The following is a 57,671-nucleotide window of genomic DNA, read 5'->3' on the forward strand; positions in this document are numbered from 1 at the left end:
TTCGACCACGCCTTCGAACAGGCGCTCATGCACGCTCCGCACTGCACGCACCGGTCCAGGTACGTCTTCAGTAATTTCAAGGTCAACACTCCTTTTCTGAGAAAGCTGATTGCTTCTTGCACCCGTACTTCGTACAGGTATGGAAAAATGAGCCGATGGACAGGTGTTGAAAAAACACAATACACCCATCATCTTTTCATTTTACTCGGAAACGGACGGGAAGGACACTTTTTTGACGGTTTCGGGTGATTTTGCTCCCTTTTGTCAACGGAGGGAAAAAGTGCACTCAGCCTTTTTTGCTTTTCAATGCCAGCAGCCCCACTCCCGAAAAGAGCAGCGCGACCCCTGCGGCTCCCGTCAGGTTCATTCTCTCCCCCAGAAGGAGCACCCCCAAGAGGGCGGCAGTGAGGGGTTCTGCCATGGAAAGGGTGACGCTCGTAGAGGCCGGCACGGTGGACAGTCCCTTCAGGAAGAGGAAATAGGCCAGGGCTGTAGCTATAAGTCCGAGATGGAAGGCGACGAGAAGTCCCCGGGGCTGGAGAAGCCACGCGGGCGGCGAAGCGAGAAGAACGGGAAGCAGCACCAGGCCCGCGGCGGAAAAAACGAGGCCGTTCACGGCATCCGCCCCGTGGTCCCGCAGCAGCCGCTTGCTTCCGAGGACAAACACGGAATAGGAAAAACCGGCCCCCAGGGAAAACAGGACCCCCACAGGATCCACCGTCCCCCCTCCCTCCCCCGAAAGGGTGAGGAGGGAACACCCGACGATGGCGAGACAGCTGGAGGCATACCATTTTCTTTCGGGCTTCTCCCCGAAAACGAGGTATCCCAGGGCTCCCGTAATTACGGGAGAGCTCGCGAGGGTGACCAGGGTCCCCACGGCGACCCCGGTCTTCGAGACGCCGGTGAAAAAGAAGGGCTGGTAGGACGCCGTGGCCAGTATGGAAATCACCGTCGGAGCGAGGGGCCAGCGCCCCCCCGATGAGAAGGACCCCCGGAGAAGGGCGACGATGAGAAGGGCGGCTCCCCCGATGGCTACCCGGAGGGCGCCCACGGCCAGTGGCGTGGCTCCCGCAGGGGCCAGGGCCTGGGATGTTCCGGTGGTTCCCCACAACATGGCGCCGAGCAGTACAAAGAGGGCTCCTCCGGAAATGCTCCCTGTTTTCTCCATGACACTCTCCCTTTTCTGCTCCGCCTTCCCGGCTGCTGGAGAACTCCTTCCCGGGAATCGGGCGCTTTTTCTGCAAGTATAGCGGATCGGCGGGAAAAAGTGTTTCGTCAGAAAACGGCTCTTTTCGGAAAAGTCTTGCGGCCTCCGTCCGGAGGTCTATAATCAGACCGAAACCGGCAGTTACCCCACACTTCAAGGAGGATTCCCATGTTCCGAACAATCCGGTCCTTCACCCTGCCCCTGCTGTTTCTTTTTCTCCTGGCCGCCGCCGGAGAGGCGTGCACCACCATCCTGGTGACGAAAGGCGCCTCCGCCGACGGCTCCGTTCTGGTCTCCCACTCGGACGACAACGATCTCATGGACCAGCGGATCATCTACGTTCCCGCCCAAAATCACGCCCCCGGCGCCGTGAGAGAGATTTTCTGCACCGCCGCCGCCATGGGAGAATTCCCCGAGTACAACACCTTCTCCTACCCCCGGATGGTCACATCCAAACGGGGCCCCGGGTACGACATCCCGGGACCGGCCACCATTCCCCTGGGGACGATACCCCAGGTTCCGGAGACTTTCGCCTATTTCGACGGAAGCTACGGCATCATGAACGAGCGCCAGCTCATGTTCGGCGAGTGCACCAACGGCGCGAAAGTCTCACCGGGGCCCGAACCGGGCAAGCGGATCATGTACTCGGCGGAGCTCTCCCGGATCGCCCTGGAGCGGTGCACCACCGCCAGAGAGGCCATCCGGCTCATCGGCGCCCTCATCGAGGAATACGGCCTCTACGCCACCGGCGAAACCCTCCCCGTGGCGGACACGGAAGAGGGATGGATCCTGGAGATGGCCCCCTCCCCCGAAGGAACGGGGGGACTGTGGGTGGCGAAAAAAGTCCCCGACGGTGAGATTTTCGTGGGGGCAAACCAGTTCAGGATCCGGGAAGTTGATCCTGACGACCCGGACATGATGTTCTCGGAAAACCTGCACGCCGTGGCCCAAAAACACGGCTGGTGGAAACCGGAGGACGGAAAGCTCGACTGGCTGAAAACGGTGAGCCTCGGGGAATACAACCATCCCTACTACTCCCTTCGCAGGGTCTGGAGAGTCCTTTCCCTGGCCGCGCCGTCGAAGAACTTCTCCCCCTGGGTGAAGGACGGCTACACGAAGGACTACCCCTTTTCGGTGAAGCCTGACAGAAAACTCACTGTAAGGGACGTGATGGGGCTCCACAGGGACCACTACGAGGGAACGGAGTTCGATCTCACGAAGGGAACGGCCGCCGGACCCTTCGGGTATCCCGACCGGTTCTACGGCCCCTACGACGGGGCCGGGGATGTGGGGGATCCCAAGCGGAAGCTGGAGGGGGCATGGGAGCGACCCCTGTCGGTGACCTACTGCGGGTATGTCTTCGTGAACCAGGCCAGGGGCTGGCTTCCGGACGCCATCGGCGGACGCATGTGGCTCGGGCTTGACAAGCCCTCGGACACCGTCTTCCTGCCCTTCCACGCGGGTGTGACAAGGCTGCCCCGGTCGGTGGAAGTCTGCGACACCACGAAATTCTCCCGGGAAAGCGCGTGGTGGACCTTCAACTTCCTGGCGAACTACGCTGGCCTGAAATACAGCTATATGCACGGGGAGATCGCCGTTCTCCAGGAGCAGCTCGAGACGGGCTTCCTGAACGCCCTCGAGACGGTGGAGCGGAAAGCCCTCGACCTGTACAGGACGAACCCCTCCGGGGCCAGGGCATATCTCACGGACTTCGCCGAACGGAACACGGCGGAAACGCTGGAGCAGTGGCATGACCTCACGGACCGGCTGATCGTGAAATACAACGACGGACTCCTCACCGAGGGGGAAAGATCGGCCAGCCCCTGGGCTACCCCCAGGAATGGCTGAAAACCACGTCATGGCCCTCGGGCCCCACGTCCTACGAAAAACCTGCCGGGAAATAGCGAAAAGGGCCGGGCTGTGTGTCAGCCCGGCCCTCTGATTTTCAGCCTCTCTTTCGGCTCAGGGTTCCTTTCCCCGCCAGAACGGCCTCCCGGCACCGGGCAGCCCTGGCAAGCAGGGCCTCGAGCTCTTCCGGAGACGCTGCAAGAAGAGCGTCGAGAATCGCCCGGTATTTCCCGGCAAGCCGCCGGATCTGTTCACCGTTTGTGCTTGCCATATCGGCCCCGAGCTCAGGCAGGCCTCCCGCCACGCGGGTCGTGTCCCGGAACCCTCCCGCAGCGAGAAGGGGAACCAGGGGATGCAGTTCCGTCTCCTCCCCTGCGAGAAGGGCGAGGGACGCGGCCACCAGCACCGGGAAATGGCTGATGCAGGCTGCGGCGGCGTCGTGTTCTTCGGCACCGGTCCTGAGCGGACGCCCCCCCAGAGCTTCCGCCAGTTCTTCCGCCAGGCCCAGGGCTTCTTCGCCGGTATTTTCGAAGGGAACCACGGCGCACACCGCACCCTGGAAAAGGGCCGGGTCTGCGTTCTCCAGGCCTCCCCGCTCTTTTCCCGCCATGGGGTGAAACCCGGCGTAGCATGGCCCCCACAGGGGCGCGAGCTTCCGCCCGACCTCGGTCTTGGTGCTCGCAAGGTCGAAGACGGCCCTGACGGCCGGCCCCGCGGCGGGACGGATCCTTCGGGCCGTCTCCTCCATGGAGCGGATTGGAACGGCGAGGATCAGCACGTCCCCCAGGGAGGCGCATTCCTCCGCCGTGGCGCAGGCCCTTCCGATCACGCCCGTTTCCCTGGCCCGGCGGACCGTTTCGGGGTTCCGGCTCCACCCGGCGACACTCTTCACAGCTCGGTCCCGGGAGAGCTTCCAGGCCAGGGAACCGCCCAGAAGGCCGAGACCGAAAACGGAAACCGTACAGTTCTTCAAGTTCATTCCGTCTTCTCCTTTTCGGCCCCGGCAGGTGCGGCAGGACATTCCCTGAGAAGCAGGACCACCAGGTCCCCGATAAGGAACGTGCCGAATACAGCCCAGGACATCCACCCCGGAGGAACGAAGAGCCACGTGGACGTTCCCCCTCCAAGGGTCATCATGGTGATGGCCCACACCTTCATCCTCCTGGAGACGCACCGGTTTTTCTCCCAGTTCCGGATGGTGCGGCCGAAACGTCGATGCTGGCGCATCCACCGGTGCATCTTTGGCGACGAGCGGGCGAAACATGCCGCCGCCACCAGCACGAAGGGCACCGTTGGCATGATGGGAAGCAGCGCCCCGATAAAGCCGAGGGCCAGGAAGAGCATTCCGAGAAGGGTCCAGAGATTCATCGCGACTCACCGCAGCAGGAAAAGATTTTTGGAGCCGGAACACCATATCATAAAATAACGGCGCTGTGGCCGGGGTTTTCTGCAAAAAAAGGAGCGATACCCTCAGGCCCGTATTCGGCGATGAGTTCCGTGGTCATACGTCGCCAGGAGGTGCTCCGGATTGTAAATGGCCGCGAACAGGAAATTGACGAACAGACGTCCGCCATACCCATCTCCCTTCGTTCAGTCGTCTATATCTTCATAGGCTTCCGGGACGAACCGGGGGGTGCAGACGCAGAAAAAGACAAGGTCATCCGGCCCCGTGTTGCTTATGCGCTGACGCGCCAGCGGCGGAATGACCGCCACGTCTCCCGGAAGAACCTCCCGGGGCTGAAGATCCCCGATCTCGACCCGCCCCCGGCCGGCAAGAATATAGTAACGCTCCGTCACGCCGGCGAGCCTGTGCCACCGGGTCGTCACGCCCGGTTCCACCCTGGCACGGGCGATGGAAACATGGGGATCCCGGGGGTCGTTCCACGATTCCAGAATATGGCATCGTTCATCAGTATAATACTCCCGTCCCTCGCCGGGACGAAAAACGATCTCCTCCATGGCGCCTCCTTTCCGGGTCGGCACCTCTGCCTCCCATTGAAGACAGAGGACAGAAAAACAAAAAACCTCCCTTGGCACGGAAAAGCCCAACAGGGCATCCCTGCCGGAAGGGCACCGGTCAAAGAATTTCCTTTTCCATCATCACCAGGGTATCTTCCCGGGAGTACTCACGGAAACCGAACTTCCCGTAGCAGTTCATTGCCCGTTCATTGTAGGTTCTGACCTTCAGAACGAGGCGTCGTGCTCCCATCGTTTCTTTCGCGCATCGTTCCAGCAGGGAAAGCGATTCTCTTCCCGCTCCCCTGCTGCGCAATTCAGGGGTGATGTACAGAAACCGAACCATCACTGAATCCCTGTCCCCTCTGACGGGAGCGAGTGCTCCATGGCCAACGGGACATTCCTCTTCGCCGTACACGAGAAAGGAGCGCGCCCCCGTCGCAGGGTCAAGCTCACACCGCCACTGTTCATGGCTGAAGGGAAATTCTGCCAGGGGCCATACAAGGTACAGGTCCTCCGGATCCGCAATCATCCGCTCCAGAACAGCCGTATCGAGGGGTGTATTTTCTGCTATCCGCAGACCGTGTCGATTTTCGGCCATGCCTGCCCCATCTCCTTTTTTTATTGTTCCTTCCCCACTATGATACTTCACAATCGGTCAAGGGAGATTTCCGTTTTTCCGCAACCTGAAAGTGCTATCATTGTCCGGAATATGAAGGGGACAGCGTTCTGCGCAGCCCCCGTTGAAAGGAGGAACCCGGCCGTGAACGACATGCCTTTTTTCGGAGGCATCGAAGCCGGAGGAACGAAGATCGTCTGCGCCTCGGGAACGGGGCCGGAAGATATCCACAGGGCTGAATTCCCCTCGGGAGACGTCCCGGAGACTGTCCTGCCCTCCGTCATAGGGTGGCTGCGGGGTGAGGAACATCGCCGGGGGCCGTTCCGGGCCCTTGGCATAGGCTCCTTCGGGCCCGTGGACCTCAGCCCCCTTTCTCCGTCTTATGGCCGCATCACCACTACGCCCAAGGAGGGCTGGAGGTATACGGACATCCTGGGCGCTTTCAGGCGGGCCTTCCCCGGCATCCCCATAGGTTTCGACACGGACGTAAACGCCGCCGCCCTGGGGGAACGCCGGTGGGGCGCCGCCCGGGGGCTTGATGATTTCGTCTACATCACCATGGGCACCGGCATCGGCGCAGGGGCCATGGCCGGAGGAAGCCCCCTCCACGGCCTGGTCCATCCGGAAGCTGGTCATATAAGGATTCCGAGGTTGCCCGGCGACGCCTTTCCCGGGATCTGCCCCTTCCACGGCGACTGCTGGGAAGGCCTGTGCTCCGGGCCTGCCATCCGGAAAAGAACGGGAATCCCCGCTGAAGACCTTCCCGGAGACCACGAGGCATGGATCCTGACAGCCCGGTACACCGCCCTCGCCGTCGCAAACCTGGTCTGCACCCTCTCCCCCCGCAGGGTGATCCTCGGCGGAAGCGTTCCCCGGGCCGGGCTCCTGGGAAGGGAAAGGTTCCTCGCCATGGTGAGGGGCGGAGTGAGGGAAGCCCTCGGCGGCTATATCTCCGCCCCGGAGCTGTCTGGGGACCTGTCGGGCTATATCCTGCCTCCCCTGCTGGAGGAAAACGCCGGAATCTGCGGCGCCCTGGTCCTCGCCCGGGAGGCGTGGGACAAGGACCGGCGGCATGAAACAGCCTCCAGGGAGGACATCAGTTCCCGCTGAGCAGCCTGAGGACGGCCACCGCCGCCATACCCAGCATCATGGCAAGGAAAACACTGCCCGTTTTCCGCACCGCCAGAAAAATCACTCCCGCTGCGGCCAGGCCGGGAAAGCCCGCTTCAGCGAGGCCGGGGAAAACCAGAGCGGCGAAGATGGTTCCGGGAAGGGCATCCATGGCCCTTCTGGCTCCGCCGGTCTTCGGGAGGCGGCTGCCGAAGGTCATGCCGAGAAACCGGATGGCGTAGACGAACAGAGCCGCAAGGAGGATGACCGTCCAGGCATCCCCGCCGGAGAACGTCATTGTTCCTGCCCTCCCCTCACTGCGGCGGCCGCTGCGCCCGCCGCTCCTCCCAGGAGGACGTACCAGGCGCCGGGAAGCAGCCTGAAGGCAGTATATGCAACGGCTGCTGAAACAGCCCAGGGGAAGACATCTTTCCGGCCCCGCCACATGGTGACGGCAAGGGCCGCGAAAAGAGCGGTGAAGGCGAAATCAAGGCCGAACCGTTCCGGCGCTGTGATGGAGAATCCGAGGCCGTGGCCTGCCAGAACGCTGAAAAACCAGAACAGCCCCACGCAAACCCCTCCGCCCACAAGAAAATCTCCCGAGACCGGCCTTCTGCGGCTCTCGGCCATGGTCACCGCCCAGTTCTCGTCGGTGACGAAATGAACCCTCCACGCACTCCCGATCTTCCCGAAGGGGCCGAGCAGGGGTGCCACCGCCGCAGTAAGGAGGAAATACCGCACGTTCACCACCGCCGCCGCCAATGCCACCTGCCAGGCAGGAAAACCGCCGCCCCACATCCCCACCAGGATGAACTGGGCAGAGCCGGAAAAAACGGCCACGTTCATCACCGCAAGCATCGGCGCCGATACTCCCTTTTCCGCAGCCAGCACGCCGAATACAAGCCCGTACACCAGCACGCCGATCCCTGCGGGTACCGACGCCCGGAAGCCTCTCGCGAATTCCGGAGTCATTCTGCCGTTCCTCCCCCTCCCGGCCGGATTCCGGGGAACAGGTCACACCATGGAATTAGGCTCATCTTCTCCATCCTCCTCCACTATCCATTGACTCATACAAAAAAGAGTATACTCCCCTTTTCCCCTGTCCGGCCCCATGGACCGGGTATGAAAAGCCCATGGAAGCTCCAGGCTCCGGCCCTATGTCCGGAAGGTGTGAAAAATACCGCGCCCGGCTCATTGCCAAGAAAAACAGTCTCTGCTACTGTTGCAGCCGTGAAGAGCGCTCCCGGAGGATCCAGGGCACCGCGGCACGGACAGGCCGGGGCAGCTTCACCAACGAGAAAAGGAGATGATGTTCCATGAAATCCGGCCGGTCCCTTTCATTTTTCTCCTTCACCTTTGCGGGGATACTGCTCTTCCTTTCCGGGACCGCCGGCGGAGCCGTGCCCGATCCGCTGGCCCCCGCCGACCTGTCGTCTCCCCGGGCGACCCTCACATCCTTCATCACCCACATGAACGCAGGGCACGAATTTCTGCAACAGGCCAGGATGATTTCCCGGGGCACTCCCGGATTCTTCGCTCACCCGCAGGAAGCCGCGGAAAAGGGAGACCTTGCCAGGTACAATTTCGAACGGGCCGTGCAGGCCCTCGACCTCTCGGAAGTCCCCCATGTCCTCAGGGACGACGTTGCCAGGGAACGAGCCCTCCTCCTCAAGGAGATCCTTGACCGTATCGGCCTTCCGTCTCCGGAAACCATCCCCGGGGGAGAAGGCTGGGACAACGAGAGCGACCGGAAGATCACCAGGTGGACCATTCCCCGCACCGAGCTGCAGCTCCACAGGATCGATTCCGGGGAGGCTGAAGGGAAATGGCTTCTCTCACCCGCTTCCCTTGACCGTCTCGAGGAAGACTACCTCAGGATACGGCACCTGCCCTATCTTCCGGGCTCCACGGAAGGGGCATACCTGGACTATATCCTCACGCCGGGCCGTTTCTTTCCTCCGAAGTGGGCGGACTACCTTCCCGGATGGTCCACGGCGGATCTGTACGACCAGACGGTCTGGCAGTGGATCGGGCTTCTGCTCACCTTCCTGGCCTTTCTTGCGCTGAACATCGGCATCTGGCGCCTGTTCCGAAGAATATCCGGAAATATGAGTCTTTTCGCGGGAAACATCCTCAGAATCCTTCCACCCGTCACCCTTTCCGTCACTTCAACCCAGGCGATTCTGCTCGTGGACGACACTATCAACATCTCCGGGAAGCTGTGCATCCTGCTCATCCAGGCCTTCTCGGCGGTGCGGTGGTTCGGATGGGCATGGTGTGCCGTCCGCGTGGGGGAAGTGATCGCCGAGCTGATCATTCTCTCGCCAAGGGTGGAGCCGGAGAGCATCGACGCAAGCCTGGTCCGCACCGTGAGCAGGCTTGTCTGCATCACTGCGGCCTCGTGGATCCTCCTCTACGGACTCTCCCAGCTGGGCCTGTCCGTCTTCCACCTCCTCACCGGACTGGGCGTGGTGGGACTGGCCATCTCCCTGGCCGCCAAGCCCACTGTGGAAAACATCATCGGGGGGCTCACCCTCTTCGCGGACCGGTCGGTGAAGGTGGGAGAATTCTGCCGCTTCGGCTCCACAGCCGGTACGGTGCTCCACATCGGTCTCCGCTCCACGAAGATCGAGGCCCTGGACCAGACGGTGATATCCATTCCCAACGCAGAGTTTTCCCAGATGCAGATCGTCAACGTCACCCGAAGAAACCGTTCCCTCATGCAGAAGACCATCAGCATCCGCTACGAGACCACCAGAGACCAGCTCCGGTGGATCCTGGCATCCATCCGGGATGTGCTCCACGCTCACCCGAAGGTCTCCGCCGACCCGGTCCCCTTCGCCCGGTTCGAGTCCTTCGGGTCGTCGTCCCTTGACATCCTCGTCTTTGCCTACATCAGGACGAAAAAGTGGGCGGAATTCCTTGCCGTCCAGGAGGATATCCTCTTCCGGATCGGGGAGATCGTGGAAAAATCCGGCTCCGGCTTCGCCTTCCCGTCCACCACGGCCTATCTCGCCAGGGACGGCGGCCTCGACGGGGAAAAGGCAGCCTTCGCGGCGAAAGAAGTGGAGCAGTGGAGGGAAAGCGGCCGTTTCCCCTTCCCGGACACCCCCATGGAGCGCATCGCCGGCGTGCTCGGTACCGTGGAATATCCCCCGAAATCCTGATATACAAAAAAGCATCCCGGGAATTCCGGGATGCTTTTTTCTGCCTTGAAAAAACCTTTCGCTACGCCGCACCGATCATCTTTTCCGGCAGCCAGAGAATTATCTCCGGGAAAATGGCACAGAGCAAAAGCACCAGCATGATGATCAGGATGAAGGGAATGACCCCCCGGATGATGTCCCCGATGGTGACGCCGAGCTCCTTCGGCGCCGTGCCTTTCAGCACGAAGATGGACATGGCCATGGGCGGCGTTTGGAAGGCCATCTGCATGTTGATGCAGATCATCATGCCCGCCCAGAGGGGATTGAACCCCAGGGCCGTGAGGATGGGCGAGAAGATGGGAACGACGATGAACACGATGCCGATCCACTCGATGAACATGCCCAGGAGAAAGACGATGGCCATGATCACGAAGAAGGACATCCATTTTCCTCCCGGCACCGAGAGGATGAACTCCGCCACCACGTCGCCCGCCCCGGCGTTCATGAAGATGCCCACGTAGGCGTAGCACATGGCGGCGATCATCACCACGAAGGCGCTCACCTTCATGGTCTCCAGGGAAGCCCGCTTCATGAGCCCAAGGCTGAACTTGCCGTAGGCCGCGGCGAGGAGAATGGAGGCAAAGCACCCCACCGCCGCCGCCTCGGTGGGAGGCGCGATTCCCAGGAAAATCGTCCCGAGCACCGCAATGATGAGCAGCACGGGCGGCACGAGAGACTTGAGGAGCCGCAGGAGCTTGGCCCCGTCGAAAGGCGTGATCTGGTCCTCGGGAATGGCGGGACCGAGGGCCGGGTTCAGGCGGCACCGGATGACCACGTACAGCATGTAGAACGCCGAGAGCAGAAGACCGGGAAACACGGCGCCCATGAACATCTGTCCCACGGAAAGCCCCGCCTGGGGGGCGTACACCACGAGCATGATGCTCGGCGGGATGAGGATGCCGAGCGTTCCGGCCGCCACTATGGATCCTGCTGCGAGGGACTTGTCGTATCCCCTGGTGACCATGGGGGCAAGGGCGATGAGGGTGAGGATGGTCACGGAGGCTGCTATGACTCCCAGGCAGGCGGCGAGGATCGTGCCGAACAGGATGGTCACCACCGCCAGGCCGCCCCGGAGCCTGCCCATGGCCTCGTAGAGGCTCTGGTACAGGTCCTTCGTCACCCCCGAATGCTGCAGGATGACTCCCATGAAGGTGAACAGGGGCACCGCCAGATAGGGATAGTTCAGCGAAAGGTCGTAGAACCGGCTGTACAGTATGTGGTATGTGGTGGTGGGGCCGAAGACAGCGAGTCCCGTGAAGAAGGCCACGCTCCCGATGACGAAAGCGATGGGGAACCCCGTCATGACAAGGACGAAGACTCCGCCCAGCATGAGGGCGGTGATGGCTTCAGCGCTGAGTTCAATCAAGAGTCTCACCCCTTATCACGAAATACAGGTCCCTCACAAAGTTCGCTGCCGCCTGGAGCAAAAGGAGGAAGAGCCCCACGGCGAACACTGTCCGGTAGGGCCATGCCGGGGGGTACCAGAAGCTGTTGAAGAACACTTCCTTGATAGTCACGGCCCTGACGGCCCACGTGAAGGCGAGCCTGAACATGACCAGCATGAGCGGGAAAAAGAGAAACAGGGAACAGATCACGTTCATAAAGGCCCTTCCCCGGGGAGGCAGCATGTTGTAGAACATGTCCACCCGGGTGTGGGACTCATGAAGGTAGTCATAGGAGGCACCCAGAAGGTACAGGGTGCCTCCGGCCATGCACAGCACGTCATAGGCCCATTCGGTGGGAGCGTTGAAAAAATGGCGCGACACAGCCTCGTACGTTCCCGCGAACACAAGAACCAGGGCGAACCACTTCGCCACCCAGCCGGACGTTTCGCTGACAGTATCAATGAATTTCAGTATCTTCCTTAAGGACGACATTGCCCCTTCTCCTTGTGAAATACCGCGGGGACGCGGTTATTTCATCGTTTCGTAGGCTACGCCGAAGGCCTTCATGGAGTTGTAGATTTCTCCGAAGATCGGGGGTTCATTTGCAATCTTCTCCTCGTAGAACTTGGCCGCTTCAGCGGCGAGGGCCGTGTTGACTTCCGCGGGAACCTTCAGGACCTGGTTGCCGGCAGCCTTGAACTTCTCAAGGGCGATGATGGATTCATAGACAAGATACTCGTGCTGGGCCTGGGTAAACCGGTCGATGAATGTCTGGACAAGGAGCTGCAGATCCTTCGGCAGGGCGTTCCAGGCATCCTTGTTCACGAAAAACACCTGGGGATCGCTGGGAGCCCGGACGGGGGAAAGGTACACATAGTCCGCCACCTCGTTGAAATGCATGTTCCAGTTGGAGGCAAGGGTGGAATACTCGAAGGCGTCGATGGTGCCGCGCTTCATGGCCTCGTAGAGTTCGCCGCCGGGGATGATGACGGTAGCCATGCCCATCCTCTTGAGAATCTCGCCGCCGTCGCCCATGCACCTGGCCTTGATCGTCTTGAGGTCCTCAAGGCTTTCGATCTTCTTCTTGGAGTGGAAGAATACTTCTTCCGGAAGGGGGGAAAGGGCGCCGGGGAAGGTCATCACGTTGTAGCCTTCCATCATCTTGTTCATCAGGTCCGCACCGCCGCCGTAGTTGAACCACGTGCGGAGGGCTTCGCCGGCGAGGGCGCCGGGACGGGAGCTGATAAGGCCTGCTGCCGACCACTTGTCGAGGTTGTACATGGGGCAGGTGTAGCAGAGCTGCAGCACGTTCTCGTGGACCGCGTCAAGCTCCTTGTAGGCGGGAACGATGGATCCGCCGACGAAGGGCTTGATCTCCAGCCTTCCGCCGGAGGCTTCGGTAATGGCCTTGCAGAGCAGGTCATGGTAGATCTGGGACGGGTCGGACGCCGGGCCGTGCCCGGAGGATTTCCAGACGATCTTCTTCGGGGCGTCGGCGCCCTCAACCACGGCGGGCATAAAAGCCCCGACCACAAGGACGGAAACCAGCAGCGCGAACAACACTCTTCTCATAGCCCACATCTTTGTAACCTCCTTTGTATTTGGTGTTTCCCTACGGCAGGGGAGGAATTTCCCCGGCCCTGAACGACACCCTTTCAGAAGTTACCCGAAAAAGAGGGAACTGCCCGTCACGTTCCGGAAAAATCCCGGGCAGACCGCCTCGAGGCGATCCATGACATCCTTCCCCGTACAGTGGGACATTCCGATGAAAAGAATGCCACTATTCTGAATGTATTCGAGAGATTTTTCAAGACCGCTCCCCTTGGCCTCCACGAGGTGGGTTCCCCCGAGGACAGCCAGAATGGGCCTCCTGAGCCTCTCTTTCACCGCGTCGAGCATGTTGCGCATGCCGGGGTGGGAGCACCCCAGGAGCACGGCAAGTCCTTCGCCCGTCTCGACGGCAAGAAGAATCTCGTCATCGAAGGAATCGGGCACGAAGACGCTGTCCTTTCTCAGGACAAACCTGGGGTTGACCTTTTCCTCGGAGTGGACCCGGGGAAAGGAGGAAAGGACGAATACTCCGGGAAGAATTTCCTTTCCCGGACCGGATAAGGTCACATGATGAATTCCCTTTTCTGAAAGAAAGGCTTCGTCGAAATCGCTTCCGAGGTAATCGTATGCGCCGTTCCGGAGAGCGTACTTGGGGGAAAAGAACCCTTCACCGGTGACGAGGGAGAAGCCCCTGGCGGCGGAGCAGAGGGAGCGGAATCCGCCGGAGTGGTCGTAGTGCCCATGGCTCAGCACCACGTGCTCCACGGCCCCAAGGCTGATGTTCAGTTTCGGAGCGTTGGAGAGAAAGGCTCCCGACTGGCCGGTGTCGAAGAGGATCATGTGCCCGTCCTTTTCGACACAGAAGGAAATCCCGTGTTCCGTCGCCAGTCCGTGATGTTCTCCGGGAGAATTTTCGATGAGGGTGGTGATCCGCAGCATGGTCATTCCTCCTCCGGGCGACGGGGAAGCCGCTCCATGGAAGCCCTGATGTCGCCGAGGGCGTTGGTCAGGTGGCGTACCATCTCTTTTTCAGCCCGCTCCGGATCCCCGTCCCGTATGGCTTCAAACACTGCGTAGTGTTCCCCCACGGTCTTCTCTATCCGGCCGGGGATGTGGAGGCTGGTGATCCAGCCTTCTGACAGGGATGTGGTCATGGTTTTCATAAGGCAGTAGAGAGTCCTGTTTTTCGTGGACCTGGCGATAAGCCGGTGAAAATCGCCGTCGGCCTTGACCAGGGCGGCTGTATCCCCCGCACCGGCGTTTCCGGCAAAAGACTCGCAGGCTTTTTCCATGGCCCGCACAGATTCGCCGTCCGCCTTCACGGCAGCGTGCCATGCGGCTCTTGGCTCGATGATGAGCCGCACCTCGAAGTGGTCGAGAAGGGAGGTTTTGTTGTCCTTCAGCCAGCCCCGGAAGGGATCTTCCTCTTCTCCGAAGGGTTCGGCGATGAAAATACCCTTCCCGTGACGGACGGAGACCCGCCCCCTCACTTCCAGGATCCTGACCGCTTCCCGAATGGAGGACCGGCTCACTTCAAGCCGCTTTCCCAGTTCCGCCTCGGAGTAAAACCTGTCCCCGGGGCTGAAATCTTCCCCGGCGATCATGGTTTCTATGGCATCCACCACCTGCTCGGACAGCCTGGTTTTCCGTATAGGGGTCATGGCTCCTCCCGCCGTTGCCGGCAGCATATCTACTCATCAGACAACTGAAATTCTACTCCCTTTTTACTGAAAGTGTCAAGAAAATAAAAAAAAACGGCCCCGCCGGGCCGCGAAAAAGAGGTACCTGAACAGCGGCTTTCCGCTCACTCCCTGCGGAAGCGGTAGCCCGCTCCATGGACCGTAAGAAGGTGCACGGGACTCGACGGATCGTCTTCGATCTTCTGGCGCAGGCGCACCACGTGCTGGTCCACCGTCCGGGTGGTCACGTCACACTCGATGCCCCAGACATCTTCCAGCAGCAGGTCTCGCGAGAGGACTTTCCCCTCCCTGTCGGCAAAAAACCGGAGAAGGGAGTTCTCCCTGGGGGTGAGAGAAAAGGGGGAGCCGCCCCTGCTTCCCGCCATGGCGTCGAAATCCACCCAGACATTGCCGAAGGAAAGACTGTTGTCTTCCCCCGTTTCCTTCGCCCCGGCCGCCAGGGCCCCCCTTCTGAGGGCCGCCCGAACCCTGGCGAGCAGTTCAGCCATACCGAAGGGCTTCACGATGTAGTCGTCCGCCCCCAGCTCGAGACCCACCACCCTGTCCACTTCCTGCCCCTTGGCGGTAAGCATGACCACCGGGACGACGGCGTTCTCTCCCCGGATGGCCCTGCAGACATCGTATCCGCTCATCCCGGGCATCATCACGTCGAGAAGCACCAGGTCGGGAGAGAGCCGGCGGTAGAGTTCAAGGGCCTCGGCGCCGTTTCCCGCCGGGATGACCTCGTACCCCTCGCTTTCGAGAAGATCCGCCACGCCGGTCAGTATGGCCTGGTCGTCCTCGGCGACAAGAATACGCTCCTTCATCGTCTTCTCTCCTTTCCTTCCGGAAGGGCGAGGGGCATCTCCAAGGAAAAGACGCTCCCCCCGCCCTCCCTTGGCTCGTACTTCACATCCCCGCCGTGTTTCACGGCGATGTCCCGGGCTATGGACAGTCCCAGCCCCGCGCCGCTCTTCGGCGCCGAGAGGGAATCGTCCCCCCTGAAAAACTCCTGGAAAATCTTCTCCCCCAGCCCGGCAGGCACCCCGGAGCCTCTGTCCGCCACCCGCACCACGGCCTTTTCACCCTCTCTCCCGCAGGAGACGGTGATCTCCCGGGTTTCCGGTGAATACTTCTCGCTGTTGGATAAAAGGTTCATCAGGACCTGCCGGAGGGCCTCGCCGTTTCCGAGGACCGGCAGGGGCCCGTCAGCGGAAAAACCGGCAGAAAAGCCGTTTTTCGCCAGGTGGGGTTCAAGCTGCGCCAAAGTATCCTCCGCCAGGGCCGCGAGGTCCAGCCGTTCCATAGGAAGGGGACGGGCTTTCGACCCTTTCCGGGAAAAGGCCAGAACGTTGTCCACGAGACGGGAGAGCCGCTCCGCCTCGGATACCATGATCCTGAGGTATTCCCTTTTGCGCTCCTCGCTCTGCTGCCTTCCGGAGAGAAGCATTTCCGCGAACAGCCGGATGGACGTGAGAGGTGTTTTCAGCTCGTGGGAGACATTGGCCACGAAGGTCGTCCTGCTCGCCGCAAGGCGCATCTCGGCGGAGAGCATCCTCATGATCACCCCGGCGCCGGCCAGGATGACCACGAACAGGATTCCGGTGAGCAGCCAGACGGCGATGGTGGCGAATCTCGCCCTTGAAGCGGCGAGCCCGGGGTCGGTGAGCCACGCGCCGGCCTCCCACCGGGGAAGGAGGGGGGAAATTTCCCTGGCGACGAAGGGGCGCCTCCAGTCGGCTCCCGACGGAAGGAGAGGCGATACAAGGGGCTCTCCCCGGTCGTCAAGGACGGCCAGAATCCGGATGTCCGTCCGCGCATCGGGAGCGGCCCCTGCAATGCGGTCCCGCAGTTCTTCCATGTCAATAAAATATCCCGCTGCGCCGTCACCGGCCCTGGTCCAGAATATCAGCTCCAGCCCTCTTCCCGAGAGCCTGGGCAGAAACCCGACCTCCGACTCGGAGCGCAGCCCGGCGAAGCTCTTTCCCCGGGCCACGGTGCCGGATCGTTCCTCCCTCTCCGGAGACGGAGCGGAACCAGCCTGGGGTGCCACGTTCCGCTGCAGCAGGCTGAAACCTTCCTCCTCTGCCTTCCGGAAAAGCTCTTCCCGAAAGGCGGGATCGGCCGCCGCCATGCTCTGGGCCATCTGCCGCTCCATTCCCCCCGGAGGAGCGGACTTCTTCACAGGGGCGGGAAGAGGGACTGCCTCAGGAACAGGGGGCGCCTGGAGGGGGCGGGCCACCCGGCCGGCGGTTCCGGCCGGCAATTCCGCATGGAAGCTCTTCCCGGAATCCTCCCGGGGGCTTTCTTCTTCCACGGCTGGCTGGAAAAGAGGCCCGTAGGGAAGGGAGAACGGAGTCTCCCCCATCTCCTTTCGGTAAACCCCCGCAATGGAGTCATAGACCTGCATTTCCTCCCGGTCTTCCAGAAAGGGACCGAAGGATTCGAGAAAATTCTCGAGAAGTGAATGGGAGACTTCAGGAACGAAGAGGCGGCCGTCCTTCACGAAAAAGGGAAAGGCCGCGGGGGGAAGAGACGTCACCCCTCCTTCCAGGGCTTCGGGGCCTGAAATCTTGCCCGCCTCCCTTTTCAGTTCCACCCCGAGGTTGTCGAGGAGGGCCGATATTTTCTGGGCTGCGAGGTTCACCTCCGCCAGGAGGGCCGCTTCAAGGCTCCGCTCGACGTAGACCGCCTCCCGGTCTGCCGCCCTGAGGGCGAGAAGGCTGAGGGCGATGCTCGGAAGAAGCACCGCCAGCACGAACACGAGAAGGAAAGGCAGAGGCACGGGAAGGCCCCTCCGGGCCGCATTCCGCCTTTTTCCGTCCATGACCTTCCCCTCCTCTCCCGGCGGGGGGAGGGAAACCCCCTCCCCGCCGGCTTTCCGTCTAATGATCCTCTTCGCCTTCCTCGTCTCCGCTTACGGGAGCCTGCTGGTTCTTCTGAGTGTAGGCGTCGTTGAGAACGGCCTTCCTCTGGCTGCTGGAAAAAATTCCCGACTCGAGCAGGCTTTCCGCCAGTTCCCCGAAATAGCCGGCCTCCTGCTCGAGCTTCGGTGCGGCTGCCCCTGCGGCCGGAGCCGCTGCCTGGAGCTGCTTCGTCCGTTCATCGAGAAGCTGGGCCGCCTCCCGGGCTTTTCCCTCGTCGGCCAGCCGGACGGCCTCTTCCCGGATCTCTGCGTTTCTGGCCAGTTCGGCCTGGGAGAGGATGTCGGGCCGCCGGTTCTTCTCCACCGCCCCGGTATCTCCCGAGAAGGAGACCGAAAAATCCGCGTTCTTCCTGACCATGGTCCCCGTCGCCGCATCGGCGTACTCCACTTCCAGCTCCGCCGCCTTCAGAACTGTCCCGTCCTGTCCCTCGGGCAGCTCCACCTCGAAGAGGGCGTACTTTTCTCCTCCGTACAGGTTGTCTATGGCAGCCTCAAGAGAGTTTCCTTCCGCCTTACCCTGCCGCCCTATGACCCGCACCGGCCGGACACCCTCGGGACACCGGAGGGTCACCCTCACTTTCCGGGCCGTCACCGTTACGGCATCCTCGAGATCCCGGGCGAATATCTCGGGGAGCATCCCGCCGTGACGGGCGAAATAGGCGTTTCCGCCGCTTTCGGCCGCCAGGGCGGTCATCAGGTCTTCATTATAGTCCAGACCGAGGCCTATGGTGGTGATGGTGATGTCCTGGCGGGAAAGGTTTCTCCCGAGGGCCGCCAGATCCTCCGTTGACGAGGGACCCACGTTGGCAATGCCGTCGGAGAGCAGCACGATCCTGGGGATATACCCCTCGTCAATGAAGGGCTGCAGTTCTGAGGCTCCCGTCACGGTCCCATGGTAGAGCGCCGTGGATCCTCCAGGGCGGAGGCGCTGCACGGGCCTGAAAAATGCGGGATCATCGGCCCCGCGGCCCACTGTCCGGGCCCTGACGAGCACGGAAGCCCCGTCGTCATAGACGACAACGGCGGCCACATCCCGGGAGTCCAGCATCTTCAGGGCCTCGAGAGCTCCCTTCTTCGCGTTCTCCATCTTGCCGTCCGACGCCATGGACCCCGATTTGTCGAGGACAAGGGCAACGGCGAGGGGAGCCCGGACGCGCACCTTTCGGGAAGGCCGCACCAGGGCCCTTACAACGACCCTCTGGCCTCCCTTTCCCGCCGGGGCCACCGGATAGTCGGCCCCCGCCTCGAAAATGACGGCCCCTTCTTCAGCGGAAAGCTCCGCTGAAACCGCCGTCTGCGGAAAAGAGGAAAAAAGTACCGACGCAGCAAGGGTGAGCAGCATTGTTTTTCTGAACATGATCAACCACCTCCTGGACAGAAGGATAGCCCGGGAAGGCGGAGGATGTGTCAGGGAGCTGTCACCTCCATGTCACGAAGTTGTAAAATTCCCCTTCTTTCCCGCAGGGGCCATATAGACCACGAATTCGTCCTTTCCGTCCGCCCCGACCAGCCTGTCAGCGGCGTCCTGGTCATAGGCGGCGATGGCGCAGGTCCCCGCGCCGATGGCCTCGCAGGCGAGGTAGAGGTTCTGGCAGAGATGCCCCCCGTCCAGGGCGATAACCTTCACGGAAGCCTCCGAATAGCGCCATTCCGTCCTCCAGGGAAGGGCCGTCCAGAAAAAGGTCACAGCTCCCTTCCCGGCGAATTTCTGGCCGAGGGCCGCCTGTGCGGTCTCCTCCCCGAGACGGTCCGGATGACCCAGGGGAAGGAGGGCATGCTCCAGGGGAAGATACCTGTAGAGCCCCTTTTCCAGCCCCTCGACCCGGAACACCGCCAGGTAGGTCTCGAAGGGATGCCTGCACCCGGCCGACGGGACGGTGCGGTAGGTCCGAACCGGGTCGGCTTCTCCACTGACACCCTGGGTGGCCCAGAGCAGGAAGGCCAGCTCTTCGAGGGTAAAGGGGCGGGCCGAGAATTTCCTCACGGATCTCCGGCGCCCGATGGCCTCCCGGAGGGATACGTCCCCCACGGCAGTCCACTCCTCCGGGACGGGCAGGGGAATCCGCGCCGCGCCCCCGGCCCGGGGACCGGTTTCTGCACGGGAGGCGGCGGAGCCCCCAGGTTCTGGGCTGTCCGGGAAAAATCCACGGACAGGCGAACGGTATCCTTTAGAAAGAAGCGGAGTTCTTCTCTTGCTGATTTGTCGTCCACGAGAAAAACCTCCTTCGGAGTTCAGGCTTTCCCCATTGTAACAACAACAGGCCCTCCGCATTTGTTTCAAAGGTATTAGGAAGATGAAAGAGGACTTTCCCCAAGCCCTTCTTCGGCTCGGGCTTCCCCGCCCGGGTCTTCGCCATTCTCCCCTGAAGCGAAGGCGGGCTCCGGCCCGCCTTTTCCTTTTCCGCCCGAAGGCCGATACCCATACAGCACTGCAAAAATGAAGGAGAAAACCATGAACATGAAGCGATGTGCCCTTGCCGTCCTGCTGTACTTCCTGTTGCTCTTCCTTCTGCCGGCTTCCCCCGCCCGGGCCATGGAAAATCCATACTGGACCGGCGACAGCAGGACCGGTTTCCGCATCCTCCTTCCCGGGAGATGGGTCGTGCGGCGTCACCTGTCGCCCGAACTTGCCCTGAGGGGCCGCTCCCGGGACGGGGCGGCATACCTGGAGGTGCATATCCTGAGGGAGCCTTTTTCGACGGAAACGGAAGCCGCCGACGGCTTCGAAGAACGGGAGGGATTCCGCTCCCTCTCGCCTGTGGAGTTCTGGAGAGGAACCATCGTATCGGTAAGCGGAGTGGAAGGACATCTGAGGAGGTACCGGGTCATCCTTGAGGGAAGGCCTGCGGAGGCGTCGGCCGCCAGTTTCGGCCGTGAAGGGACATGGTTCGCTGTTCTCGCCGTGGTTTCCTCCGGGGGGTCGGACATCAGGGCCGCTCTCAAAGGGAGCCTCAGGAGTTTTTCTCTGCTGAAAATGACCGCCGCTCCCGGGGACCCCATCGAGGGCCGGTGGAGGTGGCATAACGGGCGTATCCTCACCTTCGGGAGGGACGGCACTGTCACCCCGTCATCCCTGGTGAATTCCTGGAAGAGAACGGCTCCCTTCCCGCAGGGGGAACCCGGTTCGTATCTCCTTTCAATTCCCGGCCCTGCGGGCGGGGAAGAGGAAGCGGTCCTCAGCCCCGACGGAAGGAAGCTCTTCCGGGTCTCCGGGGGCGAACGGATTCAGATCGCCGCACGGCTGGAATAAAAGGACGGCGGCCTAGCGCCCCAGAAATTCCGCCACCGCCCCGGCGAGCTCCCCGGGGGCCTCGTAGACCAGCCCGTGCCCTCCCGAAAGAATCCTCAGCAGGGCCCCCGGGATCCCCCCTGCAAGGATCTCCCCCTCACCCGGCGGAATCAGCCGGTCCTCCGAGCCTTCGACCACCAGGACGGGCATGGCGAACGAAGCAAGCCTGCCCTCCAGGGACGGACATTCCGCCAGGGCGGTCTGCTGTTCCCGGATTCCTTCAGCATGGGCGGCGAAGGAGGCCTCCAGGGTCTCCCGGAAGGCCCTGCGGAACGTCGGGCTCCATTTTCCGGAAGCCGGAAGCAGAGCCTCCGTGAGGGCAGCGGCCGGCTCCCCCAAAGGAGCGCTCCTGTCGAGAATTGCCCGGAACAGAGCGGGCCGCTCCCCGGCGATCCGCCGGTGGTCCGCCGAGCCGCAGCAGAGAACCACTCCGGACACCAGCTCAGGCCGGGCCAGGGCGAGCTCCGCCGCCACGAAAGCCCCCATGGACCACCCCAGCACCGCCAGGGGAGCTCCCGCGGCTTCGGCTACCGCTGCGGCATCCTCCGCAAAAAGGGCTATGGAGGGTTGCGAACTCCCCATGGTGCTTCCTCCCAGCCCCCTCGGGTCATACACCACGGGGGCGATCTCCCGGGCGAAAAGCTGCCTTGGAAACGCCGTCCCCCAGCAGTCCCCGTCACCACCGAACCCGGGGACGAGGAGAAGGGGACGCTCCCCTTCTCCGGCAGCCCACCTGATCAGGGCGCCGTCCGGCCGTTCGATGCCGTTCCATTCCTTCCGTCTCCGCCGTTCCGTCATGATACCCTCTCCAAAAAAGACCGGGCTGCATCCCCGGTCGAAAAATTTCCCGGACATTATACCTCTCCATATACCCCTTGATGGTATTTTGTGATATGCTCATACCACAGGGAAAAAGCGGCCATTGACCCCTCCGCCAAAGGGGGATATTATGGCGGGAACAAGGCTTTTGTCCGCTTTTCGCCGTCCCTGATCACCCGCTTCGGGCTGGGGGTCTCCCCATCCGGAGAACAAAGGAGGATGACCGTGGAATTCCGAAGAGTCCGGCTGGCCAGATCCACAAAAACTAACCCCTGGGACAACCTCGCCCGGGAAGAATACCTCGTGAACCTCTGCGGAGACGACGAGGCCATCCTCTACCTCTGGCAGAACGCCCACACCGTGGTGGTGGGGCGGAACCAGAACCCCTGGGCGGAATGCCGCCTCGACCTCCTCGAGTCGGAGGGGGGCAGGCTCGCCCGGCGCTCCACCGGCGGCGGGGCAGTCTACCACGACCTGGGAAACCTCAACTATTCCTTCATTCTACCCCGGCGGGCATACAGCATGGAACGGCAGCTCGGAACGGTTCTCGGAGCCCTCCGCACCCTGGGCATCTCCGCCGAATTCTCCGGCAGGAACGACCTGGTCATCGGCGGCAGGAAGTTCTCCGGCAACGCCTACCAGCTCACCCGTCACAAAGGGCTCCATCACGGCACCCTCCTCCTCTCCGCCGACATGGCAAAACTCTCAAGGTACCTGAACGTGGACCCCGAAAAACTGAAGACCAAGGGCGTGGCTTCGGTGGCTTCCAGGGTAATGAACCTCCGGGACGCGCGACCCGCCCTGTCTCTGGACGACCTGCTGGATGCCCTTGAAAGGGAGTTCCTTGCCCGGTACAAGGCCCCTGAAACGCTCCGGGAGGCGAAGGAGCCGGAGGGGGAGGAATACTCCTCCCTGGCGGAGCGGTACCGGAGCCGGGAATGGCGCCTCGGCCGGTCGCCGGAATGCGCCGTGACGGTGCGCAGGCGGTTTCCCTGGGGAGGGATGGAGATCCGGTTCAACGTGAAGAACGGGCATGTAGCCGATCCCGTAGTCTTCTCCGACGCCATGGACGGCGAGATGATCCTGTCCCTCGGGCACAGGCTGGAAGGCGTGCCTTTCAGCTGGAAGGAACTGGCGGAAGCGGTCCGGAGGGCGTTTCCGGACCGCCCGGAAATGGCCGAAACAGCCCTTTGGCTGGAAGAGGCCCCCATCAGCGGAAAGAAGGAGGCAGATGCATGAAGCGCACTCCCATGTACGAGCGGCACGCGGCGGCGGGCGGGCGGATGGTGGACTTCGGCGGCTGGGAGCTGCCGGTCCAGTACGATGCCACCGGCATCAAGACGGAACATCTGGCCGTCAGGTCAAAGGCAGGGCTCTTCGACGTCTCCCACATGGGAGAGATCACCGTTGAAGGGCCGGGCGCGGAGAAATGGCTTTCCCGGCTCGTGACCAACGACATCTTCGTCATGAAGGACTTCCAGGTGCAGTACAACATCATGTGCACCGAGGCCGGGGGCGTGGTGGACGACCTGCTCGTCTACCGGTACGGGCCGGAGAAGTTCCTCCTGGTGGTGAACGCGGCCAACGTGGACAAGGACTGGGACTGGCTGAGGAAACACCTTCCCGGCGACGGCGTCATTCTCGAGAACATCTCCATGAAGACCGCCGAGACAGCCCTCCAGGGACCGGCGGCGGAGGCCGTCCTGGCCCGGGTCGCCGGTTTCGATCCCTCAGCCCTCAAGTTTTTTACCTTCACAGACGGCGTCTCCGTGGGCGGCATCCCCGCCATCGTCAGCAGGACCGGCTACACCGGAGAGGACGGGTTCGAGATCTACGTCCCCTGGGAGAGAGGAGCGGAGCTCTGGGACCTCCTTCTCGAGGCCGGGAAGGACGCCGGCCTGATCCCCATCGGCCTCGGAGCCAGGGACAGCCTCAGGTTCGAGGCGGGACTCCCCCTGTGCGGCCACGAGTACACCGACACCCTGGGTCCCCTGGAGGCAGGCTTCGGCTTTTTCGTCAAGGTGGACAAGTCAGGCGGCTTCATCGGCCAGCCCGTGCTGAAGCGGCAGAAGGAGGAAGGTCTCCGGCGGAAGATCGTGGGACTGCGCCTCGAGGACAAGGGTGTGCCCCGGGCCGGCATGGACGTGGCCGACCCGTCGGGGAGGGTGGTCGGCACGGTGACCTCCGGGGGGTACTGTCCCTCCCTGGACGCCAACATGGCCCTGTGCTGCGTTGAGACCCCGGCCCCCGCGGAAGGTGAAAGCCTGAGCGTCGTCATCCGGGACAGACCCAAAAAGGGCGTGGTGGTGAAGCGGCCGTTCTACGACAGGAAATACAAAAAATAGGAACGAACATCCCAGGAGAGAAAAAGGAGGACGAAAACAATGGCGAAAATACCCCAGGATCTCAGGTACACGAAGGATCACGAATGGATCAGGATGGAGGGCACCATGGGCGTCATGGGCATCACCGACTATGCCCAGCACGCCATGGGCGACATCGTCTACGTGGAGCTTCCCGATACCGGCAGGGAAGTCAGGGCGGGGGAGGACTTCATCGTCGTCGAATCGGTGAAGGGAGCCAACGACGTGTTCAGCCCCGTCTCCGGGACGGTGGCCGCGGTGAACGGCGATCTCGACGGGGCCCCTGAGCTGCTGAACGAGGACCCCTACGCCAACTGGCTCGTCCGCCTCGAAGTCTCTGACCCGGGGGAGCTGGACTCCCTGCTTGACTCCGGGGCCTATGCCAAGCTCGTCGAGGAGCTTGAAGCGGAAAGCGAATAGGAGAGGCCGCCATGAGCCGGTACATTCCCGCCACGGCGGAAGACCGGCGCCGGATGCTCGAATACCTCGGCGTCGGCTCCATTGACGATCTTTTCTCGGGTATCCCGGAGAAGGTCAGGCAGAAGAACCTCCCGGACCTTCCGAAGGCCCTTCCGGAGGCGGAGATGATCCGGGACCTCCGGAAACTGGCCGGGAGCAACAGGAACGCCGACGACCTGCCCTGCTTCCTCGGTGCGGGCGTCTATGACCATTTCATCCCCGCCGCCGTGGACAGCGTCGTCTCCCGGGGAGAATTCACCACGAGCTACACTCCCTACCAGCCGGAAGTGGCCCAGGGAACCCTCCAGGCCATCTTCCAGTACCAGACCATGGTCTGTGAACTCACAGGCATGGAGGTCTCCAACGCCTCCATGTACGACGGAGCCTCCGCCGCCGCAGAGGCGGCGGTTCTCGCGGCATCGGCGGTGAAGAAGAGCAGGATTCTCTGGGGACGGAACGTGAATCCCCAGACGAGGGACGTGCTCCGCACCTACTGCTGGAGCAGGAAGCTCGACCATACGGAACTGCCCGCCGAAAACGGGCGGATCGACGCAAAGGCCCTGGAGAGCGCCCTCGCAGGCGGCGATGCCGCAGCCCTGGTGGTCCAGTCCCCCAGTTTCTTCGGCACCATCGAGGACCTGAAATCCCTGGCCGAAACAGTCCACGGGGCGGGGGCCCTGCTCATCGTCTCCACGGACCTCCTCGCCCTCGGCCTCCTCGAAGCCCCGGGAAAACTCGGCGCCGACATCGTGGCGGGCGACGGGCAGTCCGTCGGCAATGCCATGAGCTTCGGCGGTCCCGCCTTCGGGTTTATCGCCGTCAGCAAGCCCCTCATGAGGAAAATGCCGGGCCGCATCTGCGGCCAGACCGTGGATTCCAAAGGAAGGCGGACTTTCGTCCTGACCCTCCAGGCCCGGGAGCAGCACATCCGCAGGGAGAAGGCCACGTCGAACATCTGTTCCAACCAGAACCTCTGCATCGTCGCCGCATCGGTCTACCTCAGCCTCATGGGCCCGGCCGGACTCCGGGAGATCGGCGAGCAGATCATCGCGAAGACAGAATACGCTGTCGGACAGCTCGAAAAAACGGGGAAATTCCGGAGAGCCTTTCCGGGTGTCCCCTCCTTCCGGGAGACGGCGCTCCTCTGCGACGAGCCTGTCGATGAGCTGAACCGGCGCCTTCTGGACGCCGGGATCATCGGAGGGTACTCCATAGAGCCCCGGTATCCTGATCTGAAGAACGGCTGGCTCCTGGCAGTGACGGAAAGCAGGACGAAGGAAGAAATCGACCGTCTCGCGGCGGTCGCGGGAGGTGACGCCTGATGGCCCGCACAATGGAAACCCTCTTCGAATCGAGCCGCCCGGGAAGGAAAGGCTACGCCCTGCCGGAGCTGGATGTGCCCGTCGTGGACTGCGGATCCGTCCTGGAAGGATTCTGCCGGGAGAAGGCCCCCAGGCTGCCCGAGATGGCCGAGGTGGACGTGGTCCGCCACTTCACCAGGCTGTCGAAGCTGAACTACTCCGTGGACGAAGGTTTCTACCCCCTCGGTTCCTGCACCATGAAGTACAACCCCAAGATCAACGAGGCCGCGGCCAGGATGCCCGGCTTCGCCCGGATCCATCCCCTCCAGCCGGAGGAGACGGTCCAGGGGGCCCTCAGGCTCATGTACGACCTGAGCGCCATGCTCGCCGAGATCACCGGCATGGACGCCGTCACCCTCCAGCCCGCCGCCGGCGCCCACGGAGAGCAGACGGGGCTGATGATGATCAAGGCCTGGCACGAAAGCCGGGGTGATACGAAAAGGACAAAGGTCATCGTCCCCGATTCCGCCCACGGGACCAACCCGGCCTCGGCCACGGTCACCGGGTTCGGTACGGTGGAGGTGGCCTCCGACGCCGACGGCATGGTGGACCTGGAATCGCTGAAGTCCCTCATGGACGATTCCGTGGCGGCTCTCATGCTCACCAACCCTAATACCCTGGGGATCTTCGAGAAGCATATCCTGGAGCTCACAGAGACCGTCCACCGGGCGGGCGGACTGGTCTACTACGACGGCGCCAACGCCAACGCCATCATGGGCAAGACCCGCCCCGGCGACATGGGCTTCGACGTCCTCCACCTGAACCTCCACAAGACCTTCAGCACCCCCCACGGGGGAGGAGGACCGGGTTCAGGGGCTGTCGGGGTGAAGGCCGAACTCGAGCCCTTCCTGCCCGCGCCAGTGGTCGTCCTCCGGGACGGCCGATATGCCCTGGCCGGAGAAAGCGAACGGCCAAGGACCATAGGAAGGGTCCGGAGCTTCTTCGGAAACTTCGGTGTCCTTGTCCGGGCCTACACCTACATCCGCACCCTCGGGCCGGAGGGCATACGGGAAGTCTCGGAGATGGCGGTACTGAACGCCAACTACCTTGCGAAAAAACTCAGCGGCATCTACCCTCTGGCCCACACGGGACACTGCATGCACGAGTTCGTCCTGAACGGCGGCCCCCTGAAGCACGAAACGGGCGTCAGCAGCATGGACGTGGCCAAGGCCCTCATCGACGCAGGGTACCATCCGCCCACGGTCTACTTCCCCCTCATCGTCCCGGAGGCCCTCATGGTGGAACCCACGGAGACGGAATCCAGGGAGACCCTGGACCGCTTCGCCGAGACCATGGAAGCCATCGCGGCGAAGGCGAGGGCGGAGGGGCCGGAGGCCTTCCACGACCTCCCGGTCACGACGCCCGTCTCCAGGCCGGACGAGACCACGGCGGCCCGCAACCCGATCCTGCGCTGGCAGTTCGAAGAATAGCCCATTACGGAGACAGGGGGCGCCCGGGCGGCGCCCCCTTCGTTCAGGACCGCCTGTTCACTGGCGGCAGTCCTGCGGAAGGAGAGAGAAAAATGTACGATCTGGTGATCCTCGGCGGAGGCCCCGGCGGGCTCCGGGCCGCCGAACTCGCGGCCGCCGCCGGGCTGAAGACCGTCCTCGTCGAGAAGGACCGCCTGGGAGGCGTCTGCCTCAACCGGGGGTGCATCCCAACCAAGGCCCTTTACGCCCATATCGTCGGCGGAAAGGGCCCGAGGGAAGGACTTTGGTCCAGGGTGGAAGGCATCATGGACAAGCTCCGTCAGGGATCGGCCACTGCCCTTCGTATGGCCGGGGCCAAGGTGGTCCGCGGAACCGCCATGGTGGTTCAATGGGAAGGGGAAAAGAAAATCTCCGTCAGGAAGGAGGACGGGAGCGGAGAGGAAATCACCGGCGCCCGGCTGCTCCTTGCCACCGGGGCCCGGTCGGTTCGTCCGGCCTTCGCGGGCAACGACCTGCCGGAAGTTCTCACCGGCGACTGGGCCATCACCGACCCCTCCCTCTGGGATCCGGAACGGAACGGGGAGGTGCGAACCGTGGCGGTCCTCGGAGCGGGGGTCATCGCCATGGAAATGGCCATGATGCTCCAGGACCTCGGGAAACAGGTACTCCTTCTGAAACACTCGGACCAGATCCTCCGCCGCCTGGACGGGGACATCAAGAAGAAGACCGTCCAGATCCTCAAGAAACGGGGAACCCTCATGCGGGATTACGTCCGCCTGCGGGAAACCTCTCCCTCGGGCGGGAAGCTGATCCTCCGGGGAACCTCGAAGGACGAACCCTTCGAGGAGACCTGCGACCGGCTCATCCTTGCCTCGAGCATGGAGCCTGTGCTGGACGGCTTCGGCCTGGAAAACAGCCCGGTGAAAACAGTAAAGGGCGCCATCGCCGTCGATTCCTCCCAGAGGACCTCCGTGGAGGGGGTCTATGCCGTCGGCGACTGCACCGGCGGCGCCATGCTCGCCCACCTGGCGGAGTACCATGCCCTCGCGGCAGTCAGCTCCATGACCGGCGGGAATTACACCGTCGACTACGACGCCGTACCAGCCTGCGTCTTCATGAACCCCGAGGTGGGGACCGTGGGGCTGACAGAAGAGGAAGCCCTTGCCCGGGGCGGGGAAATCGTCTCGGCGAAAGCCTATTTCGCCGCCAACGGCATGGCCCTCTCCCTCGGAGAAAGCGACGGCTTCGTGAAGGTGGTGGCCAGGGCTTCGGACAAAACCCTCCTCGGAGTCCACATCATGGGCCCGGAGGCAGCCTCCGTCCTCGGGGAAGCCGCCCTCGCCGTCTCCAGGAAACTTACCGCCGGGGACGTGGCCCGTTCGGTCCACGCCCACCCAACCCTGTGCGAATGCTTCCGGGATGCCTGCCTGCGCGTTCTGGAGAAGGAGAAATAGGCGGCAGGTCTACCGCTCGTCGATCACCGGCTTGATGTCCGCCACGGGCGTGCCGTCCAGGGCCTCCAGGGGAGCCACCCGGAGACGGCCGCCCTCCCTCTCCAGCAGGGTCACCCGGTGAAGGCCGATGGGGTTCGGCCTCGCGGGGGATCGTGTGGCGAAAACACCCTTCAGGGGCGCTTCGGGATTCCTCCTGGGATGCACCTGAAGAACCGACCTGTCAGCCAGATGCAGCCAGGTCAGCACCAGCAGCTCCCGCCCCGCTTCCAGACCGTCCAGCCCCTCCAAAAAGGCCGGAAAAATCTCGATCTCCGCCCCGGGCGCGTCCTCGAATCCCTGCCTCGGACAATCCTCCTGCCTTTTCAGGGGCGAATGAACCCTTCCAATGGGCTCCACTCTCATGTCACCATAATCCACATTCCAGACCTCCTCCGTCATCCTGATAAGCCCATTCTCCGGCATGGCGTGTCCCGCCGGCTCCGCTCCATTCTATAGCACTTTTCTTGATCAGCATATATCAAATTCTTCATCCTCTTTTTTATAAAACGACTGTTTCCGGCAGGCTGTTTCATGATGTACAATGCCGGGGAGAGAAACCACTGGTTCAATTCATACCACCAAGGAGGCACCAGGGAATGAAAGCCATACTCGCAGGAGCCCTCGAAACCGGGCTCGGAACCGTACTGTCCAACGTGACCGTTTTCGTTGAAAACGGCAAAATCGCCGATATCGCCGAAGGACTCGACCCCAGGAACGCGGACGAGGTGATCGACGCATCGGATATGATCGTCACCCCCGGGCTCATCGACGCCCACACCCATATGGGCACCTACTGCGAAGGCTTCCCCGAGAGCATGGCCGACGCCAACGACATGGTAAACCCCGTGGCTCCCCACCTCCGGATCCTGGACGCCATCTACCAGGACGACACGGCCTTCGCCGACGCCCTCTCCGGGGGAGTCACCTGCGTCCAGACCCTGCCCGGGAGCGGCAACGTCATCGGCGGCCAGGGAGCCATCATCAAGACCTCAACGGCATCGGGGGGGCGGAAGAAAACGGTGGACGAAATGGTGGTGAAGGCCCCCTCCTCCATGAAGGCCGCCCTGGGCGAGAACCCGATCCGGGTCTACAAGGAGAAGCAGAAGCTCCCCAACACCCGCATGGGCAACGCCGCCCTGCTCCGCCAGGCCTTCGTGGAGGCGGAAAACTACCGGAACAAAATGATCCAGGCCAGGACCAAGAACGAGCCGGCGGAACGGAACCTCCAGCACGAAGCGCTCCTCCCCGTGCTCGACGGGGACCTTTCCCTCTGCGTCCATGCCCACCGATGCGACGACATCGCCACGGCGGTCCGCATCGCGGGAGAGTTCTCCATCCCCTTCACCGTGGAGCACTGTACGGAAGGACACCTCATCGCCCCCTTCCTGGCGGAGAAGAACGTTTTCGCCGCCGTGGGTCCCACCCTCACGGGCAAGCCCAAGATCGAGCTGCGGAACAAGACGTGGGACACCCCCCTCGCCCTCTGGAAGGCCGGGGTCCACTTCTGCATCATCACCGACCATCCCGTGGTGCCCATCGAGCATCTCTCCGTCTGTCTCTCCCTGGCCGTCCGGGCCGGGCTTCCCCGGGAGGAGGCCCTCAAGGCGGTGACCATCTATGCCGCGGAACATCTCGGCATCGCGGACCGGGTAGGTTCCGTCGAAAGGGGCAAGGACGCAGACCTGGTGATCTGGGACGGCGATCCCCTTGACGCCCGGAGCAGGGCCGTGGCCACCATCATCGACGGGGAAACCGTCTACTCGAGAAGCTGATCCATCCCCCGGCAGAGTACGCCCCGGAAGAAGGAGGAATGCGGGTTGGATACGCTCCACTTCATCACCATCACGGGGATCGACCATTACTACGGCAAGACCCCCTTTGAAATCGGACGGATCGCAAGGATCTCCAAGGAGCCGGAAAACCCCCACGATCCCGAGGCCATCCGCGTGGAGCTGCCCGTCATCGGCACCATCGGCTACGTGGCGAACAGCACGAACACCGTCTACCGGGGCACGGCCAGCGCGGGGCGCATCTACGACAAGATCGGCGACTACGCTTTCGCCCGGGTCTTCTTCGTCACCCATTCCAGCGCCATCGCCCTCGTCCTCTCGCCGGACGAGGTGGAGGAGATCGATGCCGGGAAGAAGGTCATCTTCACTGTGAACGACGAGGAGGAGGCCCCCGCAGATGACGGCTAGGAGCGGGGCGGCGAAGAGTTTTTAATAAGAGCATTTCATCCAAAGAAATACCTGACATTGAAATCCGGGTTTTTATGTCCCGAAAAAGGGAACGACAGGGCCTCTGTCACAAAGACCTGTCGTTCTCTTTTTTTACCCTCAGATCGTACCGGTTTCCCCACGCCTTCACCGTGCCGATACGCTCCTCAGGCAAACTGGACAGCGCATCTGCACCGAAAGTGTTTTCCCTGCCGGTATCAGCGAGGACGAAGCTTGCCTCGTCCCCTCACCCGTTCACCTGGGCCCGCAGGCAGACGTTTCCCGCCGTTCCGGTGAACAGCAACGGATCCGCTCTCGCGGACTTTGAAGTGCCTGATCTGCGACAGCAGTTCCTCTCCTCTCGAACGCATTTCCCGGGCCTGGTTCGACACGCCTTCGGAAGCCTTTGCCGTCTTCTCCGAGGCGTCGGCGATTTTATGTATCAACCCGGAGATTCTCATTGTGCCCTGTGTCACCTGATCCATGGCAGAGGCCATTTCACCGCTGGAGGCAGCCTGCTCCTCCGAGGCCGCGGCGACACTTGCTATGGCCCTGATAACACGATCGATCTCTTCCAGGGCTCCCTGTAGTTCTGTACCCGCCTGCTGTGCCCGGGTGATCATTTCTTTCATGATTGTTCCCGTCTCCTCGGTGACCCCGACGGCACCCCGGGTGCTGCTTTCCAGGGAAGCGATGAGCTTGGAGACTTCGCCCGCCGCCTTGTTCGACTCCTCGGCAAGCTTCCGGACTTCCTCCGCGACGACGGCGAAACCTCGCCCCGCCTCTCCGGCCCGTGCAGCTTCTATTGCCGCATTGAGAGCCAGAAGATTCGTCTGATCGGCAATAGAGACAATGACGCCGACAAATCCTGCTATGTCATTCACGGCCGCAGCAAGCCTGCCGATCACCTCGGCGTTCGTCATGGTCTTTTCTCCGGCCATGCCGAGTTCACGGACAACCTCGTTGACCTTCCTGCCGGCTGCCACAGCTGTCTTTCCTGCTTTTTCCCCCGCAACGGAGCCTTCCGCGGCGGCTTTCGACATGGACTGGGCACTGCCTGCGACCTCCTGGACTCCCGCTGTGGTCTCCTCAATAGAGGCGCTGTTTGACTCTGAAAGTTCAATGACCTGTTCAAGGCTGCTCCGCACCTGTTCTACCGAGGTGTTAGTGTCCCCGGAGAGGACAGCAAGAGATTCCGCCATCGCTGAGACAGCTTCGGCAACCTTTCGGATGCTCAGAACCGCCGTCGCCTGGGAGGCGATCATTTCGGAAAGGGCGTCTGCCATTTCACCTATTTCATCCCGGGAACTGATGCCGAACTCCTCCCGCAGAATGGTAAGATCCCCCTGCCGCGCCCGTCCTGCCAGCTCACCGACTTTCCGCACCGGTTTTGCTATCCACCGGGCTATCAGCCAGACGGCCGCGACGACAGCCAGGATACCGATACCTGCGAGGAGAACCGTGATTCTGAGAAGCCGCCTGGACGAGGCCATAACCTCTTCCTCCAGTATCACCGAGCCAAAGGACCACGGCGTTCCCGTATCTCCGATGTGCACCGGAGCGAAGGCCTTGAGAGTCATCGAATTCACCGCAGCCGACCATTCTTCACCAAACCAGCTCTCTCCTGCCTGAATACGCCTGAGGAAGGCGTCTCCGCCAGGCTGCTGCGTCTCGCCTGCAAGGTCCCCCACTCTCTCCGGCTCTTTATGGCTGGCGACAATCCCGTCGTGGGAGATGAGGCGGCCGAAACCCGTATCGTAGAGCTTGAGCTGTGAAGTGATCGGATGGATGGAATCCATCAGGATGTCCACACCCACCACGCCGAGCGCTTTCCCCTGCGATATGGCGGGAACGACGAGGCTGGTGACAAGCACCTTTTTACCGCCGAGCTGATCCTCCTCGTACGGTTCGAGGATCGTCTCCCTGCCTCTCCGCATCGGAATGGTGTAGTAGTCGTTCTCACCAGGAACATCGTAATCTGCCAGCGGTTCGAAAACTATCCCGCCCTCATTTCGGTACCAGTAAGGGATGAAACGCCCGGAGGCGTCGTGATCCTCCGTTCCGGCGAAGTCTCTGTCCTTCCCGTCGAAGGCATCCGGTTCCCAGCAGGACCAGATGCCCAGAAATCTCGGGTTTTTTTCCAGGGTGACACGCAGAATCTGCCTGGCCTGCTCCCGGTCTGCCGTGCCGTTCTCCACTGCGCCTTCGAGGAAGTGCACCAATGTTCGGGCGACCTCCAGGGCCGATTCGAACTGAAGTTTCATCTCCTTGGCATACTCTCTCGAAAGGGAAAGAGACAGCTGCCGTGCCTGTTCCATGCTCTCCCGGCGGTTGATGTAAGTGACCGAGCCGATAATGACGACAAAAACCAGAAGCACCGAAGAGAGGACGAACAACGTGACTTTTCCCTGAAGCCCCAACCGAATTCTCATTCCGGAAATTCCTCCCGAACCTGGTGTGTGAGATGTGAAAAAAGGTTGTTTAAATCCTTTTATGGATGCTCTTTCGAACCTGCTGAAAGCAGGATTTGGAAAAAAGCAGCGGAGGAATCCTCGGAACGTTTTGAGCACCTGCAAAAAGGCCATGCAGCTGAAATAAAACAGTTCCTTCCGCCATGACAGGCAGGTCTGTCATGGCAGTTTTCTGAAAATGTACACTGTGGTGAAATGAAGGACCCTTTGTTCGTCTCCTTTGATCAGCGTTTTTCATTGCAGGAAGCAAAGGATCTCAAACGTTCGCTTTCAAGGTGGCTTCACTCCCTGGGCGGGACCGGGACAGTGAGGCTTCCCTCGGGCAGGACCATATAGGAGAGGTCCTTTCCCCTTTCCTGCTCGAAGAGCCGCAGGGCCTCTTCCACCGACGGCACTTTTACGGCGAAGAGCTTTTTCACCTCCGCCCAGTCCATGGACGTGACCATGTAGACCGTCTTCTCCGCGGCGACCTTGGCGAACCCGAAGGCCTTGTGGCCGCCCATCTTGAAATCGCTCCGGATGCGCTTCACGATATCTTCCGGGCAGGACGCGGCATTCATCCACTCCTCGAACACGGCCTCGCCGTACCCTCCGGGACAGTCGGCCACCAGCACGATGGCGCCGCCCTTCTTCGTGGCTTTGTCGGCATGGTCAAGGGCCTTCTGGGCCTGGTACATGTTTATGTCCCTGGGGTGTCCGCAGGCACCGGCGACGGCCACGTCCGCAAGCCCCTCCACGGGAACCTCGTACAGGCTCGCCGAGACCGCCACTGCCTCCCTCCACGCCTTCACCACGTCACCGGCGGCGACCTTCACCACGTCCTTCTTCTCGTTAACCACCACGTTGAGGATGAAATCCACGCCCACCATCTGCGCAGCCTCGATCATCTCTAGGTTCACCGGGTTGGAGTCCAGGTCCGGGAGGGCGTCCATGAGCTCCACCATCCGGGAATGGTTGCGCTCCACCGTCTCCTTCCACGCCACTCCGGGCAGGATGGACTTCCGGCCGCCCGAATATCCGGCGAAGTAGTGGGGCATGACCACCCCGAGAGAGAGGACGAAATCGGCCTCCGCCACCAGCCGGTTGATCTTCAGCTCCGCTCCCGTGGAGAGGGTACCGATGGAAACGAGGCTCTCCAGGTCGTCAGCCGCATGGGAGACGATCCCGAACCGCCGGACGATCTCTTCGCCGTACACCTGGAGGTTCTGGTCGTCCGTGTGGGGGTCGTGGATGCCCGTGGCCACGAGAAGGGTGACCATGTCATCGGTGATCCCCGCCCGGGCAAAGCGGGAGAGCACCGGCGGAAGCAGAAGGTCGTAGGGCGTGGGGCGGGTTATGTCATTGACGATCAGGACAATTTTCCGTGGCTGTTTCCTCTGAAGGAGTTCCAGAAGGGGAGGAGTCCCCACAGGGCTGTCCAGCGCCTCCTCCACGTCCCGCAGGGTGCAGGGCCTCAGGTTGGTCTCCGGCGGAAGGATCACCTGGAGGATCCTGGAATCCTCAAGGGAGAACGTCTCGGTCCCCCTGCCTCTTTTGAGCTGAAAATCCATCTCCATTCCCCCTTACCTGGTCCGGAGAACCGGGCCCCCGGTCTCCGCTTCTTCCAGTTGAGCCACGGAGCGGGACACGTCGGTCTCCCCCGCGCAGGCAAGATCCTTTTCAAACCCAAGAGCAAGGATTCTCCGGCCGTGGACGGACCGCCGGAGAATAGCCGCCATGTCGCGTCCGCCCGACCGCCAGACGTCCAGGGCCATGACCGCCCCGTCCTGGAGCTCGGCATCCCCTCGCCGCAGGAGGAGCTCCACGAGCAATCCGGCACAGGCCGTGTCATCCAGGGCGGCCCGTCCGTGGAGCCCGGCGCAGAGAATGCCCACCGATCCGCCGTCCTTCAGGGAGGCATCGAGGACCGCAGAGGCGTTCCGGGCACATACCGGCCGCACCGGTTTTCCGGAAGCGGCGGCCTTCAGGAGGGCCCTCGTTCCATTGGTGGTGGCCATGACGGCCTCCGGCCGCCTGGAGGGGCCGTATTCCAGAAGCTCCAGGGGAGAGTTTCCCAGGTCGAACCCGGCGGGAGGAAGGGCGTTCCGCTCCCCCATCAGGAGAGGATTCCGGCCTTCCGCCGCCAGCCGGTCCCGCAGCAGAAAGGCATCCTCTACAGAGGGGCACGGATGGAGAATTTTCCCGCCTCCGTCGAAGAAGGCGCACATGGTGGTCGTGGCCCGAAGAATGTCGATCACCAGCCAGCTGTCCGCCTCCGGAAGGATCTCCTCCGGTGAAAGAACCACGTCCGCCTTCACGGTCATGGTCTGGCTGCGAACTTTTCCGCTTCCTCCACGAGACGGAGGAACAGGGGAAGCATCTCGTCCCCTCCGGACATCATCATCTCCGGGTGCCACTGGACACCCACCACGAAGGGCTCTCCCTCCATCTCGAGAGATTCCACCACGCCGTCCATGGCCCGGGACGTGACCTTCAGTCCCCGCCCCACGTCCTTCACAGCCTGGTGATGGTAGCTGTTCACCGGGAAGGTCATTCCAAGGAGTTCGGCGATCACCGATCCCTCCTCGGCCACCACCGTGTGGCTCGGGCAGGAGCGCTTCCTGTTCTGGGAATGCTTCACGAAAGAATCGGGAATTTCCGAGAGATCCTGGTAGATGGTGCCGCCGCAGGCCACGTTCAGGAGCTGGATTCCCTTGCAGATGGCCAGAACTGGCCGGCCCTTCGCCAGGGCCGTCTTTATGGTGCGGAGCTGGAAAATGTCCGTGTCCCGATAGACGAACTCCAGGGCCCGGTGAGGCTCTTCGCCGTAGAGCAGGGGGTCGATGTCATATCCTCCCGAAACGAGAAGGGCATCCACATGCTCCGTCTGCCTCTCCGCCACATCCTGGCCCCGCACCACGGGAACCATGAGGGGAATGCCCCCGGCACGCTCCACGGCGGCCACATAGTCGTTGTTCACATAGCTTCTCTCCAAGCCGGGAGAAAAGCCTCCCTGCTCCACGAGAAGGTTCCCCACAATACCGATCACCGGTCGGCCCATGCTGATTTCCTCCAATGTTTACGATTCGGCGGTTTTCCCGCCCCTTTCAGTATAGCGCCGGGGGTGTCTTTTTCAAGTTGACATCACAGGAAGGGAGGAGAATAATACCCCCCATGACCTGGGGAGAACGGGCCGGATGCAGCCCGGACAAGCTCCCGCCGGAGGAGAGTCGCCGCCATGAAGCCCATCCTGTCCTCATTCGCCCTGATCGCCTCGGGCCTGCTGTTCGGGTACGGAATCCGCCGTCTTTTCGAAAAGGGCTTCCTCGGCCCCGATGAACGGCTCGGCCTAATCCGGTCCTTTCTGCAGCGCCTCGTGCTGCTGGGCCTCGGACCGCTGACCTTCGTCGGCGCCCTCTGGATCGTGGAGATCCGGGAGCCGAAAATCGCCCTTCTCGCCCTCATCGGGGCCTTCTGCCACATCTTCGGGGGTGCTGCCGCAGCGGCGGGGGCCCGCCTGTTCCGCATGGCCCCGCCCCAGGCGGGAGCCTTCTTCTGCTGCGGCTTCTTCACCAACGTGGGGGCCATCGGAGGGCTGGTGATCTTCCTCTTTCTGGGCGAGGAAGGCTACGCCATGATGCCCCTCTTCAAGCTCCTGGAGGAACTCGTCTATTACGGCATCGGCTTTCCCGTTGCCCGGCTCTACGGCACTGGACAAAAGACGGCCGCGGGAGGCAGCCTTCTTCCCCGCCTTCTCCGGGATCCCTTTCTCAGGGTGGCCATTGGAGGACTGCTCCTCGGAACCTCTCTCAATCTGTCGGGCATTCCGAGGCCTGCAGTCTATGGGTCCCTGAACAGGCTGCTCATACCCCTCAGCACGGTGCTCCTCCTCGCCTCCATCGGCATGGCCATGAGGTTCGGGAAGACTGCGGCCTGGCTGAAGGAAGGCCTCGCCCTCACCGCCCTGAAATTCCTTCTCGTCCCTGCAGTCTGCGTCTCCCTCGGAGCCCTGGCCGGCCTGGGCGGCATTGCCGGAGGGCTTCCGCTAAAGGCCGTCCTCGTCTTTTCATCCATGCCCGTGGCCTTCAACGCCCTCGTTCCGCCGTCGCTTTACGGTCTCGACCTCGACCTGGCGAACAGCTGCTTTCTCATCTCGGTGCTCGGGCTGGCAGCGCTGCTGCCGGTCCTGCACTTCGCCCTTGGCCTGATGTAATACCTGCTACATCTCCACGAGCTCCACCCTGCGGTTCTTCGCCCGCCCCTCCTCCGTCCTGTTCGACGCCACGGGGGCGAGCATCCCCACCCCTGCCGGGATGAGCCTCGATGCAGCAATGCCGTAGTGATCCCGGAGGGATTTCACCACCGCCTCCGCCCGTCTCCGGGAAAGGCCCATGTTGTACTCCCGGTCTCCCGTGCTGTCCGTGTGGCCCACGATAAGCCCCCGGAGGTCCGGGAAGGCTTTCAGGAGCTTCGCCATTTCCTCCAGGGCGGGCTTCGATTCGGGCTTGATGTCAGCCTTGTCGGTGTCGAAGTAAATACCGTAGAGGGCGATCCTCCCGCTGGTCTCCAGTCCCTGGGCCATCTCCTCTGACGTGACCACCGTCATTTTGGTCTCCATGGGCTTCGTCTCCACGATGTCCACCCGGCAGTAGGTCCGGCCCTTCTCCATTTTCGTCTCGGAGCCCCAGAAATTGTTTTCAAAGGCGCACACCGTCACATAGACGTTTCCCTCCGGGCGGACAAGACGGGCCGAGAGGAACTGCTGGTTCTTCGTCCGCTCGTCCCCGGGGATGGGGTAATGCCTGTCCCTGCCGTACAAAGTCTCGGCGAAGCTGTCGTAGGGACCGAGCTCATCCTTCGAACCGGAGAAGAGAATGTCGTACCTCTTTTCCTTCAGCTCCCCCTCGTAGTTCCGGAACACCTCCAGGGCGCTCCTTCCCGCAGGGGCGACGTACAGAAGCCGCGTGGTCCTGCCCTCCGCCTTCTCGGAAGCGGTGAAGACATAGCGGCCGTCACGGTAGACCGTCTTCCCCAGAGGGATGACCGTGCTGTCGTACTCCTTCGCCTCGTATTGAACGATGAAGGATCCCTCGTACCGGCGCAGAAGAGGCGAATCCTTTCCGCCCTTCAGGTCGGCCCCGAAAGCCGCCTGCACTGAGAGAACCGCCAGGAACAGCGCTGCGAACATCCGGCCCTTGAAGGCCATGAAACCCCCTCCTCATTGTTTCGGAATTATCTGTCACATTGTATCACGGCTCTGTGGAAAGCATTTCACGGCCTATTTTCCCTCGCAGAAAATTTATCCGGGATACTCTTTTCTTCGGAAAATCTACCGGGGTCACTTTTTCGTTGAAAAACGGAATTTAAGGGTATACTAATAAGATATCCATTCGACAGGCAGGTGCAGACCGTCATGAAAGGAATCGGGGCCTCTCCGGGCATAGCCATTGGCAGGGCAGTCATTCACTGGAAAGAACAGATCGACATCCTCCGGGAGTTCGTCGAGGAGCCGGAGCGGGAGCTCGAACGCTTTCGGACGGCCCTCGAGTTCGCCGGGGAGCAGATCCGGGAGACCTACTCCAGGGTCCTTGAAAGCGTCGGCCCAGGCGAGGCGGCCATCTTCAGGTCCCACGGCATGATGCTGAAGGACCCCGATTTCGTCGGCCAGATCGAGCGCATGATCCTTGACGGCAGTGTCAACGCCGAATGGGCGGTGAAGCAGGTGGCCGACAGCCTCATCCAGATCTTCGAAAGCATGGGGAACGACTATATGAAGGCCCGCTCCGACGACGTAAAGGACATCTCCGACCGGGTGATCAAACTGCTCCTCCAGGTCGGCGGAATCGACCTCTCGAATCTCAGGGAACCCTCCATCATCGTAGCGAGAGAACTCACTCCCTCGGATATCTCCCAGATGGACAGGGAGATGACCCTCGGCATGGTGTCGGAAACGGGAGGCAAGACCTCCCACACTGCCATTCTCGCCAGGACCCTCGAAATTCCCGCCGTCATGGGGGTAAGGAAGCTGCTGGACGAAGTGGAAAATGACGACCTCATGATCATCGACGGCGAAACTGGACAGGTCTTCGTAAACCCCGACGGGGAGACGGTGGAGCGCTACCGGGAGCGGCTGGACCGGTACGAGTGCTTCAGGAAAAGCCTCACCGAAGTCCGGGGGATGAAAACGGTCACCCTTGACGGCGTGGAGATCGAGCTGGAGGCAAACGTGGCCTCCCCGAAGGACCTGGACGACGTCTTCAAGAACGACGGCGAAGGGGTGGGGCTCTACAGGACGGAATTTCTCTATTTCGACAGCTCCCTCCTCCCTCCCGAGGACACCCAGTTCGAGCAGTACAGGGACGTTGTGGTGGCCATGACGGGCCGGCCGGTGGTCATCAGGACCCTCGACATAGGGGGAGACAAGAAGCTGGACTACCTTTCCATCCCCGAAGAGCAGAACCCTTTCCTGGGCTACCGGGCCATCAGGCTCTGCCTGGACCGGCAGGAGATTTTCAAGGTCCAGCTCCGGGCCATTCTCAGGGCCAGCGCCTTCGGGCAGGTCCGCATTCTCTTTCCCATGATCTCGAGCCTCGAGGAGCTCCGCTCCGCAAAAGCCATCCTTGAGGAGACAAAGGAAGACCTCCGCTCCCTGGGAGTACCCTTCGACGAATCCATCCAGTCGGGCATCATGGTGGAGGTGCCGTCGGCAGCCATCCTCTCCGACCATTTCGCCAGGGAAACCGACTTCTTCAGCATCGGGACCAACGACCTCATCCAGTACGCCGTGGCGGTGGACAGGGGGAACGAAAAACTCTCCCACCTGTATTCCCAGTATCACCCCGCGGTGCTCCGCCTTATAAAAACAGTTCTCGACAACGGGAAGGCGGCGGGAATCCGGGTCGGGATGTGCGGCGAATCCGCCGGAGACCCGAAGCTCATCCCCATCCTCCTCGGCATGGGACTCACGGAATTCAGCATGAATCCCTCGTCCATCCTCCAGGCCCGGTGGATCCTCCGGAACCTCAGGAAGGGAGATCTGGAGGAGGCGGCCCTGAAGGCCCTGTCTCTGGGCACGGCAGAAGAGGTGGAGGAATATTGCTCCAGATTGCTCCAGACCCTCAACCTCTGCCGCTGAAGGAAAAGGGGGCTTCCCCCTTCCGGAAGGATTATAATAACGCCATGAACGATGCCGCCCGCACCGAACGGGAATCTCCGCCCCTGCCCGAGATGCTCCGCCCCCTTTTCTGGGATGCGGAATGGTCGGCTGTGGATTTCAACAGGAACAGGACAGCGGTGATCGAACGGATTCTGAACCTCGGAAACGAGGAACAGCTCGCCTGGCTCCGGAGGAATGTATCGCTGGACGAAATCCGGGCCGTGGTGGCTTCGAGCAGGCGGCTGAGCAGAAAGACGGCCCGGTGCTGGCAGAACTTCTTCGGACTCAGGGAGGAGGAAATGCGATGTTTTGGGATGTTCTCGACAAACCCAGACAATCTCTTCTAAAGAGCATCGTCGCCACCCCGCCCATCCCGGGGGCCTACCTTGCGGGAGGAACTGCCCTGGCCTTGCAGTACGGCCACCGGCTGTCAGAGGATTTCGACTGGTTTCTGCCCGAAAGCTTCGACCCCGGGAAACTGCCCGCCCTTCTCGAACCCTTCGGGACAGTCTCCGTGGCGGAGACCCACGCCGGAACTTTCCACGGATGGATCGACGGAATACGGGTGACCTGGCTCCATTACCCCAACCCCCTTCTGGACCCCCTCCAGCAGGTGCCGGACCTTCCCGGACTTCTGCTCTCCTCCCCCCGCGACACGGGGCTCATGAAATGGGCCGCCCTTTCCGACCGGGGCGCCCGGAAGGATTTTCTCGACCTCTACGAACTGGCCCTCCAGGGAGTCACCCTCGAAGAGCTCTTCCTCCTCCTCCCCAGAAAATTCCCCGGACGGCGCCTCAACCTTTACCATATGATCAAGGGACTGAGCTACTTCGACGACGCCGAGCACGACCCCTGGCCCGTCATGCTCAGGGATGTGAGCTGGAGCGCCCTCCAGCGGTATTTCCTCTCCTCCCAGACGAGACTGCTCCGGTCCCTCCCCTGACGGGAACAGCACGCCTCAACACGGTCTTCCGGCACCTTTCCTTCAGCCGAGGGACAGCTCCGGAGGAAGGACGGCTTCCCGGCCGGCCGGAAACGGGAGTCGAAGAAAAGAAATGACAGGGCCGGAAACCCTGTCATTTTTTCTCTGTCTTTTCACCGTCCCGGAATTTTCTTCAGGAGCGTTTTACCTTTTTTTCAACAATACAACCGGAAGGAACAGCAGCACAGCAAGAGGCGCTGCACCCGCTGCGGAGCATCCCCCCCCGTCGGGGCTGCCCACCGTAATGATTTTCGCCGCGGTGCGTCCTTGGGGGTTCTCGTCGTCGGCAGCCGGCAGGATGTCCGACGTGACGATCATCTGCAGCGGGAACGTCCTGTCGATGTCAGGCGCGGTGTAGAGCATGCGGACGACGTGCTCCGTGCCGTTTTTAAGCAGGGGGATGGTCCGGTGGCTGACAAACCCCTTGTCGTCCCGCAGAAAAACGGACACGTAGAGAAGGGTGCTGTCCTTTATCCCCTGGGCGTGGTCGAACCGGATCGTCCCCTGGACTGCTGCGGTCCTTCCCGGGTCGAGATGCGCCGTTTCCTCTCCGAAGGTGCCGTCTTCGTTCAGCGGCCGTATGGACATGGAACCGGGAAGGATGTTCAGCCGCCCGCCCAATGCCGCACTTTTCAGGAGCCTGCCGCCGCTTTCGGATGCCGAGGCCGTCCGGGTGGAACTCACGAAGTTTGCAGGGTCATACACGCCCACCAGGATATGTCCCTGGTCGTTGTTCGTCTGGAGATTCCCTCCGTCGGTGGTGAGAGAAACGTGCAGATACCCCACCGCCTGGGTGCTGCGGGTGGTGAAGACCTTGGTCAGGTCCGCCCAGTTGTTGGTTGTTCCGCTGTCCCGTCCCGGGATGGATGGAATCGTCCTGGAGCCTAGAAGGGTGGCCTTGCTGATATCCGGCAGGTCGGTGCTCGAGGTGATGGGCTGGAAACTGAGGGTGACGGTGACGTTGCCGGTGGGAACGAAGCTGTAGTTGTACACCCGCAGGTGTGCGGTCACCTCGGTGTTGATGGGCATGACCTGGCCGCTCACGCCGCCGGAGCCGACAATTGTCGCTCCCTCGAAATGGAGGGCCCGCATCCGCCCCGCGTCTCCGGGGAAGGGGTTTTCCTGCCATTTCCCCGCGTTGATGACCCACTGCCGGGGCAGGTTGAGGGCAGGGTCGGCGGTCGCCTTGTACGGCGAACCGGGTCCCCAGATCTGGGAATAGAGTTTGGCAAGTCTCGAGACCGCGTAGGCGAAGGAGATGGTGCCGGTATCGCTCGCGTAAATTGCTGCATCCACGGTGAACTGCTGGTCGGAGGGGGTCATTCCCGAAGGGCTTGCGTAGCTGGCTACGCCCGGCCATGAGACGGTTATTCCGCCCAGCTTGCTTTTGTCCGATGTGGTGATGGTGTCCGAGCCGTAGGAATAGTCACCATGAACACCGAAGTGTCCTGTCACCTTATAGAACTTGCCCCGGCTGGGAAGGTTGAGTTTTGCGTATCCGGAAACGGTGTTCTTGAGCGAATCCAGTACATCATCATGTCCAATGACCTCCATGGTGAAGTTCGACTGTGTGCTGTCCACGTTTCCCATGATCTGCCCCGTGCTCTTGGCAAGAACGAGGCCGTTGATGTCCTCCCAGAAGTCATCAGGGAGCTTCGATGCCGCACCCTGGGGGTAGTCCCTGGTCTGCTCCAGTGTCCTGGGGTAGGAGAACAGGTTCAGCCCGTTGTGCCACGGATCGTACCAGTCGACCTCCTTCCCGGCTGTGGAGGAGAAACTCGACTGGATGACCCTGGGGACGATGAACTGGACGAATTTTCTGTACGTCACGCCGTCCTCTGTTACAAATGCCTGGGACTCGGGCAGAAGAACCGGGTAGCGCCAGACGTCGTGGGTGTTGGCCCGGAAATACACCTGGTCGTCGTACTGGGCAGTGGCTGACAGGCTGGCCGTAGTGGTGACCGTGGTTCCATAGGTATGGGCGTGGGCGGCCTCTCCGGCATATTCCAGCCCGGCTTCGAAGAGGGTGGTGTTCTCTTTCCGGTGATGGACCTGCGCGACCGAAATCCCTACGGACGCGCCCCAGTGCCCCTCGCTTGTTTTCGTGGTGAGGGTCGTCTCGGAGTCCGATGCCTTGCCCATCATCGTCGTCGAATACCCGTTGAGCACCGCGAAGGAGTCCATGATCCTGGTCGTGCCCCCTTCGGAGAGGACGTCCCAGTGCCTCGGGGGAGCCTGGATTATGAAGACCGGCTCGATGTTGTCGTAGACGGTGAAGCCGGTGGGCTCTCCCAGGACCATGCTGTCCCCGTCGATATCGGCGGCGGTGATCGTGGGCACCACATTGCCTGCCATCGCCCCGTCAGCCCTGGTGCCCTTGGCGGTAAGCGCCAGCCCGTCGGTCCCGTTCCAGGAGAAAATGCCCCACCGGAGCCCTTCTTTGCCGGAGGAGCCTGGAAGGGTGGATACAAGGCCGATCTGCTTTTTGAGTATTTCGGTCTCGGGATAGGCGAACATCCCTGTGTTCATGGAAAAACGCACGTAACTGGAGTGCATGGTCCAGGTGCTGTCATAGTCGGTCAGACAGTAGCCGTACTTGGTCCCCATTCCTGTAAGAACTACCACGCCTTCGGTCACCGGCCATTTGTGCACGTTGATATGGAGCCTGTTTACATTTCCGGCTTCGGTGTGCACATAGACAAGCTCATCGAAACCGTCGCCGTCGAGGTCGTCGATGGACGCCTCCACTGCGGGGCACGAACTGGACGCCATTTTAGCACCGGAGCTTATCTGCACACCCCTGACCGGCCGCGTGACTTCCCCGTTGACGATCTTCCAGACATCGAGATAGAGCTTTGAATTCTGGTAGAGCGCCGGGGTCGTGCTGTAGAGCACGGCCAGCTCGTCGAAGCCGTCGCCGTCCAGGTCCCCCATGGCGACCGTGGCGCTGTCGTATTGAAGGTACCATTTGCCGGCGTTTTCGGAAAGCGCGTAAAACCACTCCCACTCCGGAGCGTCGACACCATTGTACGTCAGCCGGATGATCCTCAGCCGGTTGTTGTGTGCAAGCCCGTCGGGAGCCTTGACCATGGTGTAGTACAGGGCCACTTCAGGATTTCCGTCTCCGTCCATGTCTCCGATCGCTGTCCTGACGCTGTTTGCGGGCTTGACATCCGTGAGCCCCCCCACGACGTTTGTCCCGAGGGTGTAAGAGGCATCCGTGTTCTGCCAGACTCGGGGCGTTCCCAGACCCCTGCAGGCCTCGTACAGTGACTTCCCGTCCACAAAGACAAGCGAATTTCTCATATTCTCAAAATCATCGGCGCCTCCTGGGTTAGTGATGAAGTTCATCAGCCAGTCCGTGTAGCCGTCCTTGTTCCAGTCCCAGGCAACCATGTCGTGGGCCACGTTCTGGTCCAGGGCGGGAGCGTATATTTTCGAGAGGTCCGCTTTGAACTTGTACTTATAGTAGGGCCGGTGAATGCCGGTGATCAGCACCCTTCCGATGCGCCCCACGGTTCCCGTCGTTTCGTTCCTTCCGGTAAGCTCCATCCAGAGGAATGTATTGTTCTCGTCAGCATCCGCCCTCGTCAGGTACGACGTGCAGATGACCCCCGTCGGAACCTTGGTGAAGGTCTGTGTCCCCATGAAGTCATCGGGGATGGTCCTCGTCTGCGGAACGAGCCCGAAGGCCTGGGACTGGGAGAAGACCAGGCTGTTGAGTGACAGGAGTCCAATCTTCACTGCAAGGTTCGCCTTTGTCGTGGTTATCACATTGGTCCCGTAATAACCGGAAAGGTCGGTCTCCAGGTTTTCCGTCTGCCCCCGGAAGGTTTTCAGACCGAAGTCCGTGTCCATGAAGGAGATGATCGCCCTGTGTTTGGTGATCATGACTTTCTGCCACTCCGAAGCAAGAGGTTCGGGGGGCGGATCTTCCGCCGACACGATTCCGGCGGTCCCCATAAAGCCCCAGATAACGGAAGCGGCGGCAAATACCGCCGCCAGCCTGCGAGAGGCCGCCCCGGCCTGTTTCCATATTCCTCGGCACATAATGACCCTCCCCTTTTGATCCCTTCCGGAAAGCAGCCTGTTTTCCGCGGCGGAAACGGGTACCGGCACCCCGCCTCGAATGATATTAAAAAGATCGATTTTTCAGAAGGTTAAATTATCGCAACTATACACCTTTCTTTTTTTTTGCGCCACAAAAAAAGCCCCGTCAATTGCCGCGGCGATCTTGCTCAGGAACAGAACTATCCCTTTTCCTGCAGCACTTTAGAGCCTTTTCCGGCGATGAAACCGGATCGGGCAACCCCTGCAGAGCAGAAGTGTACACTTGACAATTTACGAACAATATGGTTAAAACATGAATGGTGTATTCTATTCTCGTCCTGCCCTGTCGGGACAGAATCCGGGGGACCGCATGGAATACGTATCCGTCAGCCGTCTTAAATCGGGCATGGTGCTTTCCGGGGATCTTATCGCCCCGAACGGCCGGTTCATTCTGCCCAAGGGAGCCCGCCTGACCCCGAAGAACATCATGAGTCTCAAGATCTGGGGAGTCTCCGAGGTTCCTGTCGCCAAGGCAAAAGAACCGGAAGAACCGGGCGGGGATGACCTTCTCTATTCCTCCGCCGTCATGGAAGAAGCCCGGAAAATGGTGCTTGACCTTTTCTCAGGCATCCCGCCGGCCTCCTCCCTCATGGAGGAAGTATTCACCGTCGCCGTGAGAGTCAGCGCGGGACGGATCGCCGAAGGACTTCCCGCGAAAAGTCCGGAGACCTTCACCTTGTCCCTTCCTGTGAAACCCCGAATTTCCGACGAAAAAATCGACATGGAGGACATCCTCAGAACGGAAGTGGGTCTCTCGTCCTTTCCCGACGTATACTTCCGCGTTTCGGAGGCCCTCCAGTCCCCGAAGAGCTCCGTCTCCCACATTGCCGACCTCATCAGCAAGGACACCGCCCTTTCGGCCATCCTTCTCAAGCTGGCCAACAGCGCCATCTACGGTGTTCCCGGGAGAGTGGACTCCATATCCCGGGCGACCGCCCTTATCGGCGGACGGGCCCTTTCCCTGCTCGCCCTCGGCGTTTCCGCCATTCAGAACTTCAAGGATATTCCCGTGGAATGGGTCAACATGGAATCCTTCTGGAAACACTCCGTGTCCGTTGCGGTTATCGCCCAGATCCTCGCGTCGAAGAAAAACCCGAGGATCATCGAACAGGCTTTCGTAGCCGGGATGCTCCACGACATCGGGCGGCTCGTCCTTTTCCGGCACGCCCCCTTTACCATGGCGCGCCTCATTACGGCAGCGGCCGAGCGGAGGGCTCCCCTGACCATCATAGAGAAGGAGGTCCTCGGCTTCGACCATGGCGAGCTCGGCGGAAAGCTCCTGGAGCGGTGGAATTTCCCCTTGTCCCTCTCCGACATGGTCCTGCAGAGCCACGAAACGGAAGAACAGGTAAAGGATTTTCCCTCCGCCCTTCTGGCCGCCTCCGACGTTCTCGCGGCGACCATCGGCGAGGGGAACAGCGGGTCTCTTCACGCCTCCCCCATACCTGACAGCGTCTGGAAAGTGGTGGACCTTCCCTGTTCCGTAATCGACATGACTGCGCGGCAGGCACACCGGCAGATTTCCGAAATTTACAGCCTTTTCAAAGGCGGCGATGACGATGGAAAAACAGTTCCTCACTCTTGAAAAGCTTCAGAACAGGATCATTTCTCTGGAAGAAGAGCGCATTGCCGTCACCAACGCCCTCGACATCGCGCTCAAGATCAACGACATCCAGCCGGACGCCGCCGCGGAAGCCACGGTAGAGTCCATCCTCGCTCTCTGCTACGAGCGCACAGGCAAACTCATCGGTCTCAGGGGCGGAGCATTCTTCCTCTTCAGGGAGGAGGACGCAGGATTCCAGCTCGCTTTCGCCAGTTCCCCCGAGGCGAAAAAGAAGATCGAGAAGGAACTTCCCGCCCTCATCGACGACGGGACCCTCGCCTGGGTGGTCCAGACGGAGCGCGCCGTTACCGCCAGGCTCACCACGGGTGAGGACGCCTTTCTCCACGCACTCGCCACGCCGGGGCGGACCATGGGAGCCTTCATCGGAATCCTGAGGGACAGAAAAGAGGACATCCTCGACATCTGCTATGCCCTGCTCTCCATCTACTTCAGCCAGGTAGCGGGAGTCCTGCAGAACCGGGAACTCTTCCGCGTGGCGAAGAAGGAGAACAGCAGTCTGTCTTCCGCCGTCAACGTCCTTCGGGAGACGGAGGAAAAGCTCGTCTCGCTGAACCGGACCCTCGAGGAGATGGTCCGGGAGAGAACCCGGGAACTGGAGAAAATAAACGAACGGCTCCTGGCGGAGATCGCCGAGCGGAAGCGCAAGGAGGAAGCGCTGCTCGAAAGCGAGGAACTCTCCGCGAGCCTGCTCAATCACTCACCGAACCCCATCCTGGTGGTCAACCCCGACACATCGGTGAAGTACATCAACTTCTCTCTTGAACAACTCACGGGCTACTCCCTGGTGGAGGTCATCAACCGCAAGGCACCTTACCCCTGGTGGGGTGAAGACGACCTCCATTTCATGACGGAATACTACGGGATGGTCACCGCAAGGGGAGCATCAAAAAGAGAGCACCTTTTCAGGAAAAAAAACGGAGCCCCTCTCTGGGTCGAAGTCAGCATGACCACCATCTTCGGAGAGAACGGCCCGAAGTACTCCATCGCCAACTGGGTGGACATCACCGAGCGCAAGATGGCGGAGTCGGCCAGGGAACACGCCGAACAGCTTCTCACGGAGACGAACGCCAAGCTCCGGGACACCGTGGACGGCATCGTGGTCTCCATGGCCAAGGTGGTCGAGACCCGGGATCCCTACACAGCGGGCCACCAGGAGCGGGTCGCCCGGCTCGCCATAGCCATCGCACGGGAAATGGGGCTGCCCGAAGAGCAGGTCCGTGGCGTGGGCGTGGCGGCTGTTCTTCACGACCTGGGAAAAATTGACGTGCCTGCGGAGATCCTGAGCAAACCCTCCCGGCTGAAGGACAAGGAATACAGCCTCATCCAGGACCACTGCATTGCCGGATACGAAATTCTGAAGAACGTGGACTTCCCGTGGCCCGTGGCAAAAGCCGTGCTCCAGCACCACGAGCGAATGGACGGTTCCGGATATCCTTACGGAACGGGAGGGGATGACATCCTCATGGAGTCCAGAATTCTTGCCGTAGCGGATGTAGTGGAGGCCATGTCCTCCCACCGCCCCTACAGGCCGAGCCTCGGCCTCGAACAGGGTCTGGGGGAAATCACCAGGTTCCGCGGAAAGGGATTCGACGAGAATGTAACGGATGCCTGCCTGGCCATCTTCGCCAGGGGAGAGTCCCCCTGGGAGTGACGGCAATAACGCGCAACGGCCGGAGGCTTCAGCCTCCGGCCGTTTTTTTCGGGAGATGATGATATCATTCTTCTTCCCCAAGATATGTCTTAATGGCTTTTTCGAGCAGATCAAACTGCCGCCGGAGCCCTGGCAGAAGTGAAAGCACGCTATCCCCGTCTCCCTGCCTCGATGCTTGTTCAATTTCGAACGCGGCGCTCCGCAGAGCGTCTCCTCCGATTCCGGCCGCCGCCCCCTTGAGCGAGTGGGCGTGGCCTGAAACTCCCGCCCGGTCCCCCGCTGCGGCGCACGCCTCTATCCCTGCCAGTTCAGCGGGGATTTCCCGGAGGAACTCCTTCAGCACTTCTCCTGCAGCCTCTGCGTCGCCCGCAAGATTATCCAGCAGTCTCTCCGCCCCAAAAACTGCGGGAGGGCCGGAGAGTACCTGCTTGTCCAGGCAGGTTTCGGCAGCTTTTCCTCCCCGAACGAGTCTGCAGAGAATTTCAAAAAGCCTTTCCCGCTCTACGGGCTTGGCAAGATATTCGTCCATGCCCGCATCGAGGCACCGTTCCCTGTCACCCGCCATTGCGTGGGCCGTCATGGCGATAACCGGAACTCGCGGCATTTCCCTCTCCTTTTCGACCCTCCGGATTCTCCTGACCGTCTCCATGCCGTCCATTTCGGGCATCTGGACATCGAGCAGCACGGCATCGTAGCGGGTTTTTTCCAGGGCTTCCAGGGCCTCCCGTCCACTCTCCGCCGTATCGGCCGACACTCCCGCCCCACGGAGCATGGCGGTGATAACCCGGCGGTTAACAGCATTGTCCTCCACCGCAAGAATCCGCAGGTTTTTGAGCCCTTCCGCCGCGGAGCCCTTTTTCCGGGCAAACGGCACCCCGTCTTCCTTTCCTCCTGCGGGAGAGGAGGCTTCGAGCACTTTTACCGTGAACCAGAACTCCGCTCCAGGTCCTCCGCCAGGCAGCCCGGAAGGGCTCACCGCACCGGCTGTTCCGCCCATGAGTTCCGCAAGCTCCCTAGAAATTGCCAGGCCCAGCCCCGTTCCGCCGTATTTTCTCGTCGACGAGGGATCAAGCTGGGTAAATTTTGTGAAGAGCCGTTCCGAGGCGAATTCAGGCACTCCTATTCCTGTATCCGCCACGGCAAACCTGAGGGTCAGCTCCCCGGAATGTCCCGTTCGTTTCTCCTCCCTGACCGTGACCCTTATCCGCCCTTTTTCGGTGAACTTGACGGCGTTGTCCAGAAGGTTGGTCAGAATCTGCCCGATTCTCCTCCTGTCACCCCGCACACGGTCCGGGACCGACAGCCCCACCGATCCGGAAAAGCCGAGCCCCTTGGCCGAGGCCCGAAGGGCCCCCAGGGAGAGCATTTCGTCCATGAATTTCCGGAAGTCGAAATCCTCTTCCAGCAGTTCAAGCTTCCCCGCCTCCATCTTTGAAAAGTCAAGAATATCATTGATAAGAGCCAGAAGGGACTCTCCGCTCGACCTGATAATATCGGCGTATTCCTGCTGCTCCCTGTTCAGGGGGGTATCCCTGAGAAGGACCGACATGCCGATGACACCATTGAGCGGGGTACGGATCTCATGGCTCACATTGGCCAGGAACTGACTTTTGGCCGTGTTCGCTGCTTCCGCCTTATCCGCCATTTCCTGCGCTCTCAGCAGAGCCCGGCCGAGGGAAAGATTCGACCCGGCAAGTTCCTCCTTCGCCTCCACAAGGCTCAGCTCGAACCTCTTCCTTTCCGTTATGTCATGTACCATACCCACAGAACGGACAATCTTTCCAGACTCGTCCCTGAAATGAGCGCACCGTTCCTGAACGAAAAGAACTTCACCAGTGTCCCTTTTCACTATTCTGTGCTCGATTTCGTAGCCGTCATCATTCCGGGTAAGAGAGAGCCTGTAGGCGGCGTCGACCCGTTCCCGGTCGTCGGGGTGCACCGCTTCCAGAAAGGCATCATAGGTGGGAATGGTTTCTCCTCCGGGCAGGCCGAAAAGGACATACACCTCGTCACTCCAGGTCAGCCTCATGGTTGCCAGTTCGAGTTCCCAGCTTCCGAGGCGGGCAATCTCCTGGGTTTTGCGGAGCAGGCTTTCGCTCTTTCTCAGGGACCCCGTCCTTTCTCCGACGAGCAGCTCCAGCTCCTCCCCGCGGCCTGCAAGGACGGCGGTGAGAACGGCCATGGCAGCCGTCAAAAACAGGCCTGCCAACAAAACGCCCCATCCTGTCCCGCCAGGATAGAGTTCCTCGAAGGCCGGCCCCTCGTGAGCCGCGATGAGCAGCGTTTTGCCGAAGATGAGCAGAGGGAATATTACTGTCCCGGGATTCCGGAGGCAGTCTTCCTCCCCCCTGGCGGCATGACCGGGCCATGAGTCGGCCAGAAGCTCCGCCGGCTTTCCGGGCCGGAGGAGATAGAGCCCCGCCACGGCCGACGGACGCTCCCTGTCTTCGGCGAACCGGGCGGAACGTTCCAGGAGGTCCCGGAGCCGTATTCCAGCCAGGGCGAACCCCTGCATTCTCCCGCCCTCCGGGAAAAACACGGGCCTGATGGCAAGGATCCCTTTCTCCCCCTCCGTCTCCTGCACAAGTTCTACCGGGTCGCTTCCGACCATGAGCCCTGTCCGCGCCGCCTCTTCGATAGATTTTCGGCGAACCGGTTCAGTCCCCATATCGTAGCCGAGAGCAGTCTCGTTTCCCTCCCTGGGCGTCACGTAGGTAACCACATAGTGGATATCCCGATTTTCACCGGGGATGTGTCCGTCTTCCCCGCCCAGGGGCCATACGGCAAAGCCCGGAAGCCCTTCGGACCGGATTCGCTCCTCGAAGGCTTTCCTTTCACTTACCGGAACTGCAGATACCCACTCCCAGGACTGGACGACGGAGTCCCGGGAGAGGAACTTCGCGAACTCGAGAAATTCCCCGTAATCTACGGTTTCCGACCCCTCGAAAAAGGAGGCCAGAGCTTCGAGCCTTATGTTCCGTATATCGTTCAGCTCTTCAAGGATCGGGGCCGTGTATCCGTCGGCAAGCCTTGAGAAAAGGACGTCCCGTTCATCCCCCGCCCAGCGGCGTGAGGTGACGAAGGAAGCCGACGTGATGAGGGTTCCCGCCAGAACCACGATCACCGCCTCTGCAGCCCGGAACCGCCTCCGCCTCTCGTGGGGCAGGCCAGCCCGCCAGTCGAGAAAAACACCTCCCGCAAGGACCAGAAGGCAAAGGAGCAGCATCGCCGCCAGGGGGAAGATTCCGGCCTGCCGCACACTCTTCTTCCAGGCGGCAGCGTCCATGTCCAGGCCGAAAACCACGGGAAAGCCGGATCCTTTTCCTGTTCCCAGGGGCACGAAAGCGCTGACCCACTCTCCCCACCGGTCGGCGTAAGGGCCCGCTGTCTCCGCTCTTCCATAGCGGAACACTCTGAAAAGAACGGGCGGGGCTTCCTCATACACCTGCCCGGGTGCGGAATAGTCCTTTGATTGCTCTTCTTCGGAATCCACATGAAAAAAAACCTGCCCCTCTTCCGTTTTTCCCATGAGATAGAGAAATCGAAACGACGGAAAAAACTGCCTGAGAGTCTGAAGATGATCCTTCAGCTGCCTGTAGTCCGGGAGATGGACATCCCCGGCTGTTCCTGAAAAAGCGTCCATGCTCCCGGCGTCAAGAGACTGGGCCATCAGCTCCGCCGTACGGAGCAGCTCGCTTTTCAGCCGCTCTTCTTCCCGGCGGATGTTCTCCATGATGAAAAAAGCCCCTGCAGCCAGGAGCGGAAGAAGAAAAAAGGCCAAAAGGCGGAGATTTTTTCCCGGAAATCCGCCCTTCGTTCCTGCTCCCCCGTTTTCTCCCATCTCTCTCCCCTCTTTCAGGGGGGAGCTTTTCCTGCCCCCGCCCGAAGGAAAACGGCAAACCGTTCCCCTTCACCAATGAAGAGTAATGCATGGGAAAAAGAAGTTCAACACCGAAACAGCAAAAAACGGCTTCCCGGGTTCGGGAAGCCGTCCGAAAAACCTCACTGCATGGAGAATCAGGAGATGTGCCTCTCCCTGTTTTTCCATTTCACGGTGTACATCTCCTCGTCAGCCCGGGCGATGAGCTCCCGTGCCGTGGAGCCGTCGTCGGGAAAAAGGGCGGTGCCGATGCTGCCGTGGACTGACAGGAGCCTTCCGCCGGCGGGGAAAGGTTCAGAAAAAGCTCCGTAAATTCTCGCCAGAAAAGCCTCCACCTCTTCCCGGGAGAAAAAACCGTCCAGGACAAGAACGAACTCGTCCCCTCCGAGGCGGGCAGCGGTGTCCTGCTCCCGGATGAGTCCCGTCAGCCTCCGGGCCACGGAAACAAGAAGGAGATCCCCTGTCTCATGGCCGTAGGTGTCGTTCACTTCCTTGAACTCGTCCAGATCGATGAATACCGCCGCGGCAAGAGACCTCTCCCTTCTGGCCCTGGCGATCACCATCTCCAGGCGATCCAGGAGCAGATACCGGTTCGGCAGTCCCGTGAGGGAATCATGATAGGCCATGTGACTCAGCCGCTGCTGCTCCATCTTGATGTCCCCTATGTGGGTCAGCACCCCCGCGTAGTGGGTGACCTTCCCTTCAGAATCCTTCACCGCCGTGACGGTAAGCCACACGGGATAGGCCTCGCCGTCCTTCCGGCGGTTCCAGACCTCCCCCTGCCATACGCCGTTGCGCCGCAGGGAATCCCAGAAGCGCTCCGACGTTTCGGAATGGACCCTCTGGGCGGAGAACATGCCCGGTCTCCCGCCCCGGATCTCTTCCAGGGTATAGCCTGTTAGCTCCTCGAGTGCCGGGTTTCCGTCCTCGATGAACCCCTCGGCATCGGTCACCACGATGCCCTCGGTGGTGGTGCGGAAGAACTGGTCGGCGAGCTGGAGCCTGTCAATCATGGCCTTCCGGCCGGTAATGTCCTGGAGGGCGATGATAATGGATGTCTCTTCGTCGAAGGAGATAGGACTGGCGGATACAAGGGCCCACCGGGTCTCTCCGTCCGGTTTTCGGAAGGAGACCTCTCTGGCGTGAAGGGATCCCGAGGCGAACACCTGGTCAACAAATCCGTGGAAAGCCCCGGGGTTGACCAGGAGGTGAAGATCGGACAGGAGATTTTTTCCCATGGCATGGGCAGCCTCCAGGCCGAAAAACTCTTCCCCCCGGGAGTTTGTGAAAAGAATCCTTCCCTCCGGCGATATCACCGCCACGGGGAAGGGGACGTCCTCGACCAGAGAGCGGAACCGGGCCTCACTCTCCCGGAGTTCCGCCGTCCTCCGGTCCACGGCCAGCTCCAGTGCTTCCCTGGCGCGGAAGGCCGCACCGACGAGAACCGTCACGGACAGGGTTATGAACAGGCCCGTCACCAGGGCCATCCAGCCTGCGCGGACGGGATGATGGAGATAGAAGGCTTTACCCGGGCGCATTTCCGCCGCGAAGGTTCTGCCGAAGGCGAAAATGGGACGGACGCTGCAGAGGGAGTCGCCCGACGAAACGGTCACCCCGGAAAATTCCCATGAGTCACTCCCGCCCCCCGCCCCGGCAGCGAACCGGGGCTGTCCTTCGCCGAGCTGCCAGAGGGCCATGGACGCCTCCGCTTCTCCTCCCCTCTGGGCCCGGGTGAGCAGAATATCCAGCCCCAGGGTGACGGCGGCGAAGCCCCGGAGCCGGGACGAGCCGTCCCGGAAGAAGACAGGGCGGTAGATGGTCAATCCCCTGCCCCTTCCGGCTCCTTCAGGAAGATCAAAGATGTCCGACGCCGAGGGAAGAGCCGTTTCCGCGGCCCGCCTCATGGCTTCGGCAGCGCCGGGCTCCTTTCCCTGGAGCCTGTTCCCCCGGCGGGGCGCGGGAGACGCCTCCGCTGAAAGAAGGGCGCCCGCCTCCGGGCCGTGGGGAATCCAGGCCACGGAGATCACCTCCGGAAGAGCCTCCAGGTGGTCGATAAACCGTTCCAGGTGTTCGACGGACAGGTTCCTTTCGGCTTCGATGAACCGCCCCAGGCTCTCCAGGGCCATGTTCCGGGTCTTGTCGAAGAGCATGTGAAGCTCCCCGGAACGGGCATCGGCGAGAACGGAGAAGGAGTGCCTGCTGCCCATGAACTCCTTCTCCCTGGCCAGCAGGGCAAAGGAAACGGAGAGCACCAGCCCCGCGGACAGGGCGAGGAAAGCTTCCCCGTGTCTGAATCTTCTCCGCCCTTCTTCACCAGGGCGGGAGCGCCGCTGAAGAAGAAAACCGCCGAAAAGCAGGACAACTGCAAGAAGGAGGGCCGTGCCGTTGGGCAGCAGGGATGCCCGGAGAACATCCCCGCGCCAGTTTCCGCCGTCGATGTCCAGGGCGAGGACGGCGACGGTTTCCCCGGTGGCGTGGTCGGACACGGGATACCACGTGGAAACCCAGGTGCCCCACCGGTCGGAAATCGGTCCCACGGTGACGGGACGATTCTCTTCGAAGGCCGGAAGGAAGCCGGGGTCCATTTCTTCGTACACATCTCCCGGGGGGGATTCGTCCTCGGAGCCTGGCAGTTCCGAGTCGGCGTAAAAAAAGATGGTGCCGTCGGGACGGTGCCCCACGAGGGTAATGAATTTGCTCCCCGGAAAGGCCTGGAGGGCTGCCCGGAACTGTTCCTTGAAGCGCCAGTACTCCGGAAGGCGAAGGTCATCTTCGGTTCCGGAGAGGGCCCTGACCTGGTCAAGCTGGATGGTCTCGCTCAGGAGACGGGTCTGCCGAAGCAGTTCCTCCCTCATGAAACGGTCGGCTTCCTTCATTCTCCATCGGCCGATAACCGCCCCCCCGGCGAGCACCGCGGCGGCGAGAAGAATCCAGAGAACAGGCAGCCGGACAAAGCCGCCTGCGGAACAAAACCGTTTCATCCGGACCTGGGCCTTTCCAAATTCACATCTTCAGCCTCCCTATTCCTTGAGAGCAACAGGCTTTCATCCCCTATTCCACCTGCCGGGAATAGTAAAAACGGAGCAAAATACCAATTGTTACATTATAGAACAAATAAAGCTTTGTCCGAAGGACAGAAAAAAAACAATATGCACAAAAACCTCAGCTCAGTCCCCCTCCTGGGAAAACCGGCTCCGGAAGGCTCTCAGTCTCTCTTTCAGCGGGGGGCGGTTCCGCTCCACCGAAACAGTGTTCCCCGTCCCGCCGTCGAGGATGTTCTCCCGGAGCACATGAACCCGCTCGCCGGGGAAAAAGGCGTTCCTGTGAAGATGGCCGCAGAACCAGCGGTCATAGGCCGTCTCTTTCCGGATTTCCTCGAGGTATAGGGATACGGGGTCCCCGGCAAGGTACTTGGCGAGGTTGGTGGTCTTCAGGATTCCCTCCGGGGCGGTATGGGTGAGAATCCAGTCCACCGTCCACCCGGCGGACTCAAGGGAATCGAGTCCCCGGCGGAATTCCTCCTCCGAGGGGATTTCCCGCCTCCACCAGGACTTTCCCGCCGTCCGCCCGTGCCGGTCCAGGCTCCGGGCGCCTCCGAAGGCGAAGCATTTTTTTTCTTCAAGGGTGTAGACGTATCCACGCCTGAGGTGGAACACATTGGAGGCGGCCACCCCGACCGGGGCGCCGAACCGCTCTTCTTCCGGCAGGGCGTCCAGCAGGGTGAAATTTTCGTGGTTCCCGTCGAGAAAAAGGGTGGTCCATGGCCGTGAGCTCAGCCTTTCCAGCTCTTCCCTTTCCCGCTCCGCGGGAGGGTCGCTCCAGAAAAGCCCGAAATCCCCCAGGATCACTACCAGGTCGTCCCTCGAAAGCCCCTCCCCCGCAGGAAAGTTGCCCGGGGAGAATCGGTCCATTCCGTACACTCCGTGGGTGTCCCCGGTCAGGTAGATCATGGTCCTCCTCCTTTCTCCCGTCCCCTCATTTCTGCGGCGGGGGATGAAAGATTATTCAATTATAACCGGAATATTGTGCTAGAATTCTTTCCAAAATCCCATGCAGGAGGCGCACCATGACCACTCCGGTCCAAAATACCCTCGCAATCGTCTGCGGAGGCGGCCCCGCCCCCGGAATAAACAGCGTGATCAGCTCGGTGACCATCGAGGCGAAGAAGTCGGGCTGGGAGGTCTTCGGAATTTACGACGGCTTCTCCAACCTGGCGAAGGGAGAGAAAAAGATCATCCCCCTCACCATCGACATGGTAAGCCGGATCCACTCCGACGGAGGGAGTATCCTGAAAACCTCCCGGTTCAACCCCACCAAGAGCGACGAGAGCCTGCGACGGGTGGTGGACACGCTCATCGAACTGGGGGTCACCCACCTGGTGACCATCGGCGGCGACGACACCGCCTACGCCGCGTCCCGCATCGCAGGCTACGCGAAGAACAGCCTGGGGCTCACCATCAGTTTCGCCCACGTGCCCAAAACCATCGACAACGACCTTCCCCTCCCGGAGGGCATTCCCACATTCGGCTTCGAGACCGCCCGCTCCCTGGGAGCCCAGCTCGTTTCGAACCTGATGGAGGACGCCAAGACCACCGGCAGGTGGTTCCTCGTGGTGGCCATGGGCAGGGTGGCCGGCCATCTCGCCCTCGGCATCGGCAAGAGTGCCGGCGCCACCATCACCATCATACCGGAAGAATTTCCCTCGAACGGAAAAATCCCCCTCTCCCTGGTGGTGGACATCATCACCGGCTCCATCATCAAGCGCCTGGCCTCGGGAAGAAACTACGGCGTGGCCGTGACGGCGGAGGGGCTCATCGAGAAGATACGGATCGAGGACCTCGAGGCCGCCGACTGCCTGGAGTACGATGACCACGGGCACATCCGCTACGCGGAGATCAACT

General features: G+C 61.5%; 47 protein-coding genes (1 of these 47 running past the window's edge). 19 read left to right on the plus strand and 28 right to left on the minus strand.

Annotation, left to right across the window (positions count from 1 at the left end; genetic code table 11):
• Window positions 1-286: 286 nt before the first annotated feature.
• Window positions 287-1,168: a DMT family transporter gene (locus C8D99_RS03160; RefSeq protein WP_133956320.1), complete on the minus strand. Its 882-nt coding sequence runs from the start codon at window positions 1,166-1,168 to the stop codon at window positions 287-289.
• A 207-nt stretch (window positions 1,169-1,375) separates the two neighbouring features.
• Between C8D99_RS03160 and C8D99_RS03165 the strand changes: the two genes are divergently transcribed.
• Window positions 1,376-3,055, plus strand: coding sequence for a dipeptidase (locus C8D99_RS03165; protein WP_243833821.1), 1,680 nt, complete (start codon window positions 1,376-1,378; stop codon window positions 3,053-3,055).
• 97 nt (window positions 3,056-3,152) lie between these two features.
• On the opposite strand, the gene C8D99_RS03170 is transcribed toward C8D99_RS03165, so the two are convergent.
• The 4 genes from C8D99_RS03170 to C8D99_RS03185 all read right to left on the minus strand — a co-directional run bounded on the left by C8D99_RS03170 (window position 3,153) and on the right by C8D99_RS03185 (window position 5,612).
• A complete protein-coding gene (locus C8D99_RS03170) occupies window positions 3,153-4,034 on the minus strand; it encodes a prephenate dehydrogenase (protein WP_166669977.1) in 882 nt (293 codons plus the stop codon).
• The gene (locus tag C8D99_RS03175) at window positions 4,031-4,423 is read right to left on the minus strand and encodes a YbaN family protein (RefSeq protein WP_133956324.1); all 393 of its coding nucleotides are present in this window, start codon (window positions 4,421-4,423) and stop codon (window positions 4,031-4,033) included. Before C8D99_RS03175 ends, C8D99_RS03170 begins: the two co-directional genes overlap by 4 nt.
• Window positions 4,424-4,645: 222 nt before the next feature.
• Window positions 4,646-5,038, minus strand: coding sequence for a cupin domain-containing protein (locus C8D99_RS03180; protein WP_208321054.1), 393 nt, complete (start codon window positions 5,036-5,038; stop codon window positions 4,646-4,648).
• Window positions 5,039-5,132: 94 nt separating this feature from the next.
• Window positions 5,133-5,612 (minus strand): GNAT family N-acetyltransferase, encoded by a 480-nt coding sequence (locus C8D99_RS03185; protein ID WP_133956326.1) that lies wholly within the window; start codon window positions 5,610-5,612, stop codon window positions 5,133-5,135.
• Window positions 5,613-5,783: 171 nt separating this feature from the next.
• Between C8D99_RS03185 and C8D99_RS03190 the strand changes: the two genes are divergently transcribed.
• Window positions 5,784-6,740: an ROK family protein gene (locus tag C8D99_RS03190; protein ID WP_133956677.1), complete on the plus strand. Its 957-nt coding sequence runs from the start codon at window positions 5,784-5,786 to the stop codon at window positions 6,738-6,740.
• Here the strand turns inward: C8D99_RS03190 and C8D99_RS03195 are convergent.
• The gene (locus C8D99_RS03195; RefSeq protein WP_133956328.1) at window positions 6,727-7,038 is read right to left on the minus strand and encodes an AzlD domain-containing protein; all 312 of its coding nucleotides are present in this window, start codon (window positions 7,036-7,038) and stop codon (window positions 6,727-6,729) included. The two genes, C8D99_RS03190 and C8D99_RS03195, sit on opposite strands and share 14 nt — an antisense overlap.
• Window positions 7,035-7,712 carry an AzlC family ABC transporter permease gene (locus tag C8D99_RS03200; RefSeq protein WP_133956330.1) on the minus strand — a complete coding sequence of 226 codons (678 nt, stop codon included), beginning with the start codon at window positions 7,710-7,712 and terminating at the stop codon, window positions 7,035-7,037. The genes C8D99_RS03195 and C8D99_RS03200 overlap by 4 nt, the downstream gene beginning before the upstream one ends.
• 344 nt (window positions 7,713-8,056) lie before the next feature.
• Between C8D99_RS03200 and C8D99_RS03205 the strand changes: the two genes are divergently transcribed.
• Window positions 8,057-9,907, plus strand: a complete 1,851-nt coding sequence (locus C8D99_RS03205) for a mechanosensitive ion channel family protein (protein ID WP_133956332.1) — start codon at window positions 8,057-8,059, stop codon at window positions 9,905-9,907.
• A gap of 61 nt (window positions 9,908-9,968) precedes the next feature.
• Here the strand turns inward: C8D99_RS03205 and C8D99_RS03210 are convergent, their stop codons facing one another.
• The 10 genes from C8D99_RS03210 to C8D99_RS15365 form a co-directional block, all read right to left on the minus strand.
• Window positions 9,969-11,312: a TRAP transporter large permease gene (locus C8D99_RS03210; protein WP_133956334.1), complete on the minus strand. Its 1,344-nt coding sequence runs from the start codon at window positions 11,310-11,312 to the stop codon at window positions 9,969-9,971.
• Complete coding sequence (locus C8D99_RS03215) at window positions 11,305-11,823, minus strand: TRAP transporter small permease subunit (RefSeq protein WP_133956336.1); 519 nt, start codon at window positions 11,821-11,823, stop codon at window positions 11,305-11,307. Before C8D99_RS03215 ends, C8D99_RS03210 begins: the two co-directional genes overlap by 8 nt.
• Window positions 11,824-11,859: 36 nt before the next feature.
• On the minus strand, window positions 11,860-12,912 hold the full coding sequence (dctP, locus tag C8D99_RS03220; protein ID WP_133956338.1) for a TRAP transporter substrate-binding protein DctP: 1,053 nt from the start codon (window positions 12,910-12,912) through the stop codon (window positions 11,860-11,862).
• Window positions 12,913-12,993: 81 nt separating this feature from the next.
• Entirely contained in the window at window positions 12,994-13,827 is an 834-nt protein-coding gene (locus C8D99_RS03225) for an MBL fold metallo-hydrolase (protein WP_208321055.1), read from the minus strand.
• A complete protein-coding gene (locus C8D99_RS03230; RefSeq protein ID WP_133956340.1) occupies window positions 13,824-14,570 on the minus strand; it encodes a FadR/GntR family transcriptional regulator in 747 nt (248 codons plus the stop codon). The genes C8D99_RS03225 and C8D99_RS03230 overlap by 4 nt, the downstream gene beginning before the upstream one ends.
• Before the next feature lie 116 nt (window positions 14,571-14,686).
• Window positions 14,687-15,388, minus strand: a complete 702-nt coding sequence (locus C8D99_RS03235) for a response regulator transcription factor (protein WP_133956342.1) — start codon at window positions 15,386-15,388, stop codon at window positions 14,687-14,689.
• Window positions 15,385-17,388, minus strand: a complete 2,004-nt coding sequence (locus C8D99_RS03240; protein ID WP_133956344.1) for a sensor histidine kinase — start codon at window positions 17,386-17,388, stop codon at window positions 15,385-15,387. Before C8D99_RS03240 ends, C8D99_RS03235 begins: the two co-directional genes overlap by 4 nt.
• A gap of 58 nt (window positions 17,389-17,446) precedes the next feature.
• Window positions 17,447-18,844, minus strand: coding sequence for a vWA domain-containing protein (locus C8D99_RS03245; RefSeq protein ID WP_133956346.1), 1,398 nt, complete (start codon window positions 18,842-18,844; stop codon window positions 17,447-17,449).
• A 72-nt stretch (window positions 18,845-18,916) separates the two neighbouring features.
• Window positions 18,917-19,516, minus strand: coding sequence for a SagB/ThcOx family dehydrogenase (locus tag C8D99_RS03250; protein ID WP_208321056.1), 600 nt, complete (start codon window positions 19,514-19,516; stop codon window positions 18,917-18,919).
• A 139-nt stretch (window positions 19,517-19,655) separates the two neighbouring features.
• Complete coding sequence (locus C8D99_RS15365) at window positions 19,656-19,844, minus strand: hypothetical protein (RefSeq protein WP_208321057.1); 189 nt, start codon at window positions 19,842-19,844, stop codon at window positions 19,656-19,658.
• A gap of 95 nt (window positions 19,845-19,939) precedes the next feature.
• Between C8D99_RS15365 and C8D99_RS03255 the strand changes: the two genes are divergently transcribed.
• Window positions 19,940-20,737, plus strand: a complete 798-nt coding sequence (locus C8D99_RS03255; RefSeq protein ID WP_133956348.1) for a hypothetical protein — start codon at window positions 19,940-19,942, stop codon at window positions 20,735-20,737.
• 12 nt (window positions 20,738-20,749) lie between these two features.
• Here the strand turns inward: C8D99_RS03255 and C8D99_RS03260 are convergent, their stop codons facing one another.
• Window positions 20,750-21,574 (minus strand): alpha/beta fold hydrolase, encoded by an 825-nt coding sequence (locus tag C8D99_RS03260; protein WP_166669979.1) that lies wholly within the window; start codon window positions 21,572-21,574, stop codon window positions 20,750-20,752.
• 246 nt (window positions 21,575-21,820) lie between these two features.
• On the opposite strand from C8D99_RS03260, the gene C8D99_RS03265 reads away from it, so the two are divergent.
• The 6 genes from C8D99_RS03265 to C8D99_RS03290 all read left to right on the plus strand — a co-directional run bounded on the left by C8D99_RS03265 (window position 21,821) and on the right by C8D99_RS03290 (window position 28,662).
• The gene (locus C8D99_RS03265; protein ID WP_166669980.1) at window positions 21,821-22,834 is read left to right on the plus strand and encodes a lipoate--protein ligase; all 1,014 of its coding nucleotides are present in this window, start codon (window positions 21,821-21,823) and stop codon (window positions 22,832-22,834) included.
• Window positions 22,831-23,940 carry a glycine cleavage system aminomethyltransferase GcvT gene (gcvT, locus tag C8D99_RS03270; protein ID WP_133956354.1) on the plus strand — a complete coding sequence of 370 codons (1,110 nt, stop codon included), beginning with the start codon at window positions 22,831-22,833 and terminating at the stop codon, window positions 23,938-23,940. The genes C8D99_RS03265 and gcvT overlap by 4 nt, the downstream gene beginning before the upstream one ends.
• A 39-nt stretch (window positions 23,941-23,979) precedes the next feature.
• Complete coding sequence (gene gcvH, locus C8D99_RS03275) at window positions 23,980-24,378, plus strand: glycine cleavage system protein GcvH (RefSeq protein WP_133956356.1); 399 nt, start codon at window positions 23,980-23,982, stop codon at window positions 24,376-24,378.
• A gap of 11 nt (window positions 24,379-24,389) precedes the next feature.
• Window positions 24,390-25,739: an aminomethyl-transferring glycine dehydrogenase subunit GcvPA gene (gcvPA, locus tag C8D99_RS03280; RefSeq protein ID WP_133956358.1), complete on the plus strand. Its 1,350-nt coding sequence runs from the start codon at window positions 24,390-24,392 to the stop codon at window positions 25,737-25,739.
• A complete protein-coding gene (gcvPB, locus tag C8D99_RS03285; RefSeq protein WP_133956360.1) occupies window positions 25,739-27,208 on the plus strand; it encodes an aminomethyl-transferring glycine dehydrogenase subunit GcvPB in 1,470 nt (489 codons plus the stop codon). The genes gcvPA and gcvPB overlap by 1 nt, the downstream gene beginning before the upstream one ends.
• A 92-nt stretch (window positions 27,209-27,300) precedes the next feature.
• The gene (locus tag C8D99_RS03290) at window positions 27,301-28,662 is read left to right on the plus strand and encodes a dihydrolipoyl dehydrogenase family protein (protein ID WP_133956362.1); all 1,362 of its coding nucleotides are present in this window, start codon (window positions 27,301-27,303) and stop codon (window positions 28,660-28,662) included.
• Between the two features lie 9 nt (window positions 28,663-28,671).
• On the opposite strand, the gene tsaA is transcribed toward C8D99_RS03290, so the two are convergent.
• Complete coding sequence (tsaA, locus tag C8D99_RS03295) at window positions 28,672-29,079, minus strand: tRNA (N6-threonylcarbamoyladenosine(37)-N6)-methyltransferase TrmO (protein WP_208321058.1); 408 nt, start codon at window positions 29,077-29,079, stop codon at window positions 28,672-28,674.
• A 218-nt stretch (window positions 29,080-29,297) separates the two neighbouring features.
• Between tsaA and C8D99_RS03300 the strand changes: the two genes are divergently transcribed.
• Window positions 29,298-30,473, plus strand: a complete 1,176-nt coding sequence (locus C8D99_RS03300; protein WP_133956364.1) for an amidohydrolase — start codon at window positions 29,298-29,300, stop codon at window positions 30,471-30,473.
• A 45-nt stretch (window positions 30,474-30,518) separates the two neighbouring features.
• Window positions 30,519-30,899: an HIRAN domain-containing protein gene (locus C8D99_RS03305; RefSeq protein WP_208321059.1), complete on the plus strand. Its 381-nt coding sequence runs from the start codon at window positions 30,519-30,521 to the stop codon at window positions 30,897-30,899.
• A 236-nt stretch (window positions 30,900-31,135) separates the two neighbouring features.
• Here the strand turns inward: C8D99_RS03305 and C8D99_RS03310 are convergent, their stop codons facing one another.
• The 4 genes from C8D99_RS03310 to C8D99_RS03325 all read right to left on the minus strand — a co-directional run bounded on the left by C8D99_RS03310 (window position 31,136) and on the right by C8D99_RS03325 (window position 36,428).
• Window positions 31,136-33,349, minus strand: a complete 2,214-nt coding sequence (locus tag C8D99_RS03310; protein WP_166669981.1) for a methyl-accepting chemotaxis protein — start codon at window positions 33,347-33,349, stop codon at window positions 31,136-31,138.
• Window positions 33,350-33,669: 320 nt separating this feature from the next.
• Window positions 33,670-34,938, minus strand: a complete 1,269-nt coding sequence (larAH6, locus tag C8D99_RS03315; protein WP_133956368.1) for a nickel-dependent malate racemase, LarAH6 family — start codon at window positions 34,936-34,938, stop codon at window positions 33,670-33,672.
• Between the two features lie 12 nt (window positions 34,939-34,950).
• Complete coding sequence (locus C8D99_RS03320; protein WP_133956370.1) at window positions 34,951-35,691, minus strand: 2-phosphosulfolactate phosphatase; 741 nt, start codon at window positions 35,689-35,691, stop codon at window positions 34,951-34,953.
• The gene (locus C8D99_RS03325; RefSeq protein WP_133956372.1) at window positions 35,688-36,428 is read right to left on the minus strand and encodes a gamma-glutamyl-gamma-aminobutyrate hydrolase family protein; all 741 of its coding nucleotides are present in this window, start codon (window positions 36,426-36,428) and stop codon (window positions 35,688-35,690) included. Before C8D99_RS03325 ends, C8D99_RS03320 begins: the two co-directional genes overlap by 4 nt.
• A gap of 177 nt (window positions 36,429-36,605) precedes the next feature.
• On the opposite strand from C8D99_RS03325, the gene C8D99_RS03330 reads away from it, so the two are divergent.
• Entirely contained in the window at window positions 36,606-37,580 is a 975-nt protein-coding gene (locus C8D99_RS03330) for an AEC family transporter (protein ID WP_133956374.1), read from the plus strand.
• A 6-nt stretch (window positions 37,581-37,586) separates the two neighbouring features.
• Here C8D99_RS03330 and C8D99_RS03335 read toward each other — a convergent pair whose 3' ends face one another.
• Window positions 37,587-38,573 (minus strand): OmpA family protein, encoded by a 987-nt coding sequence (locus C8D99_RS03335; RefSeq protein ID WP_133956376.1) that lies wholly within the window; start codon window positions 38,571-38,573, stop codon window positions 37,587-37,589.
• Window positions 38,574-38,780: 207 nt separating this feature from the next.
• On the opposite strand from C8D99_RS03335, the gene ptsP reads away from it, so the two are divergent.
• From ptsP to C8D99_RS03350, 3 genes are read left to right on the plus strand one after another with little or no spacing between them, the layout of a single operon-like run.
• On the plus strand, window positions 38,781-40,502 hold the full coding sequence (gene ptsP / locus C8D99_RS03340; protein WP_133956378.1) for a phosphoenolpyruvate--protein phosphotransferase: 1,722 nt from the start codon (window positions 38,781-38,783) through the stop codon (window positions 40,500-40,502).
• A 44-nt stretch (window positions 40,503-40,546) separates the two neighbouring features.
• Window positions 40,547-40,870, plus strand: coding sequence for a DUF6922 domain-containing protein (locus C8D99_RS03345; protein WP_208321060.1), 324 nt, complete (start codon window positions 40,547-40,549; stop codon window positions 40,868-40,870).
• Window positions 40,828-41,466 (plus strand): nucleotidyl transferase AbiEii/AbiGii toxin family protein, encoded by a 639-nt coding sequence (locus C8D99_RS03350; protein WP_133956380.1) that lies wholly within the window; start codon window positions 40,828-40,830, stop codon window positions 41,464-41,466. Before C8D99_RS03345 ends, C8D99_RS03350 begins: the two co-directional genes overlap by 43 nt.
• Window positions 41,467-41,649: 183 nt before the next feature.
• On the opposite strand, the gene C8D99_RS03355 is transcribed toward C8D99_RS03350, so the two are convergent.
• A complete protein-coding gene (locus C8D99_RS03355) occupies window positions 41,650-45,555 on the minus strand; it encodes an FG-GAP repeat domain-containing protein (protein ID WP_133956382.1) in 3,906 nt (1,301 codons plus the stop codon).
• 370 nt (window positions 45,556-45,925) lie between these two features.
• Here C8D99_RS03355 and C8D99_RS03360 point away from each other — a divergent pair, with 370 nt between their 5' ends.
• The gene (locus C8D99_RS03360; RefSeq protein ID WP_166669982.1) at window positions 45,926-47,200 is read left to right on the plus strand and encodes an HDOD domain-containing protein; all 1,275 of its coding nucleotides are present in this window, start codon (window positions 45,926-45,928) and stop codon (window positions 47,198-47,200) included.
• Window positions 47,175-48,890: an HD domain-containing phosphohydrolase gene (locus tag C8D99_RS15370; protein ID WP_208321061.1), complete on the plus strand. Its 1,716-nt coding sequence runs from the start codon at window positions 47,175-47,177 to the stop codon at window positions 48,888-48,890. Before C8D99_RS03360 ends, C8D99_RS15370 begins: the two co-directional genes overlap by 26 nt.
• A 64-nt stretch (window positions 48,891-48,954) precedes the next feature.
• On the opposite strand, the gene C8D99_RS03370 is transcribed toward C8D99_RS15370, so the two are convergent.
• The 3 genes from C8D99_RS03370 to C8D99_RS03380 form a co-directional block, all read right to left on the minus strand.
• Window positions 48,955-52,671, minus strand: a complete 3,717-nt coding sequence (locus C8D99_RS03370; RefSeq protein WP_208321062.1) for a CHASE domain-containing protein — start codon at window positions 52,669-52,671, stop codon at window positions 48,955-48,957.
• Between the two features lie 236 nt (window positions 52,672-52,907).
• Window positions 52,908-55,751, minus strand: a complete 2,844-nt coding sequence (locus C8D99_RS03375) for a diguanylate cyclase domain-containing protein (RefSeq protein WP_133956390.1) — start codon at window positions 55,749-55,751, stop codon at window positions 52,908-52,910.
• 186 nt (window positions 55,752-55,937) lie between these two features.
• On the minus strand, window positions 55,938-56,720 hold the full coding sequence (locus C8D99_RS03380; RefSeq protein ID WP_133956391.1) for a metallophosphoesterase: 783 nt from the start codon (window positions 56,718-56,720) through the stop codon (window positions 55,938-55,940).
• 116 nt (window positions 56,721-56,836) lie between these two features.
• Here C8D99_RS03380 and pfp point away from each other — a divergent pair, with 116 nt between their 5' ends.
• A protein-coding gene (gene pfp / locus C8D99_RS03385; protein WP_133956394.1) for a diphosphate--fructose-6-phosphate 1-phosphotransferase crosses the window boundary here: on the plus strand, window positions 56,837-57,671 show its 5' portion. 434 nt of this gene lie beyond the right edge of the window; the window shows 835 of its 1,269 coding nt (coding positions 1-835); its start codon is at window positions 56,837-56,839; its stop codon lies off the right edge, out of view.

This window comes from Aminivibrio pyruvatiphilus (assembly GCF_004366815.1).
GTDB classification, from domain to species: Bacteria; Synergistota; Synergistia; order Synergistales; family Aminobacteriaceae; genus Aminivibrio; species Aminivibrio pyruvatiphilus.

Coding starts and splice junctions, on each gene's coding strand:
- C8D99_RS03160 (WP_133956320.1), bottom strand. CDS start 1,168: ATGGAGAAAACAGGGAGCATTTCCGGAGGAGCCCTCTTTGTACTGCTC.
- C8D99_RS03165 (WP_243833821.1), top strand. CDS start 1,376: ATGTTCCGAACAATCCGGTCCTTCACCCTGCCCCTGCTGTTTCTTTTT.
- C8D99_RS03170 (WP_166669977.1), bottom strand. CDS start 4,034: ATGAACTTGAAGAACTGTACGGTTTCCGTTTTCGGTCTCGGCCTTCTG.
- C8D99_RS03175 (WP_133956324.1), bottom strand. CDS start 4,423: ATGAATCTCTGGACCCTTCTCGGAATGCTCTTCCTGGCCCTCGGCTTT.
- C8D99_RS03185 (WP_133956326.1), bottom strand. CDS start 5,612: ATGGCCGAAAATCGACACGGTCTGCGGATAGCAGAAAATACACCCCTC.
- C8D99_RS03190 (WP_133956677.1), top strand. CDS start 5,784: ATGCCTTTTTTCGGAGGCATCGAAGCCGGAGGAACGAAGATCGTCTGC.
- C8D99_RS03195 (WP_133956328.1), bottom strand. CDS start 7,038: ATGACGTTCTCCGGCGGGGATGCCTGGACGGTCATCCTCCTTGCGGCT.
- C8D99_RS03200 (WP_133956330.1), bottom strand. CDS start 7,712: ATGACTCCGGAATTCGCGAGAGGCTTCCGGGCGTCGGTACCCGCAGGG.
- C8D99_RS03205 (WP_133956332.1), top strand. CDS start 8,057: ATGAAATCCGGCCGGTCCCTTTCATTTTTCTCCTTCACCTTTGCGGGG.
- C8D99_RS03215 (WP_133956336.1), bottom strand. CDS start 11,823: ATGTCGTCCTTAAGGAAGATACTGAAATTCATTGATACTGTCAGCGAA.
- dctP (WP_133956338.1), bottom strand. CDS start 12,912: ATGTGGGCTATGAGAAGAGTGTTGTTCGCGCTGCTGGTTTCCGTCCTT.
- C8D99_RS03225 (WP_208321055.1), bottom strand. CDS start 13,827: ATGACCATGCTGCGGATCACCACCCTCATCGAAAATTCTCCCGGAGAA.
- C8D99_RS03230 (WP_133956340.1), bottom strand. CDS start 14,570: ATGCTGCCGGCAACGGCGGGAGGAGCCATGACCCCTATACGGAAAACC.
- C8D99_RS03235 (WP_133956342.1), bottom strand. CDS start 15,388: ATGAAGGAGCGTATTCTTGTCGCCGAGGACGACCAGGCCATACTGACC.
- C8D99_RS03240 (WP_133956344.1), bottom strand. CDS start 17,388: ATGGACGGAAAAAGGCGGAATGCGGCCCGGAGGGGCCTTCCCGTGCCT.
- C8D99_RS03245 (WP_133956346.1), bottom strand. CDS start 18,844: ATGTTCAGAAAAACAATGCTGCTCACCCTTGCTGCGTCGGTACTTTTT.
- C8D99_RS15365 (WP_208321057.1), bottom strand. CDS start 19,844: ATGGCGAAGACCCGGGCGGGGAAGCCCGAGCCGAAGAAGGGCTTGGGG.
- C8D99_RS03255 (WP_133956348.1), top strand. CDS start 19,940: ATGAACATGAAGCGATGTGCCCTTGCCGTCCTGCTGTACTTCCTGTTG.
- C8D99_RS03260 (WP_166669979.1), bottom strand. CDS start 21,574: ATGACGGAACGGCGGAGACGGAAGGAATGGAACGGCATCGAACGGCCG.
- gcvT (WP_133956354.1), top strand. CDS start 22,831: ATGAAGCGCACTCCCATGTACGAGCGGCACGCGGCGGCGGGCGGGCGG.
- gcvH (WP_133956356.1), top strand. CDS start 23,980: ATGGCGAAAATACCCCAGGATCTCAGGTACACGAAGGATCACGAATGG.
- gcvPA (WP_133956358.1), top strand. CDS start 24,390: ATGAGCCGGTACATTCCCGCCACGGCGGAAGACCGGCGCCGGATGCTC.
- gcvPB (WP_133956360.1), top strand. CDS start 25,739: ATGGCCCGCACAATGGAAACCCTCTTCGAATCGAGCCGCCCGGGAAGG.
- C8D99_RS03290 (WP_133956362.1), top strand. CDS start 27,301: ATGTACGATCTGGTGATCCTCGGCGGAGGCCCCGGCGGGCTCCGGGCC.
- C8D99_RS03300 (WP_133956364.1), top strand. CDS start 29,298: ATGAAAGCCATACTCGCAGGAGCCCTCGAAACCGGGCTCGGAACCGTA.
- C8D99_RS03310 (WP_166669981.1), bottom strand. CDS start 33,349: ATGAGAATTCGGTTGGGGCTTCAGGGAAAAGTCACGTTGTTCGTCCTC.
- larAH6 (WP_133956368.1), bottom strand. CDS start 34,938: ATGGATTTTCAGCTCAAAAGAGGCAGGGGGACCGAGACGTTCTCCCTT.
- C8D99_RS03320 (WP_133956370.1), bottom strand. CDS start 35,691: ATGACCGTGAAGGCGGACGTGGTTCTTTCACCGGAGGAGATCCTTCCG.
- C8D99_RS03325 (WP_133956372.1), bottom strand. CDS start 36,428: ATGGGCCGACCGGTGATCGGTATTGTGGGGAACCTTCTCGTGGAGCAG.
- C8D99_RS03330 (WP_133956374.1), top strand. CDS start 36,606: ATGAAGCCCATCCTGTCCTCATTCGCCCTGATCGCCTCGGGCCTGCTG.
- C8D99_RS03335 (WP_133956376.1), bottom strand. CDS start 38,573: ATGGCCTTCAAGGGCCGGATGTTCGCAGCGCTGTTCCTGGCGGTTCTC.
- ptsP (WP_133956378.1), top strand. CDS start 38,781: ATGAAAGGAATCGGGGCCTCTCCGGGCATAGCCATTGGCAGGGCAGTC.
- C8D99_RS03345 (WP_208321060.1), top strand. CDS start 40,547: ATGAACGATGCCGCCCGCACCGAACGGGAATCTCCGCCCCTGCCCGAG.
- C8D99_RS03350 (WP_133956380.1), top strand. CDS start 40,828: ATGTTTTGGGATGTTCTCGACAAACCCAGACAATCTCTTCTAAAGAGC.
- C8D99_RS03355 (WP_133956382.1), bottom strand. CDS start 45,555: ATGTGCCGAGGAATATGGAAACAGGCCGGGGCGGCCTCTCGCAGGCTG.
- C8D99_RS03360 (WP_166669982.1), top strand. CDS start 45,926: ATGGAATACGTATCCGTCAGCCGTCTTAAATCGGGCATGGTGCTTTCC.
- C8D99_RS15370 (WP_208321061.1), top strand. CDS start 47,175: ATGGAAAAACAGTTCCTCACTCTTGAAAAGCTTCAGAACAGGATCATT.
- C8D99_RS03375 (WP_133956390.1), bottom strand. CDS start 55,751: ATGAAACGGTTTTGTTCCGCAGGCGGCTTTGTCCGGCTGCCTGTTCTC.
- C8D99_RS03380 (WP_133956391.1), bottom strand. CDS start 56,720: ATGATCTACCTGACCGGGGACACCCACGGAGTGTACGGAATGGACCGA.